50 protein-coding genes and 1 tRNA gene are annotated in these 57,671 nt (G+C 33.9%); 25 read left to right on the forward strand and 26 right to left on the reverse strand.

The genetic code is table 11. The features are described 5' to 3' along the window. Nucleotides 1-85 precede the first annotated feature (85 nt). From J7574_RS21125 to J7574_RS21145, 5 genes are all read right to left on the reverse strand, one after another. Entirely contained in the window at nt 86-715 is a 630-nt protein-coding gene (locus J7574_RS21125; RefSeq protein WP_290973553.1) for a DUF4230 domain-containing protein, read from the reverse strand. Between the two features lie 180 nt (nt 716-895). Then, nucleotides 896-3,214, reverse strand: a complete 2,319-nt coding sequence (locus tag J7574_RS21130; protein WP_290973556.1) for a BamA/TamA family outer membrane protein — start codon at nt 3,212-3,214, stop codon at nt 896-898. Further along, entirely contained in the window at nt 3,198-8,309 is a 5,112-nt protein-coding gene (locus J7574_RS21135) for a translocation/assembly module TamB (protein ID WP_290973559.1), read from the reverse strand. Before J7574_RS21135 ends, J7574_RS21130 begins: the two co-directional genes overlap by 17 nt. Nucleotides 8,310-8,520: 211 nt before the next feature. Further along, nucleotides 8,521-9,477: a GSCFA domain-containing protein gene (locus J7574_RS21140; protein WP_290973562.1), complete on the reverse strand. Its 957-nt coding sequence runs from the start codon at nt 9,475-9,477 to the stop codon at nt 8,521-8,523. Nucleotides 9,478-9,574: 97 nt separating this feature from the next. Next, nucleotides 9,575-10,375 (reverse strand): hypothetical protein, encoded by an 801-nt coding sequence (locus tag J7574_RS21145; RefSeq protein WP_290973565.1) that lies wholly within the window; start codon nt 10,373-10,375, stop codon nt 9,575-9,577. A 162-nt stretch (nt 10,376-10,537) separates the two neighbouring features. Between J7574_RS21145 and J7574_RS21150 the strand changes: the two genes are divergently transcribed. After that, on the forward strand, nt 10,538-11,680 hold the full coding sequence (locus tag J7574_RS21150) for a hypothetical protein (protein ID WP_290973568.1): 1,143 nt from the start codon (nt 10,538-10,540) through the stop codon (nt 11,678-11,680). 159 nt (nt 11,681-11,839) lie between these two features. Here the strand turns inward: J7574_RS21150 and J7574_RS21155 are convergent, their stop codons facing one another. Continuing rightward, complete coding sequence (locus tag J7574_RS21155; protein ID WP_290973571.1) at nt 11,840-12,589, reverse strand: hypothetical protein; 750 nt, start codon at nt 12,587-12,589, stop codon at nt 11,840-11,842. A 355-nt stretch (nt 12,590-12,944) separates the two neighbouring features. Between J7574_RS21155 and J7574_RS21160 the strand changes: the two genes are divergently transcribed. Then, on the forward strand, nt 12,945-14,690 hold the full coding sequence (locus J7574_RS21160; RefSeq protein ID WP_290973573.1) for an ABC transporter ATP-binding protein: 1,746 nt from the start codon (nt 12,945-12,947) through the stop codon (nt 14,688-14,690). Nucleotides 14,691-14,786: 96 nt separating this feature from the next. On the opposite strand, the gene J7574_RS21165 is transcribed toward J7574_RS21160, so the two are convergent. Continuing rightward, nucleotides 14,787-15,164, reverse strand: coding sequence for a GxxExxY protein (locus tag J7574_RS21165; protein ID WP_290973575.1), 378 nt, complete (start codon nt 15,162-15,164; stop codon nt 14,787-14,789). Nucleotides 15,165-15,325: 161 nt separating this feature from the next. Beyond that, nucleotides 15,326-17,956, reverse strand: coding sequence for an alanine--tRNA ligase (gene alaS / locus J7574_RS21170; protein ID WP_290973577.1), 2,631 nt, complete (start codon nt 17,954-17,956; stop codon nt 15,326-15,328). Nucleotides 17,957-18,234: 278 nt separating this feature from the next. On the opposite strand from alaS, the gene J7574_RS21175 reads away from it, so the two are divergent. The 7 genes from J7574_RS21175 (at nt 18,235) to J7574_RS21205 (ending at nt 24,842) form a co-directional block, all read left to right on the forward strand. Continuing rightward, entirely contained in the window at nt 18,235-19,212 is a 978-nt protein-coding gene (locus tag J7574_RS21175) for a M23 family metallopeptidase (protein ID WP_290973579.1), read from the forward strand. A 47-nt stretch (nt 19,213-19,259) separates the two neighbouring features. Continuing rightward, entirely contained in the window at nt 19,260-19,592 is a 333-nt protein-coding gene (locus J7574_RS21180; protein WP_091492704.1) for a MerR family transcriptional regulator, read from the forward strand. Between the two features lie 34 nt (nt 19,593-19,626). Then, complete coding sequence (locus J7574_RS21185; RefSeq protein ID WP_095928713.1) at nt 19,627-20,211, forward strand: LemA family protein; 585 nt, start codon at nt 19,627-19,629, stop codon at nt 20,209-20,211. Nucleotides 20,212-20,265: 54 nt separating this feature from the next. Next, nucleotides 20,266-20,703 carry a TPM domain-containing protein gene (locus tag J7574_RS21190; RefSeq protein WP_290973583.1) on the forward strand — a complete coding sequence of 146 codons (438 nt, stop codon included), beginning with the start codon at nt 20,266-20,268 and terminating at the stop codon, nt 20,701-20,703. Between the two features lie 3 nt (nt 20,704-20,706). Continuing rightward, on the forward strand, nt 20,707-21,543 hold the full coding sequence (locus J7574_RS21195) for a YgcG family protein (RefSeq protein ID WP_290973585.1): 837 nt from the start codon (nt 20,707-20,709) through the stop codon (nt 21,541-21,543). 88 nt (nt 21,544-21,631) lie between these two features. Beyond that, nucleotides 21,632-22,045: an Rrf2 family transcriptional regulator gene (locus J7574_RS21200; RefSeq protein WP_290973589.1), complete on the forward strand. Its 414-nt coding sequence runs from the start codon at nt 21,632-21,634 to the stop codon at nt 22,043-22,045. 250 nt (nt 22,046-22,295) lie between these two features. Continuing rightward, a complete protein-coding gene (locus J7574_RS21205; RefSeq protein WP_290973592.1) occupies nt 22,296-24,842 on the forward strand; it encodes a TonB-dependent receptor in 2,547 nt (848 codons plus the stop codon). Between the two features lie 212 nt (nt 24,843-25,054). Here J7574_RS21205 and J7574_RS21210 read toward each other — a convergent pair whose 3' ends face one another. The 4 genes from J7574_RS21210 to era all read right to left on the reverse strand — a co-directional run bounded on the left by J7574_RS21210 (nt 25,055) and on the right by era (nt 31,489). Further along, entirely contained in the window at nt 25,055-27,802 is a 2,748-nt protein-coding gene (locus J7574_RS21210) for an outer membrane beta-barrel protein (protein ID WP_290973595.1), read from the reverse strand. Between the two features lie 198 nt (nt 27,803-28,000). Continuing rightward, nucleotides 28,001-28,912 (reverse strand): hypothetical protein, encoded by a 912-nt coding sequence (locus tag J7574_RS21215; protein WP_290973598.1) that lies wholly within the window; start codon nt 28,910-28,912, stop codon nt 28,001-28,003. A gap of 152 nt (nt 28,913-29,064) precedes the next feature. Further along, nucleotides 29,065-30,378 (reverse strand): ribosome biogenesis GTPase Der, encoded by a 1,314-nt coding sequence (gene der / locus J7574_RS21220; RefSeq protein ID WP_290973601.1) that lies wholly within the window; start codon nt 30,376-30,378, stop codon nt 29,065-29,067. 229 nt (nt 30,379-30,607) lie between these two features. Next, entirely contained in the window at nt 30,608-31,489 is an 882-nt protein-coding gene (gene era, locus J7574_RS21225) for a GTPase Era (RefSeq protein ID WP_144215214.1), read from the reverse strand. Between the two features lie 117 nt (nt 31,490-31,606). Between era and J7574_RS21230 the strand changes: the two genes are divergently transcribed. The 4 genes from J7574_RS21230 (at nt 31,607) to J7574_RS21245 (ending at nt 33,794) form a co-directional block, all read left to right on the forward strand. Beyond that, nucleotides 31,607-31,679, forward strand: a tRNA-Met gene (locus J7574_RS21230). Nucleotides 31,680-32,114: 435 nt separating this feature from the next. Further along, nucleotides 32,115-32,297, forward strand: a complete 183-nt coding sequence (locus J7574_RS21235) for a type II toxin-antitoxin system HicA family toxin (RefSeq protein ID WP_144215241.1) — start codon at nt 32,115-32,117, stop codon at nt 32,295-32,297. A 244-nt stretch (nt 32,298-32,541) separates the two neighbouring features. Then, nucleotides 32,542-33,009: a type II toxin-antitoxin system HicB family antitoxin gene (locus J7574_RS21240; protein ID WP_290973609.1), complete on the forward strand. Its 468-nt coding sequence runs from the start codon at nt 32,542-32,544 to the stop codon at nt 33,007-33,009. 113 nt (nt 33,010-33,122) lie between these two features. Beyond that, on the forward strand, nt 33,123-33,794 hold the full coding sequence (locus tag J7574_RS21245) for a hypothetical protein (RefSeq protein ID WP_290973612.1): 672 nt from the start codon (nt 33,123-33,125) through the stop codon (nt 33,792-33,794). A 195-nt stretch (nt 33,795-33,989) separates the two neighbouring features. On the opposite strand, the gene J7574_RS21250 is transcribed toward J7574_RS21245, so the two are convergent. The 3 genes from J7574_RS21250 to J7574_RS21260 all read right to left on the reverse strand — a co-directional run bounded on the left by J7574_RS21250 (nt 33,990) and on the right by J7574_RS21260 (nt 35,972). After that, a complete protein-coding gene (locus J7574_RS21250) occupies nt 33,990-34,493 on the reverse strand; it encodes a DUF1772 domain-containing protein (RefSeq protein WP_290973615.1) in 504 nt (167 codons plus the stop codon). Between the two features lies 1 nt (nt 34,494). Beyond that, nucleotides 34,495-35,121, reverse strand: a complete 627-nt coding sequence (locus tag J7574_RS21255; RefSeq protein WP_290973617.1) for an NAD(P)-dependent oxidoreductase — start codon at nt 35,119-35,121, stop codon at nt 34,495-34,497. Nucleotides 35,122-35,201: 80 nt separating this feature from the next. Further along, nucleotides 35,202-35,972 (reverse strand): helix-turn-helix domain-containing protein, encoded by a 771-nt coding sequence (locus J7574_RS21260; protein ID WP_367272611.1) that lies wholly within the window; start codon nt 35,970-35,972, stop codon nt 35,202-35,204. A 230-nt stretch (nt 35,973-36,202) separates the two neighbouring features. On the opposite strand from J7574_RS21260, the gene J7574_RS21265 reads away from it, so the two are divergent. The 6 genes from J7574_RS21265 (at nt 36,203) to J7574_RS21290 (ending at nt 41,172) form a co-directional block, all read left to right on the forward strand. After that, nucleotides 36,203-36,967: a ThuA domain-containing protein gene (locus tag J7574_RS21265; protein ID WP_290973622.1), complete on the forward strand. Its 765-nt coding sequence runs from the start codon at nt 36,203-36,205 to the stop codon at nt 36,965-36,967. A gap of 261 nt (nt 36,968-37,228) precedes the next feature. Then, nucleotides 37,229-38,326 (forward strand): exopolyphosphatase, encoded by a 1,098-nt coding sequence (locus J7574_RS21270; RefSeq protein WP_290973624.1) that lies wholly within the window; start codon nt 37,229-37,231, stop codon nt 38,324-38,326. Between the two features lie 207 nt (nt 38,327-38,533). Next, nucleotides 38,534-39,625 carry a DUF1254 domain-containing protein gene (locus tag J7574_RS21275; protein WP_290973627.1) on the forward strand — a complete coding sequence of 364 codons (1,092 nt, stop codon included), beginning with the start codon at nt 38,534-38,536 and terminating at the stop codon, nt 39,623-39,625. A 128-nt stretch (nt 39,626-39,753) separates the two neighbouring features. After that, the gene (locus J7574_RS21280) at nt 39,754-40,080 is read left to right on the forward strand and encodes a helix-turn-helix transcriptional regulator (RefSeq protein ID WP_290973630.1); all 327 of its coding nucleotides are present in this window, start codon (nt 39,754-39,756) and stop codon (nt 40,078-40,080) included. Between the two features lie 59 nt (nt 40,081-40,139). Beyond that, nucleotides 40,140-40,613 (forward strand): DUF6428 family protein, encoded by a 474-nt coding sequence (locus J7574_RS21285; protein WP_290973633.1) that lies wholly within the window; start codon nt 40,140-40,142, stop codon nt 40,611-40,613. A gap of 139 nt (nt 40,614-40,752) precedes the next feature. Continuing rightward, on the forward strand, nt 40,753-41,172 hold the full coding sequence (locus J7574_RS21290; RefSeq protein ID WP_290973634.1) for an arsenate reductase ArsC: 420 nt from the start codon (nt 40,753-40,755) through the stop codon (nt 41,170-41,172). Between the two features lie 31 nt (nt 41,173-41,203). Here J7574_RS21290 and J7574_RS21295 read toward each other — a convergent pair whose 3' ends face one another. From J7574_RS21295 to J7574_RS21325, 7 genes are all read right to left on the reverse strand, one after another. Then, the gene (locus J7574_RS21295) at nt 41,204-41,503 is read right to left on the reverse strand and encodes a hypothetical protein (protein ID WP_290973637.1); all 300 of its coding nucleotides are present in this window, start codon (nt 41,501-41,503) and stop codon (nt 41,204-41,206) included. 266 nt (nt 41,504-41,769) lie between these two features. Beyond that, nucleotides 41,770-42,834 (reverse strand): hypothetical protein, encoded by a 1,065-nt coding sequence (locus tag J7574_RS21300; protein WP_290973639.1) that lies wholly within the window; start codon nt 42,832-42,834, stop codon nt 41,770-41,772. Between the two features lie 79 nt (nt 42,835-42,913). After that, entirely contained in the window at nt 42,914-43,393 is a 480-nt protein-coding gene (locus J7574_RS21305) for a hypothetical protein (RefSeq protein ID WP_290973642.1), read from the reverse strand. Nucleotides 43,394-43,480: 87 nt separating this feature from the next. Then, nucleotides 43,481-43,960 carry a nuclear transport factor 2 family protein gene (locus tag J7574_RS21310; protein ID WP_290973645.1) on the reverse strand — a complete coding sequence of 160 codons (480 nt, stop codon included), beginning with the start codon at nt 43,958-43,960 and terminating at the stop codon, nt 43,481-43,483. Nucleotides 43,961-44,099: 139 nt separating this feature from the next. Further along, nucleotides 44,100-45,167, reverse strand: coding sequence for a type II asparaginase (locus J7574_RS21315; RefSeq protein WP_290973648.1), 1,068 nt, complete (start codon nt 45,165-45,167; stop codon nt 44,100-44,102). 29 nt (nt 45,168-45,196) lie between these two features. Beyond that, nucleotides 45,197-46,645 carry an aspartate ammonia-lyase gene (locus tag J7574_RS21320; protein WP_290973651.1) on the reverse strand — a complete coding sequence of 483 codons (1,449 nt, stop codon included), beginning with the start codon at nt 46,643-46,645 and terminating at the stop codon, nt 45,197-45,199. A gap of 39 nt (nt 46,646-46,684) precedes the next feature. Then, nucleotides 46,685-47,911, reverse strand: coding sequence for a DcaP family trimeric outer membrane transporter (locus tag J7574_RS21325; RefSeq protein WP_290973653.1), 1,227 nt, complete (start codon nt 47,909-47,911; stop codon nt 46,685-46,687). A 443-nt stretch (nt 47,912-48,354) separates the two neighbouring features. Here J7574_RS21325 and J7574_RS21330 point away from each other — a divergent pair, with 443 nt between their 5' ends. Next, nucleotides 48,355-49,935: a hypothetical protein gene (locus tag J7574_RS21330; RefSeq protein ID WP_290973655.1), complete on the forward strand. Its 1,581-nt coding sequence runs from the start codon at nt 48,355-48,357 to the stop codon at nt 49,933-49,935. Nucleotides 49,936-49,970: 35 nt separating this feature from the next. Here J7574_RS21330 and J7574_RS21335 read toward each other — a convergent pair whose 3' ends face one another. Further along, complete coding sequence (locus tag J7574_RS21335) at nt 49,971-50,216, reverse strand: hypothetical protein (protein WP_290973657.1); 246 nt, start codon at nt 50,214-50,216, stop codon at nt 49,971-49,973. A 294-nt stretch (nt 50,217-50,510) separates the two neighbouring features. Between J7574_RS21335 and J7574_RS21340 the strand changes: the two genes are divergently transcribed. Together J7574_RS21340 and J7574_RS21345 are read left to right on the forward strand one after the other, a co-directional pair. Continuing rightward, nucleotides 50,511-51,767, forward strand: coding sequence for a putative DNA modification/repair radical SAM protein (locus J7574_RS21340; RefSeq protein WP_290973659.1), 1,257 nt, complete (start codon nt 50,511-50,513; stop codon nt 51,765-51,767). A gap of 5 nt (nt 51,768-51,772) precedes the next feature. Further along, on the forward strand, nt 51,773-52,552 hold the full coding sequence (locus J7574_RS21345) for a TIGR03915 family putative DNA repair protein (RefSeq protein WP_290973661.1): 780 nt from the start codon (nt 51,773-51,775) through the stop codon (nt 52,550-52,552). 139 nt (nt 52,553-52,691) lie between these two features. On the opposite strand, the gene J7574_RS21350 is transcribed toward J7574_RS21345, so the two are convergent. Continuing rightward, on the reverse strand, nt 52,692-54,059 hold the full coding sequence (locus J7574_RS21350; RefSeq protein WP_290973664.1) for a glycoside hydrolase family 130 protein: 1,368 nt from the start codon (nt 54,057-54,059) through the stop codon (nt 52,692-52,694). Between the two features lie 289 nt (nt 54,060-54,348). Here J7574_RS21350 and J7574_RS21355 point away from each other — a divergent pair, with 289 nt between their 5' ends. Both J7574_RS21355 and J7574_RS21360 read left to right on the forward strand, forming a co-directional pair. Continuing rightward, nucleotides 54,349-54,888, forward strand: coding sequence for a helix-turn-helix domain-containing protein (locus tag J7574_RS21355; RefSeq protein WP_290973667.1), 540 nt, complete (start codon nt 54,349-54,351; stop codon nt 54,886-54,888). 88 nt (nt 54,889-54,976) lie between these two features. Then, nucleotides 54,977-55,915 (forward strand): hypothetical protein, encoded by a 939-nt coding sequence (locus J7574_RS21360; RefSeq protein WP_290973669.1) that lies wholly within the window; start codon nt 54,977-54,979, stop codon nt 55,913-55,915. Nucleotides 55,916-55,942: 27 nt separating this feature from the next. On the opposite strand, the gene J7574_RS21365 is transcribed toward J7574_RS21360, so the two are convergent. Further along, nucleotides 55,943-56,185 carry a hypothetical protein gene (locus J7574_RS21365; RefSeq protein ID WP_290973671.1) on the reverse strand — a complete coding sequence of 81 codons (243 nt, stop codon included), beginning with the start codon at nt 56,183-56,185 and terminating at the stop codon, nt 55,943-55,945. Between the two features lie 398 nt (nt 56,186-56,583). Between J7574_RS21365 and J7574_RS21370 the strand changes: the two genes are divergently transcribed. Then, the gene (locus J7574_RS21370; protein WP_290973672.1) at nt 56,584-57,132 is read left to right on the forward strand and encodes a DUF4494 domain-containing protein; all 549 of its coding nucleotides are present in this window, start codon (nt 56,584-56,586) and stop codon (nt 57,130-57,132) included. A gap of 66 nt (nt 57,133-57,198) precedes the next feature. On the opposite strand, the gene J7574_RS21375 is transcribed toward J7574_RS21370, so the two are convergent. After that, nucleotides 57,199-57,618 (reverse strand): hypothetical protein, encoded by a 420-nt coding sequence (locus J7574_RS21375; protein ID WP_290973673.1) that lies wholly within the window; start codon nt 57,616-57,618, stop codon nt 57,199-57,201. Nucleotides 57,619-57,671: the final 53 nt, after the last annotated feature.

Genomic DNA, 57,671 nt, shown 5'->3' on the forward strand with positions numbered 1-57,671 from the left:
AGTGTGATTTCTCCTTCGTCGAAATGACAAGATTGTGGAAAGAAGCCTTTGTTACTTTGTCACTTTGCTGCTTTGAACCTCAAAATCACAATTTCAAATCCTGAGTCAACTCAGTCTCCGATTCAATAGTTTTTCCTTTGTATTCAAGTTTCCAGCCCATTGAATTGGTCATGATTAAAATCTTAGACAATTCGCTAATCAATCTATTTTGGGCATTGGTTTTAAGTGTAGAATTTTCGATTTTTTTAGCCAGATTTGCTTTTACCGACTTATTGATTTTATTGTAATCATCACCCGTAAACGGATTCAGTTTGCTTTGTTCTACATCGTAAAACTGAATATCTGGATTGATGGTAATTTCTTCTTTTGGAATATTTAAAATCGTGATGGTTTTATTTTTTTCATCAATATCATATTTCATTTGATGCAAATCGTAAGCAACAGTGACATTTGCGTTAACTACAATCAAAGCTTTTTTCTCAAAAGAAATCATGTCCATTAAATATTTCTGCTGATTTTTGTATGTAATCACTTCAGAGAAATGCCCTTCGGTTACAACCAATTTTCCAACATTAAGAATCTGCTGCTGAATCAAATTGGTATTATAGCTTATATCTGAATCGTCATCTTTTTTGAACTGGCAGTATTTAAAAGCCAAGACAATAAGTAAAACAATAGCACCAACACCTATAATTCTTTTGATCAAGTTTTGCATTCCGATAATTTATTTAAACGAATTTACTTCATTTTTTCTTTTTTTAGCCACGAATTCACGAATTTTCGCTAATCCCTTTGTCTATTATTTTTTTTCAATTTCACAAATTAAAATTTGTGAAATTCAATTATAAGTATTCACACGGATTAGCGAAAATTCGTGAATTCGTGGCCAATAGATTTAGAACGGATAGCCGATTGCGATATTCAGAATGAGGTTGTCTTTTCTCCAGGAACTGCTTCCTAAATTAATATTATCAATGACCCAGCGTTGTCCGTCTGGCAATGCTGGATTTCGAAGTGGAATGGCTAAATCGGTTCTTAAAACCAAAAATGACAAATCGAAACGCAAACCAGCTCCTGCGCCTATGGCAATTTCTTTCATAAAATCTTTGGAAATTTCTGCTCCAGGTTTATTGGGATCGGCATGCAAAAGCCAAATATTTCCCGCATCTAAAAATACAGCACCTCTCACAATGCTAAATAATTTAGCTCGATATTCAGTATTGAATTCCAGTTTTAAATCGGCAGATTGATCGGGTGTATAATTATCGTTTGTTGTGGGCGGAATCACATAACTTCCAGGTCCTAATGTTCTGGCTCTAAAAGCTCTAATACTATTGGTTCCTCCTACCACAAATTGTTTAGATGCCGGAAGCGTTCTCGAATTTCCGTAAGCAAAACCTGCACCAACAATCAATCTACTAGCCAATTCGCTTTCTTTTCCGAGCTTTAAATAATGTCTAAAATCGGATCTGATTTTGACATATTGACTAAACGGGACATCAAAGATTTTTATCGTATCATTTTTCTTAATATTAGCGCCAGTAATTGCTCCTGTCAGGTTTCCTGCTAAATCCAATTCTCCATTAAAATAGATGGTATGCTTTTTTCTTTTCTGCATCGTATTGGTATACGTATAATTATACGTTGGACCAAAAATCAATTGTTTTTCAATTACTTTTCCTAATGCTGGGTCAGTTTTAATATCTTCCAAATATTCTGGTGTAACATGATTCGGACTCACATAAGTTACATCTACAATGTTCAACTGATGCTCTTTACGAATGTTTTCTTTCCACATATATCCAAACGAAGTATTAAACGAATTCAGGGCATAAAGCTGTGTTCTTTTTTGGTATTCGTAACGAAGCGTTGCTTTGGTTCTAGGCACATATTCGCTGTTTCCTTCAATATGAAAAGGTGTTATAAATCGTGGCCAAGTCAAACTGGTTTCGGCTCCAAGTTTATATATGTTTTTTCCCTTATTTACTCCTCCAAGCTGAAAATCGGCACCACCAAAAACAGATGCCGTAAACAATTCTGCTCCTCTTAAAAAGTTTCGATTATTCCAATTTAAATTTAATTCGGTACCTGTATAACTCGCAGAATTGGTTTTTCCGATTACTTCAACACGAATAAACTTTTTCGGCAAAAGAGTCAAATAGTAATACGAATCTAAAGCGTTTGGGATAGAATCTGAAGGTTTAAATTCGTTCTTTACAAAACTAAATGTTCCCAGATTTACAAATCGGTTTAAAGTCAAATTATGATCTTTTCTATTGTAAACATCACCTCTTTTGAAATAAATCGTTCGGTCGTAAATTCTTGGTTTGAAAGTATCTGCCGTATCAATTATCGTGAGATCTTTGTATTGCGTGATATTTTTTTTTCGATAAACCGCACTATCATTCGTTAGAGAATAATTCGGATACACAAAAATCTTATCGATCTTATATGCCGTCAAGGCTTTTACAGGCGTATCATCTTTTATAACCAATCTGATTCGCACTTCGTGATCGCCTTTACTGCTGTCTACTTTTGCCAAAATATAATCTGGATTAAAATAGAAGTATCCTTTTTCTTTCAATCTCGCATCAATTCGTTCTCTTTCTGCTTTTATGACATCTAAATCATAAGGCGCGCCAACTTTAAGCAAACTTCTTCGGTGGCTTCTTGCAATAATCTTTGACATTTTTAAAGAATCATCTGGGAAAATGACACTTTTTATAATGTATTGCTGTCTTGGCGTAACCATATATTCTGCCGTAACTCTTTTGTTTCGAACAGTCGAATCGGCACTGACGCGCGTTTTAAAGTAGCCTCTATTTTCTGTAAAATTCCGAAGAACAGAAGCATTATAATCCAAGTCGACCTGACTAAAAAGTACTGGCGGTTCTCCAACCTTATTTCGCAACCAATATCTTGTTCCTTTGTCTTTTTTAGGTTCGCCAGCCAGATTGTAAATCAGTAACTTTGGGCGCAATCCTAAAAACTGTTTGTTTGGTTTTGGGCGCAGTAAACCTTCTAGTTCCTTTTCCAATGCTTTTCGATCTTTCTTTTTCATAATCGAATCTTTTATGGTTACAGAACCGCCTGTATAAAGCAAATCGCCTTCTGGAAGGTATTTTGTATTACTGCATCCTACAACAAAAAATAAGGTCAGCAGTGCCATACACTTTATATAAAATGGGTTTATATGATTATGTTTTCTGCTCATTTCCTTCAATTGTTTTTTCGTCTTCGTTCTCCTGCAATTTTTCTTTTTCTTTCTGCTCTTTCTTTTTCTGCTTTTCTTTTTCCTTGAGGATTTTCTCCTCTCTAATCAATTCTTTTTCTGTTTCTGTACGATGAAAAAGTTCTCTAAATTTATTGTAACTCATCGTGATAACAAATGCAACTCCAGTTTCAATTACCTGACCTTCAACCGCCACCTGGTATTGATTTTTGCGATACGCACGAATCATATAACGGCCATCCTTTGTTAATTGATAATCTAAAGCAACATCACCCGCAATATTGGTCGTTTCTTCGTTGGCGCGCTCTTGTCCTTCAACTCCAAAACTGCTTCCAACAGTCACTTTCAATCGATCATCTAATAGTTTTTTAGAAACTTGCACATTCAAATCGGTTCTGTTTTGCATCGTTCCTGTAGTATAATCTTCGGTAGATTCTAAGTCAAAATTCACTTCAAATCCTTCGATAAGATCTCCGGCCAGATTATTTAATTGCTGCGAAAGAATTTTGCTTACACTTTGTCGAGCAAAAGATTCTGCACTTGTACCGCCACTTTCGCTTGCAAACGGATTTTCGCCCACAAATCTGTTCAATAATAAAAGAGCAAAAACTTGTTTGTTTAATTCTGCTGGATCTTGCTCTAATTGTTTCAGTTTTGCCTGTGTCATATCTACAACATTTGAAGCAACATTATAATTTCCTTCCGGAAGCACAATTCCAAATGAAATCTCTGGTTTTAGCAATTCTCCATTCATTTTCAATAAAGTCTGAAAAGGAAGCTTTTGCTTATAGGTATTTTGTACCGCTTGAGGTTCTCCCTTTATCTGACTTCCTAATAAATCAATTGGCGCTGTGTTTACTTTATAAATGGCTGTAATATTTAAAGTTGCCATTGTTGGTTCGCCGTTCCAGGTAATAAAACTTCCTTTCTGAATATCAAATTTTCTTTTAATTCCGTTGAAATTCATTTCATAAGCTCCATCCGAAAACTCATATTTCCCTGTCAAAGTTGTTTTTCCAGACTGATCAATTCCACCTACTAATTCCGCTTCTCCTTTCAAATTCAAATAATCACCATTAGATTTATCGATTAGCAATGTTAATTCTGCTTCTTTATTGATTGAAATGCCCACATTCACATCCATTCCTTTCAATTCCGATTGATTGAGTTTGTTCTGCATATCAACCGTTTGTTTAAGATAGGCATTGTCTTCATCCACAAATTCTACAATTCCTTCACGATCTGCTATAGAAGGATCTGATTGCGGCATTACGACTGTAAATTTGGTTTCTTTATTGATTTTAATTGTTCCGTCGACCACAGGACTATCCAAATTTCCTTTGATATTCAGTTTTGTATCTAAAAACAAATCGCCATAAAACAAATCATTGTCTTTTGCTTTTGAATGAATTGCTCTAAAATCGTTTGCTTCTACAATCAAATTGAAATTATATTTTACAAAATCTGGAGACTGAATAGTTCCGTTTACAAACAATTCATTGTCATTTTCGTCGAAAAGAGAGAATTTATCAAATGAAATGGTTTCGTTGCTGAAAGTGATTTTTTCGTTTTTAGTTTTAAAGTACGAATTCAGTTGTGTCACTCTAAAACCAGCATCATTAAAGTTCAATTCTCCGTTAATTTTTGGTGAAGAAGTATTTCCCGTCAATTTAAAATTTCCAGATAAAAAACCTTGTCCTTCGGTAATATTTCCCATGCTAAAACCTTGAATGCTTTTGATGTACAGTTTGTTGATTGCAACATCAAAATCAAAATTTCCAGCGTCTAATTGGTAATCTCCTGTCAGTTTCAGATCATTTCCTTCGTCGCTCAACGTTACATTTGCTGCAAGCGTATTAGCTGTTTTATTGTCAACTTTTATTTCTAAATCGCCAACTTTTGATCCTTTAAAAGTAAAATCGTCAATTTTTAGATCTGATGTAAAAGTCGGATTTGTCATAACGTTTTCAACTAACGCATTTCCGTTTATCAAACCTTGCATCAACAACTCGTCTTTTTTAACCATATTCATAATGGTTTCAATTTTGAAGTTCACAAAGTCGACTTGCAATGGTGCATTATTTTGATTTCCTTGCGATTGAATTTTTAACTCATTTCCGTTATTATTCAAATTGAATTTATTGACGTAAAGTCGTTTGTCTCCAAATTCAATAGCATTTTCCGGATCGACCTTCCATTTGTCATAATTTAAAATGAAGCTGTTTGGATCTAGTTTTAAAACATTTTTAGAATCTTCTGCTTTAAATTCACCCGCTATAAAATACTGTTGTTTTTGTTTGGCATCCTGAACTTCAAGCGCATAGGTTAAAATATTATTTTGCACTTCTCCGCTTAAACTGGTAAACGGAATTTTTAAAGAGCCGCTTTCAATTGTAGCTACAGAAACCGAATATTCTAAAGCATTTTCTTTGGCTTCAATATTAATTCTTCCGTCAGAAATGGTATTGTTGGTGTAAACAATTCTCGGAATCGTTCCTTTTACTTCCAGAGAATCAGTTTTGTTATTGTATTTCCCATTGATCGTGAAAGGTTCTAAACCTGTCAATTTTGGCAATAATTTAAAAAGTATTGGATCATTATCCACTTTTAGCATAAATGCCAGCCTTTGCTCATCTGATTCTGCATTGACCTTCGGATTTTTAAGATCAATATATTTCGATAGTGATTTTTGGATCGAATTTGCCAAAGTCGTCAGTTTGTACTTTCCGTTCACCTCTGCCTTTAGAAACTGAGACGAAATTTTAATCGAATTACTGTCTTTGTCTGCGAAAGCAAAAACACGAATGGAATCTAAGACAATTGGCTCCGCATTCTGCAAAATCTGAATATTGGACAAAAACACTTTTCCGTTCAAAAAATCAGGATTACTGTTGGTAATATCGGCATCGACATTTCCGCGAAGTTTCATTGGACCTGCGTGCAGATTCAGTTTTTCTAAATCGGCAATATCTAAATTCAATTTTAATTTTACGGTTGGATATTTCTCTTTTGTGTCTCCGCTGGCAGTCAAATCGAAATTCAGATTTGGATCTTTCATTCCTGATTTTACGGCGAAAGAACCATTTTCGATATTTCCTTTTAATGCTAAATCTCGATACGTATATCGATTAAAAACCGCTTTCTGTACCAAACCATCAACTGCTGCATTTGCGGTTTTTGGATCTAAACCATTTCCTTTTACTTTCGCTTTAAGCGTAATTTTTCCAATTGAATCGTTTTTAATCAATCGGCCCAAATCAAATTCCTGTAGCGAAACATCTGCATCGTATTTTTCTCTTTTCTTGATTCGCTGATCAAAAAGAGCATCTATTTTTGCATTTCCGAAACTGCTGTTTAAAGCCAAATTGGTTTTGAAATTCTGCACCGAACCTTTAAATTTTCCTTGCAAACTCAGTTGTGAAGGCAATTGAATGTTTTTAGGAATTGTTCCTGCTGGCACAAACATATTAATATCTTTCGAAGTGCTCGAAATCTTCTTGATATTCAAATCATAATAGGCTTTTTGGGCATCAGGAAGTCCGGCGATTTTCCCCGAAAGGGAAACTTTTGTAGCCCCGATTCCGCTCATTTCGAATTTCGAAATATTCAAATCTTTCACTTTTCCGTTCACTCGACTGTCGACATACAAAATCGCATTTGGATTACTCTTAAACGGATTGGTTTTCTGCAAATCGGGAACAAATAGCAAAATGTCTTTGAAACCAATTTTTGACTGTTTTAAATTGGCATCGACAGCAAGATTTCCTAAATCTTTTTGAAGCGATTCAAGCGATTTGTATTGCACCTTAATTTTATCTTGAACAAGAGTTTGCGACGTTTTTAAATACAAATTCTCTAACGAAGCATTTTTTGGACCATAAAAGAAATCTGTTTTTAAAGCCTGAATCTGCAAACCGCTTTTTTCGCTTACAGTTAAGGTTTGGATATTTCCCGAAATGGTATCATTTCCGTAATACAATTTCTCTGCTTTAAAATTGAATTTATCCAAATCTAGATGCGCATAATCAATACCTTTTGTTTTTGGTTTTGATTGCATATCATCAAATTTGAAAGCGATGTCTTCAAGATTAGCCTCGTTGAGTTTTACTTTCCAGCCTGCTTGTTTTATCGCGGTTGTATCTAAATCTGGAGCCTGAATCTGCTTATCTTTTGCGCCAAGACGTAAATTTCCTTTAAGATTTTTAACTTCAAAAGTATCAAAATCCAAAAACTGTTTATTAATATCAATCTCATTTACTACTAAATTTAAATTTCCTAAACGAATGCCCGAATTTAATTCCGAGTCTTTATTATCATATAAAACATCAATTTTAGCCAAAGTGATTTTATCCAACTTCAGTTTAAAATCTGGACGTTTCGAAACGGTATCAATGGTTTTAACCGAAACTTCTGCAATTTTCTCAACAACATCCTGATCCAAAACTACTTTCAGTCCGTTCAAATTAATATTCGGAATATTAAAATCCATTTTATCCAAATCGAATTTCTTGAATTTGGTATCAAAATGAGTTAGATTTACTCGAATATCATTTTTCGAATAATCATCTTTGAAATTAAATTTAACCTGATCTAGATTTACCTTTACAACAGAAATTTTGAAAGGTTTTGCATTGGGGTCTTCTACTTTTGGCTCTTTAGATTCGAATGCTTTTATAATATAATCGAAATTGAAAACGCCTTCTTTGTTTCTTGAAATATTAGCTTTTACATTTTCCAGTGAAACCGAATTGATTTCCAATTCGCTGCTAACCAATTTAAAAAGATCAACATCGACCTCTAATCTTTTACCCGCCAGCAATGTATCTTTTTTTTGATCTTCAAAATAAAAACCTTCCAGCACCACATCTTTTGGAAATTTGATTAAGATTTTATCCAAAGAGACTTTGGTTTTTATTTTACCTTGAAGATACGTTATCGCTTTGTCCTTAACGAAATTTTGAACTGACGGAACTTGAATTAAAATAATGACAAGCAATAATAATGTAATCACAGAACCCACACACCAAAGAAGTATACGAAGTGTTTTTTTTAAATAGTGAATGGATTTCTTATTCATACGTCAATAAATCATTAAGATTAAAATTGCTTCTGAAAAAAGCAGGATTAGACATCTTACAAAAATGTAAAATTTAAACCTTAACAATTTACACAATTATGAGGAATTATTCTAAAATTTTATTGCTGAATGAGTTTTTTCTTGCCACGAAAGCTCTAAGGCACGAAGTTTTTTTAAATCTTATGATGACTGAAAATCAAACCTAAAGTCTTTAGAATTTAATATGGGGAAGTTTTTTTCCTAAAGCATCTATTTTCTGCTGAAGATTGGCTAAGAATTTTTGATGCTGATCTGATTCTGGATTGAAACTTCTGTGACGAAGACTTTTCTGAATTTCGTTTACTTCTTTCATCACATAAAAACTGTTTTCTGAAATATAGCTTTCGCTGAAAAGCTTCCAAATATAATCTATCGCAATTTGGTTGGGATGAAGCATATCTTCGGCATAAAATCGATAATCACGGAGTTCGTCCATCATGATTTCATAGGAAGGGAAATATTCTAATTGTAGATTGTAGATTTCAGATTTTAGAATACTATGTAATGCTGTAAATAAATGCGATTTGCTTAATTGATTTTCTACAAAACCGTCTTTGATATGACGAACTGGAGAAATCGTAAATATAAAATTGATATTAGAATTTAAACCTTGAATAGCCTCAATTGTATTTTGAATGCTTTTCTGAATTACTTCTGCTGATAATAATTCTTTTGAAAATTGCTTTTGAGGCACTTTATGGCAATTGGCTACAATTTCGTCTTTTTCTAGATTTCTGTAAATCCAAGACGTTCCAAAAGTGATGATTATATGTGTAGCTTCTTTTATTTGTTTGTGCGTTTCTGTAATCGCTTTATTTAATGATTCCAGCAATTCTTGTCGGTCTGAATTACTCAGATCAGAATGCACTTCATAACTATGCCAACGTTCGTTATGGAAAAAAACATCTTTTTCTTCGAACAATTCTTGTTTAGAAATTCTATCAAATAACTTTTCAATTGAAACAGGATTAAAAATTATCCCAAACGGATTGGTTTCATTTTGAAATTTAAAATAATCGAATTTCTCTGCCATATTTTCTGCAAAACAAGAACCAATAGAAAGTATTTTCGAATTATAATCGATTGGACTTTTGCTTTTGGAAATTGGTATTTGGGTTCTGAATTGCATTGCTTTTTATTTTAATTACGAATTTCACCAATTTTCATCAATAAAAAAACCAAATACAGAAAGTATTTGGTTTTCATGGTTTGGTATCTTGTCCAAATTAGTATATATATTCAGTTATTTCATTTACATCATCCACCGCAAAGGATATTTTTTTAGTTGGATAACCTTCTTTATTGTATTCATATTTAACACCAGTAGTATAATTATACTTAATATTATCAGATTGACATGTTGTATAGTGACTTACTCTATTTAAATTATTTATAGCAGAAAAAGAGCCTATAGTATCAAGGTTCCCTTCATTCAATAAATATTTTAATCCTAAAATATTTTTAAATGCACTATTACTTGTATCGTAGTTGAATAAATAGGTTTCAGAAAAAGTAATAGAATCATATTCATAATATGATTCTATTTTTGTCAAATTTCCTTCGGTAAAAGATAAAGTTTGAAGTGTAGGGGTTTTTAATTCTTTCCCCATTTTATCATTTATCAAATATTCTTCTCGATTAACTGTTCCATCTTCATTATAAATGTACAAGTACTTAAATCGAGTTCCTTCTGAAATTTTATCTACGACAACCAATTTATCATTTTCATAAGTAAATGATGTTTCCGAAATTTTCAACTCTATTCCTGATTCAGAACTGTATTTTGTCTCTTTTACAATTTTATCGCCCTCATACACGTACTCATTTCTCTTATTTGAGCTACTAATTTTTAAAATTTTATTCCCGTCATAAAGGAAGTTCGTTACACTGGTGTATGAACCATTTACAGATTTACTAATTATTGATTTAGGCAAAATCAATTTCTTTTCAGGGCTTTTTTCATCATCATTATTACAAGAGACTAAAACAGTTAAGCAGCTTAACAAAAAGAAATACATTTTTTTCATAATCGTTTTGAGTTAGAAAGGTTCATACAAAAGGAGCGTTTTTCGCCTTCTTTAAATTCCACAAAAAGACATTTTTATAACAGATTAAGCCACAACTTAAATCAAAACAGCATTATACGTTCATTTTTCATTAAAATTGCGGTATCCTTAAATCAAAAACGTATGAAAAAAACGGTTTTTTCAATAATTGGTCTAATCTGCTTATTGTCTTCATGTACTTCTGATAGAGCAGAAAAGAACATTCATTCAAATGATGAGGGACTGGTTTGCACTTTTGATTTAATTAATACGCAAACCAATGATGTATTTAAACCTGATGCAACAATTATTGATAACCCTCGCTGGGAAATAGGCCAAACTATTAAAATCAAATTTTTGGATGGAAATCAAACCGAACAGGAAATCGTAAAAAAATATGCAAATGAGTGGACCAATTATGCAAATTTGAAGTTTCAATTTGTTCCAAAAGAAGAAGATGCCCATATCCGAATTGCGTTTAATCTTGGCACTCCAGGTGCTTGGTCTGAATTGGGAGCAAGGCTTTTACTTCCAAGTCCAGCTTATACGACTTATCAAAATACACCATCAATGCGATTAGGGCCAATTTATGACAATGAAAGTTCCAGAAGAACTATATTACATGAATTCGGACATGCATTGGGTTTAAAGCACGAAATGACAAACCCAAATGCTACAATTAAATGGGATTTCCCTAAAGTATATAGCTACTATTATGATCTAATGGGTTTATCAAAAGAAGATGTTGACAAACTAATCATTAATAAACCTATTGTAAATAATTATAGTGAATATGATTCTTTTTCAATCATGCACTATTACGTACCTGCTTCTCTAACAACAGATGGAAAAGGCGTAAATGAGATGAGTATTTTATCTGAAACTGATAAAAAATCAATAAATCAGTGGTATCCCTTTCCTATAAAGTCTATTGTAGAATCAGGAGAAAGAATTGATAGAATCTCATGGACACAGCCAAAATCTCCTAATGGCCAATATAAACTAGATTTTATAGCAGGCTTTTTATTCATAAGTGACTTAAAAGACAATGAAATTGTTTGGAGTATTGGAAATCCAATCTACCAAAATTCTTCTTGCTTCTTACAAACAGATGGAAATATAGTAATAAAGGGCAGTTTTGGTACAGTTCCAGCACTTATAAGAACTATTTGGACTAGCAATACATCTGAATATCCTGGAGCAACATTGCATTTACAAGACGATGGCAATCTTCAGTTAATTTATAAGGGAGTTGTGAAATGGTCTTCTAAAATGGGAAAGGTCTAAAAAAGCAAAAAGCCAAATACTTACTGTATTGGCCTCTTTTTTTCAGAATAGAGAGTTTCTTTTAATAAATATACTTAACATTCTTTCCTCCTCCATCAAATGAAAAAAAACCAGAAACATTTGTTTCTGGTTTTTTATAAATAATAACTGGTCTAATTTTTAATAAAAATACTCAGTAGTACCTAAACTGTCAGATCCTGTATCAACTTCTTTTGTTGGATATCCAGCATCATTGTAAGTAAAAGTGCTTTTTGTCCACAAATTACCATCTGAATTATCTGTTAAAATATTGAACTTAACGCCATTTGCTTCTCCATCGGCAAATGCAATTTTATCCATCCCTAAAATATTTTTTGTTGGATTATTTTTATCATCGTAAGTATATTTATGATTTGGCGAGTTAGAACTTATAATCTCACTTACCTCGCCATTTACAAATTTAATTGTAGCTGTTCCCGAAGCAACCGTTTGAGCAACATCACTTCCTGAATACCCTTTTACTGAAATTGTACCATCTGCATTATAAGTATATACTTCCTTGTAACCTCTTGCTACCGCTACACCACCTTCATCTTCATATTCAACTCTTAAAAAAGTTGATAGCTTTCCATCATTAGTGTATGTAAAAGTATTTATTTGTTCTGATTTTCCATTAGGGAGCTTGTAATCAATTTTTGTAATTAAATCTCCTGTATAAGTATAATGCAGATTAAAAAACCCCGTATCATCTGTTACACTTACTATTTTGTTACCGTCGTACTTATAATTAACGGTAGCCTTATCGCCATCTGGACTTGTGATGACACTTTTCTTAAGCAAAACAAGATCTGACGAATTTGACGAATCATCACTTGAACAAGATGTAAAAACTAGTGCTAAAACACCAAATAAACATAAAATTTTTTTCATTTTGATTAGGTTAAATTTGTTATTGGTGCAAACGTAATACAACCCAAATTCAAAACCTTACGGAATTCCACATCCAAAATATTATCTAATTTTAAAAACTTCTTACTACACTAATAACAAGTGACATAAATATACCGTAACATTTAAAAAAATCATTTAAAAAAAGAAATACAGTATAAATACCTAGCTACTTTCTTAGTTTTTATTACCTCGCTAAAAAATTAAACCTTCAAAACTTTAAAAAAAACAATTAAAATTTCACCTGTAAAAAATTTACATTTTTAATAACAAAAACCAATTACACAAACTAAAACAATTCCTTATTTTTGCATCTTCCATTTTTTTAAATTCTTATATGAAATTATTATATACTTACATTATCAGACATAAAATGCTATTGTTTTTTGCTTTGATTATGGCTTCTATCAACATTTGTTTCAGTTTGTCGGATTCAGTAATTACTGGAAAACTTATGCAGGATTGCGGAGTTGGTCTGGCAAAATACAAAGGAAACGAAATCGGATTTATTAAATCTTTAGCTTTTTGGCTTGTGCTTTCCCTTGGCGCAGCGATGATTTCAAGAATCACCAAAAACTTTCAGGATTATTTTACCAATGTTGTCATTCAGCGCACAGGTGCTCAAATGTATACGGACGGAATTAAAAAATCTCTTGATCTTCCGTATGCTGAATTTGAAGATCAGCGAAGCGGCGAAACTTTGAGTAAACTGACAAAAGTTAGAATTGATTCTGAAAAACTGATTACACTTTCTATTTCTCTAATCTTTCAAACCATCATCGGCTTCATTTTTGTAATCGTTTATGTGGCAAGAATCGATTTTAGAATTTCGATTATCTTCTTGATTACAGCGCCAATTATTGCTTTGGTTAGTTTGTATCTAGGTAAAAAGATTAAAATTGTTTCTAGAAAAATTGTAAATCAGACAAATGCTCTTGCGGGTTCTACAACTGAAAGTTTACGAAACATCGAGTTGGTAAAAAGTCTTGGTTTAACGTATCAAGAAGAAAAACGTCTGAACTTAAATACTTTTAAAATTCTTCAATTAGAATTAGAGAAAATCCGTTTTATTAGAAGTTTGAGTTTTATTCAAGGAACAACCGTTCACTTTTTGCGAACTTGTGTTGTTTTTGCGCTTTATTATTTTTTGTTCGGAGGAAAAATTATAGTTGGTGACTTGCTGACAATGGTATTCTTCACTTTCTTTATTTTTGGCCCATTACAGGAATTAGGGAACTTTATTATTGCCCTGAATGAAACAAAAGTTTCTATGGAGAATTTCAAACATTTACTGAATGCCCCAAAAGAGTTCCGTCCAAAGACTCCAAAACATGTTGGAGCGATCCAGAAGCTGCTATTTTCTAATGTTAGTTTTCAACATAAAACAGCTAAGTTTAAAGCGGTTGAAAATATTAATTTCGAAATCAAACAAGGACAGACTGTTGCTTTTGTTGGTCCGTCGGGATCTGGAAAAACAACTTTAGTAAAACTGTTGGTTGGATTGTATACTCCTGAAGAAGGAGAGATTTTATATAACGACATCGATTCAACTGAAATTGATTTATTAGACTTAAGAAAACAACTTGGGTTTGTAACGCAAGATGCTCAATTATTCTCGGGAACCATTCGTGAAAACTTATTGTTTGTTAAGCCAAATGCAACCGACGAAGAATTGTACGATGCCTTAAAAAGAGCGAGTTGTGATAAACTTTTAAGACGTGCAGAAGACGGTTTAAACACTACAATTGGAGAAGGCGGAATCAAAGTCTCTGGAGGTGAAAAACAGCGTTTATCTATTGCTAGAGCCATTTTAAGAAATCCGAATTTATTGATTTTTGACGAAGCAACTTCTGCTTTGGATTCGATTACCGAAGAAGAAATCAACGATACCATTAGAAACATCTCAGACAAAAACCGAATTACAGTTTTAATTGCCCACCGATTATCGACTGTAATGCATGCTGATAAAATATTTGTTTTAGAACAAGGTAAAATCATCGAACAAGGAAAACACGAAGATTTGATTGTTGAAAAAGGATTGTATTATGCGATGTGGCGCCAGCAGATTGGGGAACGTAAGTGATTATTCTTCTTTTTTTAAAATAATCTCGCAAAGACGCAGAGTCGCAAAGTATTTTATGCAGCTTTGCGACTTTTTCTTTTACTTACTTTTTAAGTTTTATAAGTTTGAAACTACTCTTTTTATTCCAAACTTAATTATTGGAACATTGAAATTAATTAGCAAACCTAATTTCATTTTTGTGATTTTGAGATAAGTTAAGACTTGTTTGGCATGTACATCTGTAAGTTGTTCAATTGATTTGATTTCTAATATCACTTTATTCTCAACTATCAAATCTGCCCGAAATCCGATATCTAAATTTATTTGATCCCAAATTACCGGCAATACTTTTTGTCTTTCTACTCTCAGACCTCTTTTCTCCAATTCATGAAATAAGATCGCTTCATAAACAGATTCTAGTAATCCAGGTCCAAGTTTTACATGTATTTTATAACAAACATCAACTACAACAGCCGAAATTTCATTTTCAGTCATTTTTAAAAATTAAAGTATAAACTTACAAAATAAAATTTTAAAAAATAAAAAAGCTTAGCGCCTTCGTGTCTTTGCGAGATTAAAAACACCACGCTTTAAATAAAAAAGTCGCAAAGCATAAAATACTTTGCGACTCTGCGTCTTTGCGAGATTAAAAAAAATTATTTCAAGAAATCTTCCGCCTTTGAAAGCGCCTCAGTAATTCCGTCAACATTTTTACCTCCTGCAGTTGCGAAGAAAGGCTGTCCTCCTCCTCCACCTTGGATGTATTTACCTAATTCGCGAACAACTTGTCCAGCGTTTAAGTTTTTGCTTGCTACAATTTCTTTAGAAACATAACATGTTAACATTGGTTTTCCTTCGTGTGCTGTAGCCAAAACGACAAATAAATCGTTGTAAGCATTACCTAACTCATAAGCCAAATCTTTTGCTCCTTCAGGATTTAAATCTACTTGTTTAGCTAAGAATCGAACGCCGTTGATTTCTTGTAATTCTTTAGCTAAATCAGCCTTCATATTTTTTGCTTTATCTTTCAATAAAGTTTCTAATTGTTTTTTCAATTGCGCATTTTCGTCTTGCAATGCTTGAATCGCTTTTACCGGATCTGGAGCATTTTTAAGCACTTCTTTAATTTCTCCGAAAGAAATTGATTGAGACTCAAAATATTCTTTTGCAGCTTCACTTGTAATTGCTTCAATTCTTCTAATTCCTGCTGCAACAGCTCCTTCAGAAATAATTTTAAAGTGCCAGATATCAGATGTATTTGCAACGTGCGTTCCTCCGCATAATTCGACAGAATCTCCGAATTTAATTGTACGAACTAAATCGCCATATTTTTCTCCAAACAAAGCAATTGCTCCATCTTCAAGAGCCTGATCTTTCGGAATTGCTCTTTTTTCTATTAATGGCAAACTTTCACGAATCCTTGCATTAACAAAGTTCTCTACTTCTAACAATTCTTCATCTGTAACTTTAGCAAAATGAGAAAAGTCAAAACGCAACGAAGCATTTCTTACCATCGAACCTTTTTGCTCAATATGCGTTCCTAAAATCTTACGCAAAGCTTGGTGCAACAAGTGCGTAGCCGAGTGATTTGACGAAGTTTTAGCTCTTTGAATTGCATCAACAACCGCATTGAAAGTTCCTGTAAGATTCTCTGGCAATGATTTCGCCAAATGTATCGTTTGGTTGTTTTCTTTTTTAGTGTCGATGATATAAATAATATCTCCGTTTTGAGCTTCCAGATATCCTTTATCTCCAGTTTGTCCTCCGCTTTCTCCATAAAATGGCGTTGCATTGAAAACCAATTGGAAAATTTCTCCATCTTTTGCACTTTCAACTCTACGGTATTTTGTAATCTTAACTTGTTGTGATAATCTATCATAACCAACAAATTCCTGAATATCATCTTCAATAATTACATTCCAGTCTCCAGCCGTTACTTTAGAAGCCGCACGAGATCTTTCTTTTTGCAATTGTAATTGTTCTTGGAAACCTTTTTCGTCCAATTTCAATCCTTTTTCTGAAAGAATCAAAGCTGTTAAATCGATTGGGAATCCGTATGTATCATACAATTCGAAAGCTTTTTTACCATCGATTGTGTCACCAACATTATTTAAAATTACAGCATCCAAAAGAATCAATCCTTGATCTAATGTTTTAAGGAAAGAGTTTTCTTCTTCACGAATTACATTCGAACAAAGTGCTTTTTGTGTTCTGATTTCTGGGAAAGAATCTCCCATTTGCTCGCTTAATGTTTCAACCAATTTATAAATAAATGGCTCTTTTGTACCTAAGAAAGTAAAGCCGTAACGAATAGCACGACGCAAAATTCTTCTGATTACATATCCAGCGCCAGTGTTAGAAGGCAACTGACCGTCTGCAATAGCAAAAGCTACCGCACGAACGTGATCTGCTACAACACGAATCGCAATGTTTACTTTTTCCTCAGCTTCATTTGATGCTTTTACAGTATATTTAGCTCCAGTAATCGTTTCGATTTCTCTAATTAATGGCATGAAAACATCAGTATCATAGTTTGATGTTTTTCCTTGCAACGCCATACAAAGACGCTCAAATCCCATTCCGGTATCTACGTGCTGTGCAGGAAGTTTTTCTAGAGAACCATCTGCTTTACGGTTGAATTCCATAAATACATTATTCCAGATTTCAACAACTTGCGGGTGATCATTATTCACTAAACTTTTTCCTGGAACTAAAGCTTTTTCTTCTGCAGAACGTAAATCAACGTGAATTTCAGAACATGGTCCGCACGGTCCTTGATCTCCCATTTCCCAGAAATTGTCTTTTTTATTTCCTAAAATAATTCGGTCTTCGTCGATTAAAGTTTTCCAGATATCCCAAGCTTCTTGGTCAAACGGAACATTATCTTCTTTACTTCCTTCAAAAACAGAAACGTAAAGATTTTCTTTTGGAATTTTATAAACTTCCGTCAATAATTCCCAAGCCCAGTTGATTGCTTCTTTTTTGAAATAGTCACCAAAAGACCAGTTTCCTAACATTTCAAACATCGTGTGGTGGTACGTATCAATACCAACCTCCTCAAGATCATTATGCTTTCCTGAAACACGAAGACATTTTTGCGTATCGGCTATTCTTGGACTTTTTGGAGTTCCGTTCCCTAAGAAAAATTCTTTAAACTGGGCCATTCCCGAGTTATTGAACATAAGGGTTGGGTCGTCTTTAAGGACAATAGGAGCTGATGGAACAATGGTATGTCCTTTGCTCTCAAAAAAATCTAAAAATTGTTTACGTACGTCTTGTGATTTCATATTTTAATTAGAAAATGTGTCTGTTTTAATGTGTCAATTTGAAAATTAGACAATTAGATAATGGTTTCATTTGATCATACGTTAAGTTTTTTAAAATGAACTCAAAAAACTTATTTTTTAAACAATAAATTGTCTATTTTGCGCATTATCTAATGATAAAATAGCCCCAATATCTAATCATTAATTCTTGTGAAAAATAACGTCAGACTGGTGAAACATTTTACAATATTCTTCGTCTAAGTTATTTTGCAAGCTGCAAAAATAGCGTATTTTAAAATATGGCGAAAGTAAAATATTATTACGACTCAGAAAATCTGGCTTATACGAAAATAAAAACCAGAAAAAGAATAAAAATTGGTTACGCTTTACTGTTTTTATTGGCTTCTGCACTATTTGGATTTCTAATTTTTGTTCTTTTAATCAACACTCCTTATTTCGAAACTCCAAAAGATCGTTTACAGGCACGCGAAATTGAAAATTTAAAACTGCAATATGCCATTTTAAATAAAAAATTGGATGAAATTGATGAGGTGGCAGATGCCCTAGAAGAGCGTGACAATAATATTTACCGTGTTTATTTTAACAAAGCCGAAATTCCAGATTCTATAAGAAAAGCAGGTTTTAAAGCTTCTGACAGATATAAAGTTCTCGAAGGATATAACAATTCGCAATTGGTTTTAAACGCCACAAAAAGAGTGGACAAACTTACAAAGCAATTGGCTATTCAGTCTAAATCTTTAGATGAGATTTTGAAATTAGCTGGAGCTAAAGAGAATTTGTTATTGGCCATTCCTGCCATTCAGCCAGTTCGAAATGAAAATTTAAAACGTGTCGCGTCAGGTTTTGGATATCGCATTGATCCTTTCACGAAAGTGCGAAAAATGCATAACGGAATGGATTTTACCGCCAATACAGGCGCTCCAATATATGCAACAGGAGACGGCGTAGTCGATAGAGCTGACAATACGGCTTCTGGATACGGAAATCATATTGTGATCAGGCATGGTTTTGGATATGAAAGTTTGTATGCACATTTAAGCAAATACAACTGTCGTCCGGGACAGCACGTAAAACGTGGCGATGTTATTGGTTATGTTGGAAGCACTGGAAGATCTGAAGGTCCGCACTGTCATTATGAAGTGCATAAAGACGGAAAAGTGGTTAATCCGCTGAATTTTTATTACGGAAATATTTCGGCTGTAGAATATGTGGCGATTTCGCAAATGGCAAACCAAGAAAACCAATCATTAGATTAATAGTACAAAAAATACTATTTTTGAAGTAAAATAGAAAAAAACGAACCATGCATATTGAACTTTCTAAAGACAAAAGATATTACAGTATTGGCGAAGTGGCCAAAGCTTTTAATGTCAATGCTTCTTTGATACGATTTTGGGACAGCGAATTTGACATTCTAAAACCTAAAAAAAATGCCAAAGGAAATAGAATGTTCACACCAGAAGACATTACCAACCTTCAATTGATCTATCACTTGGTAAAAGAAAGAGGATTTACTTTGGAAGGCGCCAAAATACATTTAAAAGAAGGTCAGAAGAAAACGTTAGATAAATTCGAAATAATACGTAAATTAGAATCGATAAAAACGCAATTGAACGACATTAAAAACGAATTGTAATTAAAAATTGAAATAAACTTAAATCAAAACAAATATGAAAAAGTGGTTAATCCCTGTAGGAATTATTGTAGCGCTTATTGCTATTATCGCATTTTGGTCGATTGGTATTAAAAATACTGCTTTGCAACACAGCCAAGCTGTAAATAAAGAATGGGGAAATGTTCAAACGGCTTACCAAAGACGTAATGATCTTATCGGGAATTTAGTAAACACTGTAAAAGGTGCTGCAGATTTTGAAAAAGGAACTTTGACTGCTGTAATCGAAGCTCGTGCAAAAGCGACTTCTGTAACTATCGATCCTAGCAATGTTACACCAGAACAATTGGCAGCATTTAACCAAGCTCAAAGCGGAGTATCTTCTTCCTTATCAAGATTATTGGTTTCTGTTGAGCAATATCCAACTTTAAAAGCAAACGAGAATTTCTTGAAATTACAAGACGAATTAGCTAGTACTGAAAACCAGATTTTAACTGCTAGAACTCGTTTTAACGAAGCTGTACAAGTTTACAACGGATATGTTTTAAAGATTCCAAACAACTGGTTCTTGAGCGAATACAAAGAAAAACCATACTTTGAAGCTTCTACTGGAGCAGACAAACCTGTTGAAGTAAAATTCTAATAGGTTTTAGAGAATAAATCTAAAATCAGCAATCTAAAATCTAAAATTACTCAAATGTCAAAAGTAGAAGATTTTTTAACCAAAGAAGAAGAGCAAGAAATTGTTGAAGCTATTCGTATGGCTGAAAATAATACTTCTGGCGAAATTAGAGTACATATAGAAAAAACAACTTCTAAAGTCCATTACGATCGGGCTTTAGAAGTTTTTCATGAATTGCGAATGGACGAAACTAAACTCAAAAATGGCGTATTGCTCTATTTTGCAGTTGAAGACAAGAACTTTGTAATTTGTGGAGACAAAGGAATTAATGATTTGGTTGCCGATGATTTTTGGCATTCTACCAAAGACATTATGACCAATCATTTTAAAGCTGGCAACTTCAAACAAGGAATTGTCGATGGCATTTTGAATGCCGGAGAACAGCTTAAAAAATATTTTCCTTCTCAGGAAGATGATGTAAACGAATTATCTAACGAAATCTCAAAAGGATAAATAATGAAAAATTCCAAAATTCAAATCCTAAATTCCAATAGAATTTTTCAGATTACTTTTTTGTTTATCGCATTATTTATCAGCAATGCTATTTTTGCGCAATTTGAGATTCCCCAAAAACCTAGTTTTCAGACTTCTGTTTACGATTACGCTAACATTTTAAGTTCGACAGAAAAAGCGCAGTTAGAAGAAAAACTAATTCGCTACTCCGATTCGACTACTACTCAAATCGTAGTTATTACGATTGAAAGTCTAAAAGGAGAAGATGTAAGCCAATTAGCAACAAAATGGGGACAAACTTGGGGAATTGGAGGAACAAAAGAAGACGATAATGGCGTTGTCATTCTTTTGGCTAAAAATGAGAAGAAAATAGCTATCAATCCAGGTTATGGTCTTGAAGATCGTTTAACAGCAGGAATTGGCGGAACAATTATCAGAAACATCATTATTCCAGAGTTCAAGGCAGGAAGTTTTTATAACGGCTTAGACAAAGGAACTGATGCTATTATTGATGTTTTTAAAGGAAAATTTAAAGGCGAACGCAAACAAGAAAGCAAAGGACAAGATTTTCCTTTCTTCCCTTTTATTGTAATTATTGTTATTGTTTTAATTCTGATTTCTCGAAACAAAAGAGGTGGAGGAAATTCGGGCAACAATGGCGGTGGTGGCCCTAGCCTGCTTGACGCTATCATCCTAAGTAACCTTGGAAGAAGTGGCGGAGGCGGATTTGGTGGCTTCGGTGGAGGATCATCTGGTGGCGGTTTCGGCGGTGGCGGAGGCTTCGGTGGTGGATTTGGCGGTGGAGGTTTCTCTGGCGGAGGATCTAGCGGAGGCTGGTAAACCTTCTTTCGTTTCAAGTTTTTTATGTTTCAAGTTTTAGGTTTCAAGAGTAAAATATCATACATTTACATTTTACAATTTAATATAGATGTTATCACATAAAGCAAAATACGCCCTTAAGGCCTTACTTTATTTAGCAGAACAAGACGAAGATCACATTTCCAGAACGGTGGAAATTGCTGAAGGGGCTAATATTCCTAAAAAGTTCCTAGAACAGATTTTATTAGATCTAAAACGCGGCCGTTTTGTGAGCAGTAAACAAGGAAAGTTTGGTGGTTATTATCTGATAAAATCTAAAAATGACATCACTTTGGCAGAAATTCACCGATTATTTGACGGTGCAATTGCACTTTTGCCATGCGCTTCTCTAAATTTTTATGAGCCTTGCTCAGATTGTAAAACCGAGTCTGAATGCAGTCTGCGTCACGGTTTAATGCTTATTAGAGACAAAACTCTAAAAGCCATGGAAGGTATTACAATCGCTTCACTTGTAAAAAAATAAAAAAATATTTTCTAAATCCTAGTAAATCGATAGAATTAATTGTATATATTTGCCAAAAATAATTAACTAATCATTTACAAAATTTTAACTCATGAAAGTACATTCTAGTAAATCAGGTGGAAAAAATCTTTTGCAAAAAAACTATAATTATAAATTCACAACGGTGAATACTTCTTCATTTATGATGTGTATGTGTTGGTAAAAAAAATTTAATATTAAATTCTACTAATCATATATACTTAATATAAAAATGAAAACATCTTTACAAAATATATTTACAATACTTGCAGTTTTAACGTTCTCAATCTCATTCGCACAAAAAATTGAAGGAGTTGTTACAACAGATCAAAATATTCCTTTAGAAGCAGCCAACGTGGTAATTAAAGGAACAACTTTTAGTTCAATTACAGATTCTGAAGGGCGATTTTCGATAGAATCTCAAGGAAAATTACCTCTTACACTTTTAGTTCAATATATTGGCTATAACACGGCTGAACTTGAAATTACCTCTATTCCAGCTTCGCCACTATTGATCACTTTACGTGAAGAAAATAAACTTGTCGAAGTGGTGGTTTCTTCAAGAAGAAGAATCGAAAAGGTGCAAGATGTGCCAATTGCTGTTTCTGTTGTTACAGGAAAACAAGCAGAAGCAGCGGGAGCATTCAATGTTAACCGTATTAAAGAATTGGTTCCTTCTGTTCAATTGTATTCTTCTAACCCAAGAAATACAGGAATCAACATTAGAAGTTTAGGTTCACCATTCGGACTTACCAACGATGGTATAGACCCTGGAGTTGGTTTTTATGTTGACGGTGTTTATTATGCACGTCCGGCAGCGACAACTTTAGATTTTATTGATGTAGAACAAATCGAAGTATTACGTGGTCCTCAAGGTTCATTATTTGGAAAAAATACTACTTCTGGAGCATTTAATATTACATCTCGTAAACCAAGTTTCACAACTGGTGCCGATTTTGAATTAAGTTACGGAAACTATGCTTTTTTACAAGCTAAAGCTTCTATTACTGGAGCATTGGGGAAAAAAGTGGCTGGCCGTTTATCTTTTTCAGGAACTCAGCGTGATGGTTTAATTGATAACGTTGCTACAGGAAGACCAACAAACACTTTAAACAATCAAGGTTTCAGAGGACAATTGTTATGGACTCCTACTGAAAATACAAATATTACTTTTGCTGGAGATCTTACAACACAGCGTCCTGACGGGTACGCGCAGGTTGTTGCTGGTGTTGCTCCTACTCAAAGAGCTGCATACCGCCAGTTTGATGCTATTATTAAAGATCTAAATTATCAACTGCCAAGTTCAAATGCTTTTGACCGTAAAATAGATCATGATACACCTTGGCGTTCTGGTCAAGATTTAGGAGGAATTTCTCTTAATATTGATACTAAAATTGGAGGCGGAACTCTTACTTCTACAACTGCATGGCGCTTCTGGAATTGGGATCCTTCAAACGACAGAGATTTCACAGGATTACAGGTTTTAGCTAAATCTCAAAACCCAACAAGACAAACACAAGTTACACAAGAAGTTCGTTACGCTGGACAATTGACATCAAAAATTAGCGGTGTAGCAGGAGTATTCTTTATAGATCAAACTTCTCAGACAGATGGAACAGAAGAATCTGGAAATGCACAATGGAGATTCTCTCAAAGCACAACAAGTCCGTTATGGAAAACTCCAGGTCTTTTTGAAGGATACGGAATTCATACTGATGCAAGAATTAGATCTTCGAGTGCTGCCGTATTTGGTCAGATTGATTGGGCTGTTACTAATAGATTCCACATTTTACCAGGTTTGAGATATAATTTTGATAAAAAAGATGCAAGTTATTCTCGTAAAACATATGGAGGTCTTCAAACTACAGATCCTGCCTTATTGGCTCTGAAAAAATCGGTTTACTCTGATCAGGCATTTGACTCTAATACAGATAACACTGATTTCTCTGGAAACATAACCCTTACTTACAAAGCATCAGACAAAATCAATATTTATGCAACAGCTGCTAAAAGCTACAAACCAGTTGGAGTTAACGTAGCAGGGCTTCCAACAAATGCAGCAGGTCAGCCAATGACTGATCTTGCAGTAGTTAAACCAGAAAAAGTATATCATTATGAAGTTGGCGTAAAAACATCTCCGTTTAAAAACTCAATCTTCAACTTAACGTTCTTTAATACAGACATCAAAGATTTTCAAACTAACGTTCAGGCAGCTGAATTGGGTGTAAACCGCGGATATCTTGCAAATGCTGACAAAGTGCGTGTAAGAGGTGCTGAATTGGATGCTAGTTTTGTTATCAATTCGCACTTAACAGTTAATGGTGCTGCAACTTATACAGATGGTAAATATGTGAAGTTTACCAATGCGCCGCTTCCGCTAGAAGAGACTGGTGCTCCAGTAGCTTATAAAGATGTTTCTGGAACAGAATTGCCAGGTGCTTCAAGATGGGCTGGTTCTCTTGGAGGAGAGCTTTCAGATAATGCAAGATTTTTTGGTAATGCTGGAAAAATCTTCTTTGCAGCTGACGGATACGCTCGTTCTGAATTTTCTTCAAGCCCTTCGGCTTCAAAATATTTAGTAGTACAAGGTTATGCAATCTTCAATGCTCGCTTAGGATTCCGTGCTTCGCAAGGATTATCTATCCACATTTGGGGAAGAAACCTTTTCAATAAAGATTACTACGAGCAATTATTGCCTGCAGGTGGTAACGCAGGACAATATGCTGGAGTTATTGGTGATCAAAGAACTTATGGGATTACATTTAAGTACTCACTGTAAGCGGTTAGGTTAGTTAGTTTTAGTATTAAAAACGAGATGCATTTATAATGTGTCTCGTTTTTTATTTTCACAAAAAATAGTATAAACCAGGTTATTAGTTATGGAGTTATATAAAAAATGCCCATCAAATAATTTGACAGGCATTTTTTATATAACCTTGCCTTTGCTCCTTAGAACCTTAGCAACTTAACATCTGAGAACCTAAAAAAAAATCAAGATCCTCTTTGTCTTCTTTCTTTTTTGCCTTCTGCGAAGTTTCCAATTTTATACGCTAGAGAAAACATTACATAACGCTTTAAAACCGTATTTTCTTCATCTCTAATCGATGTTGACGAAATGGTTCTTGTCGCGCTCTGATTCTGATTTAAAACATCGTAAACCTTCACTTTTGCATATAATTTTTTATCCAAAAATCCGTATGACAAACTGGTATTCCAAAGAAAGAAATCCTTTTTGAAATCGCCTGAAATATTTGAATTATAAGTGTATCCAAAATCATTTCCGAAAATTAAATTTGCAGGCCAGTATGAGGTTGTTTGCAAATTAATTCTATGGATTACGTTTGACGTAGCATCTCTTGAATAGTTTTCATATCGTGTTTCATTATATGATAAACTATAAGATGGTGCAATAGAAAGCACTTCACCATAATCGTAAGACGCATAAATACTTGGAGTAATTACAACCGATTTTGCATTATATAAAACAGCATTTGTAAATCCTTTATCAAAATTATAATTACCGCTTAATCGAAGTCCATATCTAATGGTATGCGCATCTTTTTTAATCTGCTGATTCCAGTTTCCCCCAAGCGAAGCCGAATATGTTCCTGAAATATTCACATAAGTCGTATTTCTTTTTCCACTTTCATCATAAATAGAAGTCGAAACTACATCATTGTTATAATAATCTCCTCTAAGGAAAAGAGTGTAACCAGAGCGTGTTCTAAAATCAAAATTTCTAAAATCAATTCCCGCACTGTTTTTCTCTATCGGATTCAAGTTTGGATTTCCAATTACACTGTTCAACGGGTTATTTAAGTTTGCTACGGGCATTAATTGTGTTGCCGACGGAAGCGCATTCGAATAATCATATTTAAAAGTCAAATTTCTCGAACGGTCAAATTTGTATCGAAGTTGTGCATTTCCGTAAGGAAGCAAATATTTTTTATTCAAATCTGTCGCTTGATTTAAATAGAAAGAATGATTATCGAAGTCAACAATTGCAGTTCTCGAATTTAAATTAAGAGTGAATTTACTTTTCTGCAAAGTAATTCCAACTTTTGGCGCAATCGAATTTTGCGTTGAGGTTGTGTAATTTGTAAGAGACAAATTTAGATCAGAATACTGCTGTTCGGCTTCATCAAAATCAAATGTTTTTTGATCATTAATCGAATTTTGCCAATTAAATTCAGTCCCAAAACGCACTCGAAGAGAATCTGTAATAGGTTCTGTATACTCTAAATCAATAGCATAATTATCACTCTTTGAAGTGTTTTTTGCATTTTGATTTCTTTCATCGTTTGGTTTTGCATCCTGATAGAAAATAGTTTCAGAAACATTGATTCCGTTAGAATCATTTTTAGTGTTGTTGTTATTAAAAACAATGCTCAGATTTCTTGATTTCTTTTCGAAGGTTTTATTGAAATTAATGCTGTTGGAAAAACTAGTATTCGAACTTTCATTGTGCGAAGTTCCCGTGCTTTCGTTCAATGCTTCGCCATTTTCATTCTCAGAATAAGTCGATGAAGAAGAATCACTATTTGACTCCGAAAGGCTCAATTTTGGAGCAATAACAATATGCATTGTTGGATTGATTTTATATTCTAATTGAAAATTGGCATTGTTTCCTGTATTTTCGTTTCTCGTTTTAGCATCGGCTTCAGTCAAAATATTACCCGTAGGCAAGAAACTTACCTGATTGGATTTGCTATCGTTTTTAGTTACAGCATTTGTAAAATTGTAACTGCTCATGAATTCCAAATCCTTCGTCCAATCATCAGAATAGTTAATCCCGGCTAATGTAGACTGCGTAATTCCTTTTCCGCCACTGCTGGCTCCTTGATTGCCTTTTGCGTTTCTTCCGCCTCCCATATTATCAAAAACTTCATCCATAGAAAATCCAGTTGAGTTGATATTATTAGATGAAGCCAAAACACTTATTTTTTGTTTGTTTTTGAAAAAGTTCATCATTAAACTGCTTTCGTAGCGCTCATCAGAACCATATCCGCCAAGAATTTTACCAAAATATCCTTTGTTTTTCTTTTCGTCAATTGTAATATTGATGCTCGAATAATCTGAGCTCGATTCTTGTTTTGCAAGCTCTTCTTTCTTGGTTTTAAAATCAGAAACCTGAACTTTTTTAATAATATCGGCAGGAAGGTTTTTAATGGCAATCGCTCCATCTTTATCAAAAAATGCTTTTCCGTTGACTAAGACCTGATTGACTTCTCGCCCATTTACACTAATTTTTCCCGAATTATCCACATCAAAACCAGGCAATTGCTTTAATAAAGTCTCCACATTCGCATCTGGACGAACTTTGTACGAAGGTGCATTAAATTCTAAAGTATCTTTTTTGATGGTAATTGGCGGAGCTTCGGTTTTAATTATTACTTCATTTAAGACATTTGCATTTTCAAGCATGTACAATTTACCGAAATCTTTACTTTCTGTAAGTCCTTTTTGTTCTTCGTAATACGCTTGATATCCCGTGTAATTTACTTTTAAGAAAACTGGTTTATCATACTTTTTTGTATTGATAACAAAATTTCCGTTTTTATCGGTTGTAGCATATTCAATAATGGTAGAATCTTTTACTGCAGTAAAATAAACAGTAGCAAGTTCAAGCGGAAGCTGCGAATTAATATCGACTACAGTTCCTTTAATAACAATATTGTTCTGGGCATTTGCCGAATAAACAAAAGCTAAAAACAATAGGAATGAATAAATTCTGGTCATAAAATTTGGTTAGTTAGATCGGTAAGACTTTAAAAAAGGCAAAAGGTTTAAATTGTGTTTTTCACATTTATTCAAAGATAATGCCAATAAAAAATTGATCTTGTATTTATGTAGACACCAAACATAAAAAAATCCCCTATTCAAGGGGACTTTTTTACGACTATTTTAATAAATCATGTTCAAGACCAAAGCATTTTATTAAATATCCTTTTGATCTGGTGCTGGCGATTTGAAATCAGGAACTAATATGGTAGTTTGTAATTTATTCCCTTCAGGTATTTTATCAGAAAGGATTGTGTATATTGTATTGGTACTCTCTCCATTTGTTATAGTTACTGGCACAGCATATTCAGCAACTTTTTCGCCTTTATCATCGAAAATAGTAATTAAATGCTTAAGTGGTGCGCCTTGTGAAGCATAATAACCGTCCAGGTGAGTTATACCATTATGAGCTCTATCCACAGTTGCTAATCCTGAACCACTACCCCCTTCGTATTTAGTTTGCACTTTAGCACTGTAATTCCAATTTTTTAATTCATCAGATAATTGGAAAACTGAAATTGCGCGTCCATTAATTGCTAATAATGTAAACGATACTGGAGAGTTTACGCCAGCAACTGCATTTATGGTTTGCAAATTAGATATATAGTTAACTTCTGCAGGCTTCGCTTCCCATTTTATGAATAAATCGTTAACAGATGATGTACTAGACTCATTTGTCCAATTACCATAAACGTATTCCTGTCCAGTACTGCTAGAATTTGCTGTAACTATTAATCTTGACACACCTGTACTAAAATTTCTTATTTCGAATCCATCTGCAGCATTAGTAGTGTTATCCGCAACAATATTAAAATTAAAAACACTTGCAACTCTACTTGGATCAATTCCTCCACTTTCATACCAAGGCTGTACTTTAATTACAACAGAGCTAACAGTAACGGGAAGTGTACCTCGTTTCACATCTTTTCCTGTAATATTTGTTTTGTCTGAATTAAGAAGAATATTCATTGATGTCTCCTGAGTAACAGCTTCATTATTATTTGCATCATCTTGAGAACAGCTTATTAAGCTGAGAAAGAATGTACACAACAGTAATTTTCTTTTCATATACTATTTTTTTTATAGAAACAAATTTCATTTAAAAAAACATCAAACACAAATAAATTCCTACTTAAAATAACATTATTATTACTCTTTTCTTTTGATAGCTAGCAACCTTAGATTACAAAACAAAAAGAATCCCCTGGAGGATTCTTTTTTTATTTTTCTCTTATATAAATATCGATTGGAACTCCTGCAAAATCCCATTTTTCACGGATTTTATTTTCAAGGTATCGCTTATAAGGTTCTTTTACATATTGCGGTAAATTAGCAAAAAATACAAACTGAGGCGTTTGGGTTGGCAATTGCATGCAATATTTAATTTTCACATATTTTCCTTTCATTGCTGGTGGCGGATATGCTTCAATCACTTTCAGCATATATTCGTTGAATTTTGAAGTCGGGATTCTTTGTTTTCTGTTTTCGAAAACTTGAACCGTAGCTTCCAATGCTTTTAATAAACGCTGTTTTGTTAAAGCAGAAACGAATAAAATAGGCACATCTGTAAATGGCATTAATTCTTTTTTAATTTTCTCTTCGTAATCACGAGTAGACATCGTATCTTTTTCTACTAAGTCCCATTTGTTTACCAAGATTACAACTCCTTTACGGTTTTTCTCCGCCAACCAAAAAATACTTTGGTCCTGACCTTCAAATCCGCGAGTTGCATCAATTACTAGAATACAAATATCTGCATGCTCAATTGCTCTTACAGAACGCATTACAGAATAAAATTCTAAATCTTCTTTTACTTTTGCTTTACGGCGAATTCCTGCTGTATCAACCAAATTAAATTCGAAACCAAAACGGTCAAACTTAGTATCAATTGCATCACGAGTTGTTCCAGCAATATCAGTAACAATATAACGGTCTTTACCAATTAAGGCATTGATAAAACTAGATTTTCCAGCATTCGGACGTCCTACAACTGCAAAACGAGGCAATTCTGTTTCTGGCGTAACAGGCTCAGGTTTTTCTGGAAAAGCTTCGATTAAAGCATCCAATAAATCTCCTGTTCCACTTCCAGAAATACTTGCAAAAGTATAATATTCGCCCAAACCAAGATTGTAAAACTCAACAGCGTCTTTCTCACGCATTGCATTGTCAACCTTATTTACAGCCAATAAAACTGGTTTTGTTACTTTACGAAGCAATTTTGCAACGGTTTCATCCATTGGCGTAATTCCCTCTTCAACATCAACCACAAAAATAATAACATCGGCTTCATCGATAGCAAGCTCTACCTGTTTACGGATTTCGCCTTCGAAAACGTCATCAGACCCTCGAACATATCCACCTGTATCAATGACAGAAAACTCTTTTCCGTTCCACTCGCTTTTACCATAGTTTCTATCACGGGTAACCCCAGATACTGAATCTACAATAGCTTCTCTTCTTTGTATCAGCCTATTAAACAGGGTCGATTTCCCTACATTAGGTCTTCCTACTATCGCAACAATGTTATTACTCATTTTATTGAATTTTAGATTTTAGACTTTAGATTTCAGATTCTTAGCTTCCTAAAAACCTAATCACTTGTAATCCAAAATGCCTTATTTAAATTTTTTGCAAAGGTACATAAAAAAGTTGCTAAGATGCTAAGTTTCTAAGTACCTATGATTTTATTTTGTTTCAGGTTTAAAGTTTCAAGTTTTTAAGCTCAGTATACAACTTGAAACCTGAAACTTGAAACAATTAAAGCTATTGATTATATCCGAATCTCTTTAGCATATTAGCATTGCTTCTCCAGTTTTTATTCACTTTCACATAAAGTTCAATGTGAATTTGTTTTCCGAAGAATTTCTCCAAATCAGCACGAGCATCTGTTCCTACTTTTTTCAAAGCAGCCCCTTTATGTCCGATGATGATTCCTTTTTGCGTATCGCGTTCTACCATAATCACCGAACGGATTCTAATAATATTTTCATCTTCATGAAATTCCTCTGTCACGATTTCAACCGCATACGGAATCTCTTTACTGTAATTCAATAAGATTTTCTCACGAATGGTTTCGTTTACAAAGAAACGCTCTGGTTTGTCTGTTAATTGGTCTTTAGGATAATAAGCTGGAGATTCTGGCAATAATTCGATAATTCTTCCAAAAACTTCAGGCACGTTGAAATTCTGCAAAGCCGAAATTGGAAAAATCTCTGCATTTGGCACTTTTTCTTTCCAGAAAGAAACCTGCTGTTCTAATTGTTCTTGGTTAGAATTGTCAATTTTATTTAGAAGTAATAAAACCGGAATCTTAGCGTGGATAATTTTCTTGAAGAAGTCTTCGTCTTTAAGGTCCTGTTCGCCTATTTCGACCATGTAGATTAAAATGTCAGCATCTTCAAAAGCCGATTTTACAAAGTTCATCATCGATTCCTGCATTTCGTATGCCGGTTTAATAATTCCAGGAGTATCAGATAGAACCAATTGAAAGTCTTCTCCATTTACAATTCCAAGAATTCTATGACGTGTAGTTTGCGCTTTTGATGTAATGATCGACAATCGTTCTCCAACGAAAGCGTTCATCAATGTTGATTTTCCAACATTTGGATTTCCGATAATATTTACGAAACCTGCTTTATGTGACATTTGCATGATATTTTAAGATGCAAAGGTAGTCATATCAAGTCAATACAGAAAATAAAACATTTTTTTAAGTTTTCGTTGGATTTTTAAAAAATCGACGTATCTTTGCACCCGAAACATCGCGGGATAGAGCAGTAGGCAGCTCGTCGGGCTCATAACCCGAAGGTCACAGGTTCGAGTCCTGTTCCCGCTACTAAGACGAAAAGCTTCAGAGAAATCTGGAGCTTTTTTTGTTTGGATTCACCCTAGTAGGATCATATGCGCCACAGTGGACAAAGGCACGAGTGCTGTTCCCGCTACAACGATAAAAAGCTCAGAGAAATCTGGATTTTTTTTAAATAAGATTTCTAAAAATATTTGATGTAGATGTGGGTACGAATTTAGAGAAATTCGTACAGCCTTTCCATCTCATAACTTGGAAAATCAATTTGAATATCTTTTCAATCGAAATAAAACCTTCATAAAGCGGATCAAAACATATATACGAAAAGTACTTTATTTTTTTTTAAACTTTAAGAATAAAATACATTCTCTGCATTAGCTAAATTTAATATAATTTATATATCGTTTTTAATATATATTGCAAAAATGTTATATATTTGCAATTCAATTTAATGATATTAGGAATATGAGCAGCGATGAATTGTTTAAGATGTTGAAAGCCGATGGCTGGGTCTTCATAAGATCTAAGGGAAGTCATCATACATTTAAACACCCAGTGAAAAAAGGAATAGTTGTGCTGCCTCATCCTAAAAAGGATATTCCGAAAGGCACGGAGCATGGCATTTTAAAACAAGCGGGGCTGATTTAGTTCAGTCCCAGACTTGTTGGGATTCATTGCAATAAATATATTGCTAACTAACCAATAAAAAACTCGAGTAAATTTAACTTGGGAAAAAGACTTGTATAATTACGTAATGTACAATGCGATAAGGCTACAAGTTTATTATTAATCACTCGAATTTAGTATTCGGAAAAACAAATGTTCAACTAAAATTTATCATGAAAACAATGAAAAAAAAGGAAACTTCCTCTGAATTAAAAGGTAAAAAAACTTGAAATTACCATTTATAGTAAATAAAACAAGAAATAGAACCAATAAAGAGCAGGATATGGCAATCAAAGTTAAGATTGAGAAATCTGACGGTCGCTATTGGGGGACAACACAAAATGTACCTGGTGTAGTGGTGGCCGACGGTGAGAGTATCAATGAATTAAAAGAAAATATGAAAGAAGCTGTTGATTTATACATTGAAACAGCTGAAGAACATGATATTGAAACTTATGAGTTATTTAAAAATGGATTTGAATTTGAATACGATTTAGAAGTATCAGAAATATTCAATGATGTTTTTGAAGTAATTAATAAAGGAGAATTTGCAAAAAGTATAGGCATAAATCCAACATTATTTAGACAATATACAAATGCAAATAAACAGACATATATATCTGAAAAAAGAGCCAAAGAAATTGAAAACGGTTTACATCGTTTAGGAAAGGAGCTTTTAAATGTAAAGCTCTAAAAATAAAATTTCTCATAAATTATATTTATGCTACTTTTACCCCTCAAATTGAGGGGTTTTTTATTGTTAAATTTGATTAAAAACAAGTATTACAAAGTAATCTAAGTTAATTAATGAAAGATTTTTTTAAAGAAAACAAGGTAGTTACATGGTTGATAATAATATCAATCTTAATCTGTTTAATTCCCATATCGTGTTATATAATTAAATTTTCAGGTCATAGATTATCAAATGATCCCACAGTTTGGGGAACTTTTGGTGATTATTTGGGAGGGACAATTAATACAATTCTTTCGTTGAGTAGTTTAATTATCTTAGCAATTTTAACCAGTTCGATTAATAAGCAATCAAATGCAGAAAATAAGAAAAATAGTTTTTTACTTAGAAGATTAGACAGTTTTGATCAACTGTCTTCTTATTTAGATAAAATTGGTTGTATAACAGTTTATGTTGATACGGTCTTAAATGAAAATAAAGTAACTAAAAAATTGAGTGATGAACATGAGGTTATGAGGTTAAAAGAGTATAGGCATACTCTAATAGAAATTACTGTTTATTTAGGTACTTTTCGCCAAAGGTATGGTCATTTATATGAATATGATTTTTACTCAACTGAGTATCTAGAACTTCTTAAAAGTTCAGATAAATTTAAAGACCTTTTTGATACAATGATTTTAATTATTACAGGAAAGGATAACCATAAAGAAATAATAAGTGATGATTATGAAAAATTTACAACAAAATTTGATCAAGTTCTGATAAATTTATCAAAGGAATTGAAATAAAATTTTTAAATAATTTTTAGCAAAAACTACCAGACTTTTACTTTAAATGAAATTAATCTTCTTTAAATCATCTGTAAAACGGTTCGAGAATTGTCCCGGTAGGGCTACTAAGACAAAAGCTCCAGATTTCTCTGAAGCTTTTTATTTAAGTTTATATTTTTAATATTCTTTACATTCACAAGAAAGACGTTCGCGCTAGCTGTGCTTTTTTAATTTGTGCGAATTACATACACAAGCTACAATAATCAAAAATATGCTACATAAGGATGACAGGGTTCTTATGTTGTTCCAAAAATTCCAGCGGTTTTCAAAAATGTTTCGCATTTGTCTTGCACTTGCGTTTGAGGCGTTTGTAAGGTCAAACGACTCCAGAGTATTATTGAGCGGAACATTTACAAATACAGTTACAGCAAACACACCAATTAAATAAAACAATGTAGCTGCCAAGAGCAACAGAAACGATTTTTGTTTATAGTGAACAAAACTGGTAATTGGAAGCAAAAGTAACGTGCCAAAAAAACAAATGAAAAATGGTACATTCTGAATCTCTCTATTGATGTTCTGCATGGCATTTAGAAATTCCTTATCGTTTAGTTTTCCCAATCCCAAAGTCACTGAAATAGAATAGGAAAAGAAAAGTCCAGCCATTAATGCTGTTAACGTTGCTGTAATAATGAGTAAAATATTTGGCGCTCTCATTTTAATTGGAAATACTAACGGTTCTTTTTAAAAATTCACTGGTATTTAGTTGACGTATCATAAAATCGGCAACTTCCTTACGGGCAATTTTTAGATTGAGTTTTTTATAACTTCCATCAAAACCGATGCGATAAGTATTCGTAATTTGGTCATCTGTAAAAGCACTAGGTCGGACTATTGTATAATCCAAACTGCTATCCAAAATATATTTTTCTTGCACTTTATGATCTTGAAATGCTTTTTTTAGCAACATACCAAACATAATATGTTTCCAGATAAAATTAAGATTTCCATAGCTTTCGCCCAAACCGAGAGTCGTTTGGCAAATCAACCTTTTTATTCCTTCTTTGCTCATGGCTTTAATAATATTTTTTGTTCCTTCTGCACGTATTTTACCTTTTCTGCCATCGCCTAAGGCACAAAAAACCGCCTCTTGATTGTGCAATGCGTTTTCAACATCATTCAAACTCAAAACATCACCTACATGAATATGAAGGTTAGGATGAGAGATAGTTTGCATTTTTTGGGGATCACGAACAAAGGCTGTTACTTCATCACCATTTTTTAATGCTTGTTTTACGATTTCAATGCCAACTGTACCAGTGGCTCCAAAGATTATTAGTTTCATTTTATATCAATAATTTAAATTAGTGATACAAAATTGCAATAGATAAACGATCAAAAATAGAATAAAAGCGACAGCGACTACTAACTCTCAAATGATTTTGGAGTTTTACCAGTAAAAGCTTTAAAAACTTTTATAAAATGAGATTGATCTGAAAATCCATTTTCATACACAATATCGGTATGTTTGGTATAATCTCTCACGGTCAATTGGTCCAATGAAGCTTGAAATTGGATAATCTTGGCAAATTGCTTAGGAGTAAGCCCTGTTTCACTCAGAAATCTTCGCTCAAAGGTGCGAATATTGAACTTTAATTTGCTGGCAATCGAACGGATATTTTCCTGCCCTTTTGTTTGAAAGATGTATTCTATGCCTTGTCGTATTTCAAAATCAAGATTTTCCTTTTTCTTTTCAAAATACCGTAAAAGCAATTCGGATATAATTTCAATTTTCTCTTTTATGCCTTCACTCTCTTCTAATTGTTTTTTAAGCCACTTTATATCTTCATTAGTATCATCGAAGTAATAACAATTATCATTTATGCTCTGGGGTGGGATATCAAAAAATGTCTTTAAAACATAAGGATACAACTGAAAAACAATTATAAGAAATGCACTCGAAATCTCAAGCTCGATTGGCAGAATGGTTTGGCCGTAGAGAAAAACTTCTGGCATCTTTTTATCATGAGGTTTTACAATCAATCCGTTATCACTCTGCTGAAACATCAAACCTGGACAGCCATCTGCAAAAAAAGGTAATGTCGTATGTGCATTTTTATCTTCATTTTCAAACACCCATATGTTTTTCACAAAAAGCGAAATAGAATCTTCGGGAACAATATTTTGAGTGTTCATATTATTGTGATTACCAATTTATAATTGTTAATGAGATTTTATACATCAAATATCTGAAAATTTTTCAAAACGCAAATTTCGAGGCATTTACGAACTCTTCAATTGTAAACAGCGTAACAACAATAACAATCTGTATCGATTATTAAGAACTAGCCATTTTGCAATAGCCTAGAAAACAGACTTAATAGAAACATTTTTTTTTCTATCTTCCCAAAATAAAAATTTCCAAAATGAACCACCTATTTTCGATAAAAAAAATATTTTTATTCAGCTTCATTGTAGTAATAAGCTGTTTTCTAGTTTCTTTCCATATAAAAAACAAAGAACAGACAGCTTCTTATAAAATCAAAAAAGTGCTTATTTTTTCTAAAACCAACGGTTTTAGACATGAAAGCATCCCTGCCGGAATTGCAGCGATAAAAAAACTGGGGAAGGAAAATCATTTTATTGTAGATGCTACTGAAGATTCTCTGGCAATTAATTCGAAAAACTTAAAGCAATACCAAGCCGTTATATTTTTAAGCCCCACAGGCCATGTTTTAGACGAAAGCCAAAAATTGGCTTTACAAAAATTTATACAAAATGGAAATGGTTTTGTTGGCATTCATTCGGCCACCAACTGCGAACCAGAATGGTCTTGGTACACAGAAATGATTGGCGGAATTTTTGACGGACATCCCGAGCCGCAAAATGCCAAACTTATAGTTGTAAATCATGAACATCCGTCTACAAAACATCTTCCAGCAATTTGGGAAAGAAAAGATGAATGGTACAATTTTAAATATTCAAATCCAAACGTAAATGTGCTTATAAAAATTGATGAATCTTCATATAAAGGTGGCAAAAACGGCGATAATCATCCCTTGGCATGGTATCATGAATATGATGGCGGCAGAGTATTTTACACTGCTTTAGGACACAGCCCTGAAAGTTATAGTGATCCTCTTTTTGTACAGCATTTACTTGGAGGAATCACTTATGCTTTAGGCAGATAAAATTTTCCATATTGGAGGGCAAAGCTTCAGAGAAATCTGAAGCTTTTTTTTATAAATATACTTTATCAGCATAAAAGCCGTTATTCTTTACAATAATTTAATATCACGTTTTCTTACTATCTGATTTTATATTATTAAATGTTTTCATAAATTTGCAATTCCGTAATGAAACCATTTGTTTTCATTCTAAAATTATGATTTTCACACAAATACCATACAAGAAACTTTATAATCTTTAAAACAAATTATATTATAACTACAATGCAAAACAAACACAACCCCAAAATCTTATTTTTTACCCTTTTAACTTTATTTTTTTCTGTTACTTTATTTTCTCAAAAAAGTGTTTACGCTGGAATTGAGATCGGACGTAGAGCCATAAAAGTTTCTGTTATTGATGTAAGTAACATCAGAAAAGCTGATTATAAAATTCTTTCTTTCTGGACTGAAAGAATCCCATTTGCTGACCATATTACGGCTAATGGCGAACTTACTCAAGAAGATATCACAAAAACTACTGTTACGGTTACCAACCAATTGCAGAAAATTAGAACTGAGAATAAACTTCTTGAAGAAAACATCTTTATCGTAGCGGCTCCTGTTTTTGCCTCAGCACGTAATTTAGATGTTCTAAAAAACAAGATTGCTCTTTTAACTGGTAAACAATTAGAAGTGTTAGAAGTAAACGAAGAAGCAAAAACGCTTGTAAAAGGTGCTATCCCGCCTGTTGATTTTGCTAACGCTTTCCTTCTTGATATTGGTGCTCAAACTACTAAAGGTGGTTATATCGACGAACTTAAAGATGGTAAATTAGAGTTTGTTCCTCTTGAGCTTAACTTCGGAACTATGACGCTTACTGATGCTGTAGAAAAAACAGTGGTAAATAAAAGTCAGGTGAACGATATGTCAACTTATCAGGAGAAATCTTTTGATTATAATGTAATCTTACGTAAAAAGACCAAAGAATTATTTGATGCTAATCCTCCTTTGGCAAAAAAAGGTAAATTGTATTTATCTGGTGGTGCTGTTTGGGCGTTTTCGACTCTTTTCTTTGACGAAAATGTTAATAAAGACCATTATGTTTCTTTAACTCTTCAAGATGTTATTGATTATGATGCAATTCTTAAAAACAACTTCAGTAAGTTTACCACCCTTGCCAAAACAAACAAAGAAGCTGCAAGAGTTTTAAGCACTTACGACCAAAAATACTTGATTTCGGCAAACAACATTCTTGTAACTTGTCTTGAAAGTATTCCAGACTATTCATCAAAGAAAATTTATTTTGTAAAAGAAGGACAAGTTATCTGGTTGATCTCTTACATAGCAGATCGCTCAAAAAAGATCAATACTAATTTCTAAGGATTTTCTTTTTCCAAAATATTTTAAAAAAGCTTCAGAGAAATCTGGAGCTTTTGTTTTTTTTAAAAACATTTCATAAAAATCAAAAATGGTTTCAAGTTATAAGTTGAAACCATTTTTTAATTATAAAGGAGCTTCGTTAATGGTATAAAATTTAACTTTAATATTTAAATCCAATTAATTCATTTAATTTAACTCCACTAAATTATGAAATATCAGATCTTTCTTTTAGTAACTTTAGCATTGCTCACTTCTGCCTGCAAGAAAAATAATGACAAATCAGAAACTGGTTCTGAAACAATCAAACAAGATTCTGTAAGCACAATTGCCGATTCAGTATCGCAAAAAAACAGTGTTCCCGTAACTGCTGCCAATTTTAATCGTGCCGAAACAGATTTGTATTTTACAACTTCTGTCAAAGAAGCTGGCGGCGTTGGCACTTGGCATCACTTTAAAACATTAATGCCCATTGAAAAACAAACTGTTATTAGAGCTAATCGAGATGTTTTATATTCTTCTGGCGTTTTTGATCTTGATGCTGGACCAGTAACCGTTACATTACCCAATTCAGGCAAACGTTTTATGTCTATGCAAGCCATTGATGAAGATCAATACTCTGAAACCTATTATGCACCAGGCACTTTCACTTTTAGCAAAGAAAAAATTGGAACACGATATCTTATGTTAGCCATCAGAACCTTTATCGATCCTAATGATCCTAAAGATCTTCCGATAGTAACGGCATTGCAAGATGCAATTAAAGTTAGCCAAAAAGATAAAGGAACTTTTTCTGTACCAAATTGGGATCAAGTGAGCCAAAAGAAAGTGAGAGATTCTTTGATTGAAGCCTCTAAAAAAATATCTGACACAAAAGGAATGTTCGGCTCAAAAGGCAAGGTCGACGAAGAACGCCATTTATTAGGAAGCGCCACAGGATGGGGAGGAAACCCAGAAAAAGATGCACTGTATCTTTCTGTTTATCCTAAAAAAAATGACGGAAAAACAATTTATAAACTCAAAGTAAAAAATGTTCCAGTTGACGGATTTTGGTCTGTGAGTGTATACAATAAAGCGGGATATTTTGAGAAAAACGATCTTAATATGTATACTTTAAATAATATTACGGAAAAAAAAGATGCTGACGGATCGATCACTATTCAATTTGGAGGCTGCGACGGAAAAACACCAAATTGTATTCCTGTTACTGATGGCTGGAATTACTGGGTTAGACTATATCGTCCGCATAAAGAAGTGCTTAATGGAACTTGGAAATTTCCCGAGGCTACTGAAGTCAAATAAACCGGATTATCAAAACTTAAAGCTCCAGAAAAATCTGGAGCTTTTTTATTTTGCTCAAAATTGCGTTATTAAAAAATTTCATCAATTAAAATTATTATCGTAATATTGCAATATTATAAAATAAAAAAATGGGAGCAACTAAAACAGAACATTTTACAGACGCACAAAATCAAATTGCTGTTATTGCTAAAGCTTTGGGACATCCAGCAAGAATCGCTATAATCGAATATTTATTGAAAGTGAATGAATGTATTTGCGGAGATATTGTTAACGAATTGCCTCTTGCCCAACCTACAGTTTCTCAACATTTAAAAGAACTCAAAAACGCTGGAATCATTAAAGGAAATATTTCTGGAAATGCAATTTGCTATTGTATCGACGAAAAAACAATTGATATTTTGAACTCCTATTTCCTAAACATCACACAAACTATTTCAAAATCAAAATGCTGCTAAAGCAATTTTTTTGACAAAGTATATCGCAATATTGCATTAAACAAATAAACAAAAAAAAGATGAAGCTATCAGAAGTAAAACAGATTTTACCAACATTAGACAATGTTGAATTTCAGCTAGAAAACGGAACTTTTGTTCCAGAGCATTTTCATGTTACTGAAGTTGGAGTTATTACGAAACATTTTATTGATTGCGGCGGTGTCGTTAGAAATGAAAAAGTCGCAAACTTTCAGCTTTGGAATGCCAACGATTTTGAGCATCGATTGAAACCTAGTAAATTATTGCACATAATCGAACTATCAGAAAACAAACTAAACATTGAAGATTTGGAAATTGAAGTCGAATACCAAAACGATACAATCGGCAAATATGATTTAGCTTTTAATGGAAAAACGTTTATTCTAAAAAATAAAACAACTGCTTGTTTGGCACAAGATTCTTGCGGAATTCCAACAGAAAAGCAAAAGATCAATTTAATTCAGTTAAATGATAATGCCGCATCATGTTGTACTCCAAATTCTGGATGTTGCTAAAAAATGAAAGAGAAATTCATTAAATATAAAAAACCAATTATTATAACTGCGTCTGTTATTTTACTGCAGCTATTTTTCGGTTTTGAACCTAAATTCTGCCTTATAAATATCATTTGGTTATTTGGTTATTCGTTTAATTATGAAAAAGAAAATATTAATACTCTGCACAGGAAATAGCTGCAGAAGTCAGATTGCTGAAGGTTACATGAGATTTTTTGCAAACAATAAGGCTGAAGTGTATAGCGCTGGAGTAGAAACTCATGGAGTAAACCCAAAAGCTATTTCGATAATGAAAGAAGATGGAATCGATATTTCAAACCATACTTCTAACCATATTGACGAATACACCCATATTGATTTTGATTTTGTAATTACAGTTTGTGATAATGCGAAAGAACGATGCCCGTTTTTTCCAACAAAAGCAGTTAAATTTCACTATAACTTTCCCGATCCAGCAAAGGCAACAGGAACTGATGCTGAAATAACGGAGCAGTTTAGAACCGTTAGAGAAATGATAAAAGCATATTGTAAAAGATTTGCTGATGAAAACCTTGCATAGCATAAGCTCCAGAAAAATCTGGAGCTTTTTTTTATTCCTTAATCAATATTTCATTAATAACATCTAGCAATTCCATTTCGTCAGTTGGAAATAAATGAAGCGCTTGCTCTAAAACCAATCCTACATCTATTGAAGATTTATTATCTGTATCGTTTTCCAATGCCATAATGCACAGTTTTAGCATACTTGTGATGACACAACCCAATTCGGAATAATTTAAAACTTTAATTTCGGCATTACAGCTTTTATCTGCAGCTGGTTTTAGAATATTTAAATATTGAGTTGATAGTTTTTTGATGTATTCTAAGTCTTTTAATTCGTTGGCTTCCATAGCATTTATTTATTTCATTTTCAATAACTCAAATTTCATAATAATTTTTTGAAAAAGGGTTATCTTATATGATAACAGCGCTTATATTCCGTAGGAATATTTCGTCGGTAAAAAAAATGCACTGTTTTTACGTTGTGTCCTGTAGGGACACTTGATTTTTATAAAAAAAATGCGTAAACCCAAAAGACTTACGCATTTTTTGATGAAGCATTATAAAACGCCATATAAAATTCGACCTGTTTTTCTACAATCTATTCATACTATGATTATCTTCTTCGTCCGCCACCGCCGCCGCCGAAGCCTCCGCCGCCCATACCACGAGAGCCGCCGCCCATTTGTCCTGCGCTTGCTCTTGATGAAGAACCGCCTCGATTAAAATTGGAACTCGAAGAGCTGCCTCGATCAAAATTAGAACTTGACGAACCTCTGTTGTTATTAAGGTTTGAGGTTCCTGCACTTGGTGTACTTTGGCGCGTTCTTCCTGATGCACCTGTATTTCCTGCTGGTCGGGTGCTAGCAGATGCTCCTCGATTGTTATTGTATCGATTATTGGCCGTATTGTTTCGTACGGTATTCGAACGCATTTTATTATTGTTGTAATTATTAAAACTATTTCTGTTATTAATATAGACGTTATTTCCGCCATGATAATGTCCGCCATAATAACCATGATGATGGTAATAATGGTTGTGACGATAAATACCTACTGCCAGTACGGTAAAAGCAGCGAAGTAAGGCGGATAAAATCCGTAGTAATAAGGTGGATAATACGGCACATAAGCCGGAGAATATACATATTGCACAATTGGCACCGTTTCTACTACAACTGCTGTTACGGCTGGTGTAGTGGTTGCAGGTTCGCTTCCTGTATAAGCTGGGTTTGCCGTTTTTGCAGGTTCTGATTTGCTTGCGGGTTCAATAACATAATTTTTTCCGTACAATAGTTCATCGCCCACGATCTGCATTTTTACCTTTCCATTTTTGTCTTTATCAACAAAAATAACAGCAACGTCTTGATTCTCGCTTTTGCTCACTGCAACTTGAAGAACAAACGTAAACGAATTGCCATCTTTCTTGGTAATAACTTTTATGAAATCTACTTTTTTATCCAGATTCAAATCGAGATTATTGATTCCTGTTTTCTCAAGATTCAGATTTTTTTCAAATTCCTCGATGGTTTTTGATTTCTGAAACAAAGTCATCACGGCATATAAATCTAGATTGTCTCCTGGAAGTCCGAGTTCTTTACCATCACTATCAGATTGGCTAAAAATTAGCTGGGCAGACATGATTAATGCAATTGTCAAATATTTTGTAAATTTCTTTATCATAGTAAGAGTATAAAATATTAATATCCGGAGTAGAAAATGATTTTTTTTCTATACTTTCTACTCTGTACCCAGAAATTGTTTAGTGTTTTTTGGTTTTATCCAATTCGCCAATAAAAGGAATAGCATCCTGAATTTCGGCTCTTATGGTTACTTGCAGATACAGCTCCAACTGTACAAACTTGGCAGCATTGATGCCGCCAATGGCTTTTGCCAGTTTAGAATGTGTTTTGGCAAGCAGTTTTTCTGAGTCTTGATTGTATTTTAAGTTTGCCGATGTTAGTTCTGTCGCTTTTGCATCGGTCAAGGTCGCATAATTGTTTGCATAGTCTTCCAGAATTTTAATCTTCTGCTGACTTAGAGCTTTGCGCTCGGTTTCGTATTTATCATAAATAGGCTGAAATGCTGCCACTTGCGCATCGGTCAAACCTAAATATTCGTGTACAACATCTGCTTTCGATTTTCCGTAAAGGTCTTGAATCAAATTAATTTCATCCGTAGAAGTCTGTGCTGTGGCATTTAATCCAAAAGCTAATGAAAGTATAAATAGTAATTTTTTCATAATCGTAGTTTATAGTTTTTAAGTACTCGCTAAAGCCTTAGCCAAGTGTTGCTTCCAAAATAAATTGGAAAGTATTTTAATATATTTTTATTCTGTCAATCCATCAGAGGCGCTCATATCTCTCAAGCACACATATTTGCCATCTCTTTTTTCGAAAAGGCTGATGTAATTTCCAGTATTAATTGGCGTTTTTGTAGAGTCGGTTACTTTATAATATCCTACTTCTACTACCTGATTACCGTCATGAGAAACAAAAACTTCTTTGGTTTCAAATGAGATTATATTGGTATTGTTTTGTAAATCTGATTTTAAAAACTCATACCTAGCATCTTTACCAATAATTGGCGGTCTGTTCTGGTAAAAAGTAATAGCATCATCAGCATAATACCCAATCTCTTTCAACTGGCCGGCATTGTATGTTGCGGCATATTCATTTTCTTTTGCCTGAATTTCTTTCTTGACTTGCTTTAAGTCAACCACCGTATTTTCGTCCTTTTTTGTATTACAGGAAACCAATAACACACAGAAACCCGCGAGAATCGCTCTTGTCATTATTTTATTTTTCATATACATTTAATTTTCAAGTTGATATAATTATTTCCTTTTACAAACAAGTTCAAAATATGTTCGTAAATACAGGCCTTACTTTCGTTTTTCTTTGTTGAGAGTTAAGTTTTTTTTGGGGACATACATTAAAATTCTGCGTTTAATACTCTTCGAATATCTTTTGAAGTTCTGCCAAACTTCTCTGTTTCAGTAACGCTACCGTCAATAAGATTCTGGATTTCTGCGGATTCAAAGCATATGAAGCAATAAGCCCAAGCTCGTCGTCATTGCATTCCACATTACGTCCTACAAGTCCAGTCGCAACGCGTGTGCTTCGTACCACAATAATTCCTTTTTTGCTGGCTCTCGCACAAGCATCTAGAGAAGCTTTATTCATGTTTCCGTTTCCTACTCCAGCAATGACAATTCCTTTAGCTCCTTTTTCAATTGAAGCATCAATTAAGTCTGCTTGCATATCGGCATCTGCATAAATGATATCGACACGAGGAAAAGTGCTTACTCCTTTTACATCAAATTCTGAGTTTTTACCAAATTTTTGACTAGGAAAGTTTAAAAAGTCATTCACTCCATAAGAAGTTGTGCCTATAAGTCCGCGAATTGGAGACATAAAAGTTTGAACCGCTGTTGTGCTCACTTTTGTTAAAGATTGAGCAGAATGAATCCAATCGTTCATCACCAAAAGTACTCCACGCCCTTTTGCTTTAGGATCGGCAGCCACCGCAATTGCATTATACAGATTTAAAGGTCCGTCTGCACTAATTGCGGTTGACGGACGCATTGAACCTACTAGCACTACTGGTTTATCTGTTTTAACCACTAGATTTAAGAAATAAGCTGTTTCTTCCATCGTATCGGTTCCGTGTGTAATTACAAAGCCGTCTACATCTTTGCTAGAAGCTAATTCATTGATTTTATTGGCTACTTTTAGCATAATTTCAAATGACATATCCTGAGATCCAACATTCGAAATTTGGTCTCCCTTAATGTCTGCTATTTTCATAGCTTCTGGAACTGCATTTACCATTGCATCAATGGTTACCTGTCCAGAAGTATATCCTGACTGCACACCGCTTTTTGCAGAACCGGCAATAGTTCCGCCTGTTGCTAAAATTAGAACTTTAGGCTTAGCCTGTCCAAACATGCTGATGCTTAGTGATAACATCAGTAGCAGGATTATTTTTTTACAAAAGTCTATTTTTAATTTCATGATTTTTTCGTTTAATTTTTATGTTGAGGTTATTTTTGGCCTGTTAAAGTTGCTGGATCAAGCAGCTTTTTAATTTGATCTTCTGTTAGCAATTTCTTTTCGCGTATCAGCTCCAGAATTCCTTTATTGGTTGCAAGCGCTTCTTTGGCCAGTTCTGTCGTTTTTTCGTAACCCAAAATAGGATTTAGAGCCGTTACAACACCAACACTTCTGTCCATATAATGCGCTAAAATGTCTTTATTTACTGTGATGCCATCGATACAGTTTTTTCTAAACAATGGCATGGCTTTAAAAAACAATCCTTGCGATTCCATCATTGCAATGGCTTGAACAGGTTCAAAAGCATTTAATTGCAATAAGCCAGACTGAGCGGCAACTGTAACTGTGAGGTCATTTCCCATAACTTTAAAACATAACTGGTTCATAAGTTCTGGCATAACCGGATTTACTTTTCCTGGCATAATTGATGATCCTGGCTGAAGTGCAGGAAGATTGATCTCGAAAAGTCCCGTACGCGGCCCTGAAGCCAAAATGATCAAATCGCTGCTTATTTTTGCCAGTGCAACTGCCATACTCTTAAGCGTAGAAGAATACATTACAAATCCCTGCTGACTGGTAGTTGCCGCGATAAGATCTTTGCTCATCACGATGGGCTTGCCAGTAATTTTTGCAAGATGCGTTGCTACTTTTTCAGCATAACCTGGAGAGGCCGTAATTCCTGTCCCGATAGCAGTAGCGCCCATATTTTGCTCACATAGATAAACTTCTGATTTTTTTAAAGCATTAATTTCTGCATCCAATTGATTACCAAAAGCATGAAATTCCTGCCCCACCGTCATGGGTACGGCGTCCTGTCCTTCAGTACGTCCCATTTTGATGATATCTTTAAATTCGTCTCCTTTTTTATGGAAAGCTTTTGCTAGAAGATCGGCTTCTTTGACCAACTTATCGTTATGAAGCAATAATGCCACTTTGATAGCAGTTGGGTACACATCGTTGGTAGATTGCCCCATATTTAAATCATCATGAGGCTCGATGTATTGATATTCACCTTTTTTATGTCCGCTTAGTTCCAATGCGATATTCGCCAGAACTTCGTTCACATTCATATTGGCAGAAGTACCAGCACCGCCTTGATACAAATCAACCAGAAATTGATCGTGGTATTTGCCGTCTATTACTGCTTGGCAAGCTTTTTCTATGGCAGCCAATCTGTCTTTTTTAAGTCGGCCAACATCGGCATTAGCACGTGCTGCGGCCAGTTTAACCATAGCAAAAGCTCGAACATAATCGGGATAAAATTGTGTTGTCATTCCGCTTATCTGGAAATTTTCCAATGCTCGGGCTGTCTGCACTCCGTAGTAAGCGTTTGCAGGAATCTGTTTTTCTCCTAGAAGATCTTTTTCAGTTCGGGTCTGCGCATTAAGTGTGCTTATAGACAATCCGAACAACAGTAGATATTGTACAGTTTTATACATATTTTTTTCTTTTTTTGTGATTAAAAAACAGAATGCTTTTTATTGATTCTTTTTATAAAATGCTTGTGAGAAGTTGTATCTAAAAGAAAACTGCAGTTTGTTTATAGAAGTACTCCACCCGTCGTTGTAATTTTCGCGGTTACCCCACTGAAACTCCACTCCGACCATACAGTTTTTTACAGGAGTATATAGAAGGTTTCCTAGAATATATTGTCCCTTTTTGAAAGCCTGATCTGTTTGTCCGTCTGAGTTATCGATATCGATCATAGAATATCCTATCGCAGTACTAAACTTATCGCTCCAATTATGATCTAAAAAGGCCACAACACCTACCAAAGGAAGTGCAACTCCTTTTACTGGCGTTACTGGATTTCCTGGATTGTTTTTAATACCAATATCTACAGGAGCGTCGTTCATGTAGTTCTGCACCCCTTCTCCGTACATAACTTGACCTCTAAAAACATCATTTTTACTGAAATTGATGTTTGTACTTAAATTAAGTCCCCATCCTACTGCATCTCCAGACAAATTATATTGGTCGTTATTCTGGTCTTTCCATTCAATTTTTCTTACGATACCAGCTAACTCAACATAACCCCATTTGGTTCCAAGATGATACTCTGCAGAAAGGTCTGGCAACGGAAATCTTGCTTTTACGCCTTGCAGTTCAACACGATTGGCATAATCTCCTTGATCGGCACTTGCTCCAGGTCTTTCTAATGCAATAGTTAAACGGGTATCGCCTTGAATTGGCATATAACGTATTTGAATATTACGGAAGAATACCATTCCGGTTGGCCCCCAATATTCTAATGAATTCGGAAATACGCCAATATCCATGAATGGGCTCCACGTTTGCCCTGCTCCAAATTTTCCTAATTCGGCATAAGCATGACGCAGACGAAAAGTAGTTTGTCCTGCATCTACACCTGTACCAAACAATTCAAACTCAAACGTTGTTTTTAATTCGCCGAGTCCTGTGTCAAAATAATTCTTAAAGCCTAATCTGGTCTGACGAACAGAAGCGTAGTAACTGCCATCTGGGCCGTATTCGTTTTTAAAAGAAGGAAGTTTGGTTGGCCTTACTACATCATACCAATCCGATTGGATTTGATTGAAATTATAACCTATATCAGTCATAATAAAACCGTAGATTTCCATGCTTTTTGATCCTTCCTCTTGAGCTTGAGCAAAAGCGGAAATGAGAAAACAAATTATAATGGCCCGATGCCTCATCGCTACCATTTGTAAAAACCTTTTTTTCATAATGATTATAGTTTGTTTTATATAGTGGGATAACTCTACTTACTATTCATTTGCTTTTTACAATCTTGGCTTAAAATAAATTCGATTTATTTTAAAAAATCTGCATTCTCGGTACTGGTTTTTCGACCTCCAAAAGTTTTTCAATACTATCGGAATTTTCGTCTTTGGATGAGACTGAAGGATTAAAACGATCTCATAACGTCATTTTTTTTGTTAAAAAAGCAAAAAAAGGACTAGATATCAACTGATTATCAAACAAATATAATCAATGCTAATGCACGATTAGAGTTAATAACGGTTACATTTAACGGTTAAAACATAAGATTAATAATATTAATATGTTAAATCTTCACATTATTTTATAAATTTGTAAGTACATCTTATTTAACATTTTATACGCCAGTGACTTTTTTTTAGACGTTAATAATTTCAAATAATTTATTATGGAGTCAATAAAAAAAATCCCTTCGGATACTATCTATAACGAACTGGAAAATGTTTTAAAGTTTTATTCTTTCAAAAACTCAATGCTGTTGAGCAATTTTCTGCGGTACATTGTAAAAGAAACGATAGACGAAAGACAGCAGTATATTAAAGAGTATTCTATAGCCGTAAACGCTTTAAGCAGACCTTCTCATTTTAACCCGCATGATGATGCAATGGTTCGCATTCATGCAGGAAGATTAAGAAAACTGCTCAATGAATATTATTCTACTGATGGAAAAAACAATTCGGTGATTATTCATGTCCCAAAAGGCCGTTATGTTCCCGAATTTATTCATAACAGCAAGCTGAGACAAATGGATTTGCCAATCAGCACAAGTAAAGCCATTCCGATTATTACAGTTTTCCCATTTAAATCTACCGCTCAGAAACCTGATTTAGAAGCTTTTTCACAAATTCTTTCCGAAGAAATAAGTGCCGAACTTTCCCGTTTTCAAGACATTTCTGTAATAGGCCATTTTACCTCTGATGTTGTTTCGAAAATTAATGAAAATGTTTTGGAAGCTGCGAGCCTAGTAGGAGCCGATTTTATCATCAACGGACACATTCAAATTATCAATAACAAACTGCAGATCAGAATCAATCTCATAGACTCATCTTCAGGAAAATTCATATTGACCAAAGTGTTTACCCCTGCCACTATCGATGATGGCATTAGAATTCAAAATGAGATCGTAAAAGATATTGTCTCTACAATTGGCGGCTATTATGGCATTATCTTTAAAGAAATGGTGAAAACAGCGCCATCTAAAATAGCCAGCAATTCAGGGATTTTAAAGGCAATTTGCAGCTATCATGAATACCAATGTTCTTATTCTATTGAAAATTATGCCAATGCGCTATCCCATTTAAATGAAGCTGTAGAATTAGACCCAAATCATTCTATTGCTTGGGCCATGCTAGGCGAAATGCATTTGGCTTCTATTGGTCTAGGAATAGAGAATTACAAGAAAACCATCGAAAAAAGCAGTCATTGCATCTCAAAGGCTTTACAAATAGATCCTAACTGCCAGCAAGCGTGGTACGCACTTGTGCTTTTAAACTGTTTTAAGAAAGATCAAGACAACTGCCTTTCTGCCGCAGAACAATGTCTAAAAATAAATCCTAATGCTTCTGGAATTGCCTCTGGAATTGGCTGTATGCTCATTTTTGCAGGCTATTTTGAAAAAGGTTTCAACTTGCTAGAAAATTCGACTCGCATAAATCCATCACATCCTTGGTGGATTAATATTGGATATTGCTATTATTACATTCACAAAAAAGACTACCAAAAATCTTTATACTGGGCAGAGAAAATGGATTTTAGCGAAACCATCTGGGATTCTTTACTAAAAGCAGTTTCCTTATCGCTATTGAGCGAAGATGCAAAAGCAAAAATACATTTAAACAACCTTCTAGAACTACAACCTCAAACCGCAACAGAAATAAAAGAAATACTTTCCAGTTTTATGTTTTCAGACGAAGTAGTTTTTAGAATGGTAAATAGCTTGAAAAGAATTGGGTTGAAAGATGCTTTTTGATTCTTTAATTTGAAACCAAAACGACAAATTTTGAACTACGCCACTTTCTTCGCTGCTCGTTTTTTCTTTTCTAATAATTTAAGATGATTTTCGGCACATAGAATTTTCTCGGTCGTGCCGTTTTTTTGTATTTCGATGAGGTAATGAAAATCTCTTTCTTTCGAAGTCGATTTTATGATTAACCCCTTTTTAAAATCCATTTTTCTTTCGATAATGGTTCCCTTATAAGATCTCCCACTCAATGCCGTGTAGGAAACATCTTGTCCTTTTACAAATTTCATTGTTTTAGCCGTTTGTTCCTAATATTTGCTAATACTTCTAAATCTGAAAAACTAATGTTAAGGGGGGAAATCAGTTTTTCTATTTCGGCGAATGTAAAAAGTTTTAGCAATTTACAACCCCGTATTTATACCTGTTTTTTGAATCTTAAATATAGTTATTTTTTTAATGTAAAAATAACCTTCCCAAAAAAAATTGATACAATTTAGAACAACTTCTTTTAGCTCTTTTTTAGCATGAATTCCTAGTTTTGAGAGAACGAATCTTTGTTTCAAAAACAACTAAAAAAGAGCAAAATGGTACAGGAAAGAGTGATGGAGAAATTGGCAATTTTAGCAGATGCAGCCAAATATGATGTTTCGTGCTCCTCGGGACAAAGCACCCGTAAAAATAAAAACAAAGGACTAGGAGATACTGGAGGCGGAATCTGCCATGCCTTTACCGAAGACGGGCGCTGTGTTTCTTTATTAAAAATACTGCTTACCAATCATTGCATTTTTGACTGCGCATATTGCGTGAGCCGAAAAAGCAACGACATCAAACGTGCTGCTTTTACCGTGCAAGAAGTGGTTGATTTAACGATTGGTTTTTATCGAAGAAATTATATAGAAGGGCTGTTTCTAAGTTCGGGCATTTTTGACAATGCCGACTATACCATGGAGCGTTTGGTGAGAATTGTAAAAAAACTGCGATTAGAAGAAAACTTCAATGGTTATATTCATCTAAAAGCAATTCCTGGCGCAAGTGAAGAATTGCTCAAAGAAGCCGGATTATATGCCGACCGTTTGAGCGTAAATGTCGAAATGCCAACAGAGCAAAGCCTTAAACTGCTAGCGCCAGACAAAAATCATAAAGACGTGATAAAACCGATGGAATATCTTAAAAATGAAATTGTTGGTTATCAGGAAGAGAAAAAATCCAATTATAAAACACCGCTTTTTGCTCCAGCAGGACAAAGCACGCAAATGGTGATTGGCGCAACCAAAGAAAATGATATGGAAATTCTGGGAATGGCCAATTATTTTTACGAACAAATGAAGATGCGCCGCGTATATTATTCGGGTTATGTGCCAATAAGTTACGACAACAGACTTCCAGCTATTGGAACTCCCGTGCCAATGATTCGCGAAAATCGTTTGTATCAAGCCGATTGGCTAATTCGATATTACGGGTTTAATGTCAACGAAATTGTTGGTTTTGACCAGCCGAATCTCGATTTGGATATTGACCCCAAATTAGGTTGGGCTTTGCGAAATCTGCACCAGTTTCCAGTTGATATAAATACGGCAGATTTAGAGCTAATTCAGCGCATTCCTGGAATAGGATTTTTGAGTGCTAAAAAAATTGTAGCGGCAAGAACTTTCAAAAAATTACAGCCAGAAGATTTAAAGAAATTAGGAATTGCCTACAGCCGATCAAAGTATTTTTTGGCTTTTTCTTCGCCATTTCATCTGCAAAAAGATCTGACTCCGATTCAAATAAAAAGCCAGATTCTGAATTTGCAGAACAGCAAATACAAGAATAATTTTTCGAACCAGCTTGCTTTATTTTAATTCAAATGACCCAAATAGTTTATGATGGAAGTTTTGAAGGCTGGCTAACAGCGGTTTTTGAAATCTATGAATACAAACTTAATGATGTTGTTTTTGCGAAAGAGGAGCTATCAAACACTTTACTTTTTTCTAATACGCATTTGGTACTAACTAATGGTGAAAAAGCCAATCGTGTTTTAAATGGTTTGCAGCAACGTCTTTCTATTCATGGTTTCAACAATATTTATTTTGCTTTTTTATCTGGGTTAGATCAGATAGAAGAAACTTTGTTTCGATTTGCAGCCTATGTTTTTGCAAGTCCAATTAATATTGAAGGAGATTTAAGCCGAAGCGAAGTTTTGAATGTGAAAAAAGCAGCGCATGTAACGGGAAAAGAAAGCCATAGAATGAAAGCTTTTGTTCGTTTTAAGCTCACAAAAGACGAATTGTATTATGCCATCATAGAGCCAGATTGCGATGTTTTACCGCTTATCGAACAGCATTTTAAAAACCGTTATGCAGACCAGCGCTGGCTGATTTACGACTCGAAACGCAAATACGGAATCTATTATGATCTGGAAAATGTCTCAACGGTCGAAATGCAGTTTGAGTCGAATGCTTCTTCGAGTTTTTTAGCCGAAATCAATGATGAAAATGAGGAATTTTTCCAGAATTTATGGCGTAATTATTTCAGCAGTGTCAATATCGAATCGCGAAAAAACACCAAACTTCATATCAAACACATGCCCAAACGATATTGGAAAAACCTAACAGAGAAAATTCCGAACCTCAACAAAAGACAGTAAAATCTAGTTTGATCTGTTCAAATCCTTTTAAATCCGCGTGAAATACTTTTACGCATTGATTTTCACGCAGATTTAAAAAGATTATAGCAGATATACGCAGATTACCTATAAACTGTTGAGTGAAATTGAATATAAATTATCACTTACTTTTTTTAAGCGCATCTAGCAGCTCCACCATATCTACTACAGCATAAGTCGAACAATAGTCCGATACGGCATAAGGCAAGATTAAACTGTTGTTATGAATAATGGCTCCGCAGGAATACACCACATTTGGCACATATCCTTCACGTTCATCTTCTAGAGGAGAAAGCAATGGTTCTGCCAATCTTCCTATTTCTTTTGAAGGATCATCCAAATCAAACAGAGAAACGCCAATACAATAACGTCGCATAGAACCTACTCCGTGCGTAATGACAAGCCAGCCTTCTTCTGTCCAAAGCGGCGACCCACAATTTCCTATTTGCGTCAATTCCCAAGTAAAACGGGGTTCTTGCAGTAAAACAGGCTTATTCCATTGCGTTACTCGATCAGAATACATAATGTAATTATTTACTCCGTCAATTCGCGCCAACATGGCATATTTGCCTTTTATTTTTCGAGGAAACAAGGCTAGATTTTTGTTCTGCGCACCTTCTCCGTGAAGCGGCATTACTCTAAAACTATAAAAATCTTCGGTCGAAATTAATTTTGGCAGAATCGTATGTCCGTTATAAGCGGTATACGTTGCCATAACGCGAGTCGAACCATTATCATCGGTAAAACGCACAAAACGAGCATCTTCAATTCCGCGGCTTTCAGAATCAGAAATCGGAAATATAACACGTTCTGTGATATCAGAATCATGTTTAAACTGCAAATCGTAAAAAGAATTCGCCAGCCACAAAATTTCTTCCAGAGCCACTTTTCTTTCCTCACGGATTAAAGGATCTTTTAAATTCTCAATCAGCATGTTTTTAAGAACCGCAAATTCAAATTCTTCTGGAAGATCCTGCATAATTTGTCCGATATATTTATCAGTTGTATGCATTTCGTAAAGCTTGGTGAGAAATCGTTCTTTATTAAACAAAGTTTTATGTTCGATTTCTGCCTGATCAATATGATTTCCAATCTTCATAATATGCAAATCATTATCTCGATCTAAAATAGCTCTTCTAAAAACAATCGACGAAATATGACCTTCACCAGTTGCTCGAAAAGAAATAATTACTCGCTTTTCTCCCGCTTCTAAGCCCGTCTGATCAAAATCTTCTACAATCGAAGGATTAAAAATCGCAGCCGATTCTATTGCATATTCCATTGTGCAATAAGAACCAATAAGCATTTTTCGGTCTAGCGACAGGGCTTCATAATCAATCTGCATGCCCTCGATTATCGGCCTTATTCGCTCGCAATGTCTAAAAAATACTGCCGAAATATTTCGATGTCTCCTCGCAAATTCGCGAAGTGTCTGCTCCAGAGTCTGTAGGACTTGTTTCTCGTCTAGCATCATTATCCGAAGTACCATTTGCTGGGTCCTTTCTTGCCCATTCATAAAATATCGGGCAACAACTCTTCTGGAATCTGGCAAAAACTTTATATTTTTTCGGACAACGGATACTCGCATAACTGGAAAATTTTATAATAATAACATTAAGGAATCTATTTATTACACAACAAGTTAATGATTTTTGTTAAAGAAAAAAACTTAATTTTTTATTAAAACTTCCAATTTCCCTGTAATTCAAGGATTTTTTTATGCTGTTTTCATCAAAAGTTTTTTCATAATTTCGTCTCTAGACCTCCAACCTAAAACAATGAAGAATAAAGTTAAATTTTTGAGAGAAGAAAAAAACATGACTCAAAATGAACTTGCCGAAAAATCGGGTCTTTCTTTACGCACGATTCAGAGAATTGAGGCTGGAAATATCCTGAAAGGCTTTACTTTAAAAACGATTGCCGAAGCACTGGAAACCAATCCCGAAAACCTCATCGTCAAAAAGGAAAACATTCAAATTGAAAGAGCCAAACTTATTAATCTTTCTGTTTTGTCTGGACTTATTATTCCGTTTGGAAGCGTCATTTTCCCTTTACTATTAACTTACAAAACCCAAGATGCGGCAAACAAAGAATTAGGAAAACAAATTGCAAGCATTCAAATTATTCTAAGCCTTGTGTTTTCTATTTTGATGATTGTAAGTCCGTTTCTGCAAAATTCATTTTCTTTAAAATTTCCACTTTTTATTGTTCCTTTAATTGCATATCTAAGCCTTAAACTCCTTATTGTCATTTTAAACGGAATCTGTTTAAACCAAAAACAAGAGCTAGCTATAAAACTGAAAAACAAATTCTTATAATACAAGTCATAAAAATGGCGTAAAACTGTCGTATGGTTTTAGCACGAAAATCGGAATCGAAACCCGAATCTTGCAGAAAAAACAAACCATGAAATTATTTAAGAAGATTGCCAGTGTATTTTTAGTGATTATCGTTTTATTCCTTTTGGGAGGATACTTTTATTTCCAAAAGAAATTTACTCCGCCAGAAAACTATTTGAAAGTTTCTGGAACTGCAGAAAACATTCCTATAAAATGGATTGCCAGTAACGAAAACTCCCATTCGGCTTTGCTTTTGCCAATAAAAATTAACGGAATTGACCAAACCTTTTACATGCAGTTTGATTCGGGTTTGGCTACTACTGTTTTCTACAAAAAATCTTTAGAATCAATCACTGGAAAATTCAAAAATCAGATTAAAATTGATAGTGCAAACAATGAGATTTCAGCTGATTTTGTAATTGGAAAAATGAAAGTCTCGTCAAACACTTTTGAAGTTTTGGATTATGGCGAAAAAGTTAATTTTGACGATCCGAAAGCAGCGAATATAATTGGAACAATCGGAACCGATTTACTAGAAAAACGAATTACTATTCTAGATTTTAAAAACAATCAATGCTCTTTCGTAGAAAAAATTCAGGAAAATGATTTTGCTGATTTTGAATTTAAAAAACGTAAAATTCTAATTCCTTCCATTATCGAAAATCAAAATCTAAAACTATTGTACGATTCTGGAACAAGCGGTTACGAACTTGTAACAACTAAGGAAATTTGGGAGCAATACAGAATTAAAAACAGTGCTGTAAAAACCGAAAAAGGAAATTCTTGGGGAAATACGTTAAGTGTTTATTCTGCTTCCGCGAAAAGGAAAATACAATTTGGCAAAGTAACTTTAGATCTCTCTCAAGTGACTCATATTGAAGGCACGTCAGATCTGCAGAAATTTTTGATGAAACGTTCAGGAATGCAAGGAATGATTGGCAATAAACTTTTTCTCAATCACAAATTGATTCTGGATTGTAAAAACGAAAAATTCAAGTTGGAATAACATCAATTTCTACTACAGGAAACCGCTTTAAGAATTGGTGTTAATGATGTTTTTGACATTCTCTATAAAGGTTTCGGTGTCTTTAATTTCTTGTTTAATCAAATCGTGATGATCAGACAAATTGTGCTGTTCGATCATGTCCTTTTTTAAGTATTTAATCATCGATTCTAGACTTCTTGTATCGTTTTGATTTTGTCTTTTTAATTCGCGCTGTTTGCTTTCCAAGTATTTTAAAGTCTCCTTTAACTTCTGAATGTTTAATTTCCCCAACCTTAGATTTTTAATAATTAATAAAAAACAATAGCTAGAAATGCGGTAAGATTCAATATGCTCCAAAAACCACTATCATTCGAAATTACCTCATTCCTAGACATTGTTATAAATAGTTACGTATAAACGAATTCTTTGGATTTAAGAAATTTCATATTTTTTTATAATTCTTTCAGAGCAAAAACAAACATCTGTTTTACAGCTCTTTAAATCCGAATAATACAAAAGCAGGATATTTTTTATTTATTACAATGAACATCATCAGATATTGAAACACAACTTTCAGAACATCAAAACGTTATCAAAAAACAGCTAAAATTGTGAATATCTATTTGAGGATTTAACCATTTTTTGTACTGTAAAATTTATCTTTGGCATCCTTAAAAATCTTAAAAGAAATGAGCGCAGTTTGGTACGAATGCAAAGTAAAATATAGAAAAACAGATGAAACTGGAGGACAAAAAGTTTTAACCGAGCCTTATTTGGTTGATGCTTTGTCTTATACAGAAGCTGAAAAAAGAATGACCGAAGAAATGGCTGCTTATACTAGTGAAGAATTTAAAATCACAGCTATAAAAGTGGCAAATTATGCCGAAATTCATCCTTTTGAAAATGCAGACAGATGGTTTAAATCTAAAATCACTTTAATTGCTTATGATGAAGAAAGCGGCAAGGAAAGAAAAACGAGCATGTATATGCTGGTTCAAGCAAATGATGTTCGCGAAGCTTTTGACAATACACTTCATATAATGAAAAATACAATGGGAGAATATTCTATTCCAGCGATTTCTGAAACCGCAATTATGGACGTTTTTCCTTATTTCAGCGGTGAAGAAGGCGAAACAGAAATGTTGGAAAGATTTAATGCCTTAAAAGCATCTAAACCAGAAAAACCAGAGGCCGAAATAATCGACCACATGGAATTTGAAACTGCAGTAGAGGAATAATACTCCTAAAGGCATAAAAAACAAAAAGCTTCAGAATATCTGAAGCTTTTTTATTTTAGACCATTTTTAATAAAGCATTTTTGCCAACGGTGTTACTGCCGAAGCTGATTTGGGTAATAAAGCTGTTAATGCATCAAATTGTGTCGGACTGATGTTCTTTTTCATTTTAGAGATGAAAGACTCTCTAGTCGCAGTCATTTTAGAAGTATAATCTGCCTTGTCGGTAGCCATTGAAGGCAAAATGTTCTTCTTTTTATTTAGTGTTTCATTAACCAACGAATTTACCAATGGTTTTTGAGCATCGGTTAATTTCAATTTTGGAGAAAGCACTCCCATAACCTGATTCGCGATACTAGCAACATCAAAAGCGGGTACTGCTGCTGTCGACGCCTTACTGGCCGCTTTTGTAACGTCTCCTATACTTTGTGCGTTTGCAAATGAAATTGTCCCCAAAAAGACAACTAAAATCAATAATTTCTTTTTCATGGTATTTTTGTTTTAAAGTTATTTGCTTGATACTAAAGGTAATAAAAATGTTA

Origin of the sequence: Flavobacterium sp., assembly GCF_017744675.1 — a bacterium.
Taxonomy (GTDB): Bacteria; Bacteroidota; Bacteroidia; order Flavobacteriales; family Flavobacteriaceae; genus Flavobacterium.

Bases quoted from the DNA above. Each gene is read 5' to 3' on its own strand.
- J7574_RS21335 (WP_290973657.1), bottom strand. From the start codon at position 50,216: ATGAAATTTGTAAAAGGACAAGATGTTTCCTACACGGCATTGAGTGGG.
- J7574_RS21340 (WP_290973659.1), top strand. From the start codon at position 50,511: ATGGTACAGGAAAGAGTGATGGAGAAATTGGCAATTTTAGCAGATGCA.
- J7574_RS21135 (WP_290973559.1), bottom strand. From the start codon at position 8,309: ATGAATAAGAAATCCATTCACTATTTAAAAAAAACACTTCGTATACTT.
- J7574_RS21375 (WP_290973673.1), bottom strand. From the start codon at position 57,618: ATGAAAAAGAAATTATTGATTTTAGTTGTCTTTTTGGGGACAATTTCA.
- J7574_RS21285 (WP_290973633.1), top strand. From the start codon at position 40,140: ATGAAGCTATCAGAAGTAAAACAGATTTTACCAACATTAGACAATGTT.
- J7574_RS21165 (WP_290973575.1), bottom strand. From the start codon at position 15,164: ATGACTGAAAATGAAATTTCGGCTGTTGTAGTTGATGTTTGTTATAAA.
- J7574_RS21245 (WP_290973612.1), top strand. From the start codon at position 33,123: ATGAAAGATTTTTTTAAAGAAAACAAGGTAGTTACATGGTTGATAATA.
- der (WP_290973601.1), bottom strand. From the start codon at position 30,378: ATGAGTAATAACATTGTTGCGATAGTAGGAAGACCTAATGTAGGGAAA.
- J7574_RS21200 (WP_290973589.1), top strand. From the start codon at position 21,632: ATGTTATCACATAAAGCAAAATACGCCCTTAAGGCCTTACTTTATTTA.
- J7574_RS21155 (WP_290973571.1), bottom strand. From the start codon at position 12,589: ATGAAAAAAATTTTATGTTTATTTGGTGTTTTAGCACTAGTTTTTACA.
- J7574_RS21345 (WP_290973661.1), top strand. From the start codon at position 51,773: ATGACCCAAATAGTTTATGATGGAAGTTTTGAAGGCTGGCTAACAGCG.
- J7574_RS21250 (WP_290973615.1), bottom strand. From the start codon at position 34,493: ATGAGAGCGCCAAATATTTTACTCATTATTACAGCAACGTTAACAGCA.
- J7574_RS21215 (WP_290973598.1), bottom strand. From the start codon at position 28,912: ATGAAAAGAAAATTACTGTTGTGTACATTCTTTCTCAGCTTAATAAGC.
- J7574_RS21190 (WP_290973583.1), top strand. From the start codon at position 20,266: ATGTCAAAAGTAGAAGATTTTTTAACCAAAGAAGAAGAGCAAGAAATT.
- J7574_RS21305 (WP_290973642.1), bottom strand. From the start codon at position 43,393: ATGAAAAAATTACTATTTATACTTTCATTAGCTTTTGGATTAAATGCC.
- J7574_RS21280 (WP_290973630.1), top strand. From the start codon at position 39,754: ATGGGAGCAACTAAAACAGAACATTTTACAGACGCACAAAATCAAATT.
- J7574_RS21125 (WP_290973553.1), bottom strand. From the start codon at position 715: ATGCAAAACTTGATCAAAAGAATTATAGGTGTTGGTGCTATTGTTTTA.
- J7574_RS21300 (WP_290973639.1), bottom strand. From the start codon at position 42,834: ATGATAAAGAAATTTACAAAATATTTGACAATTGCATTAATCATGTCT.
- J7574_RS21205 (WP_290973592.1), top strand. From the start codon at position 22,296: ATGAAAACATCTTTACAAAATATATTTACAATACTTGCAGTTTTAACG.
- J7574_RS21235 (WP_144215241.1), top strand. From the start codon at position 32,115: ATGAGCAGCGATGAATTGTTTAAGATGTTGAAAGCCGATGGCTGGGTC.
- alaS (WP_290973577.1), bottom strand. From the start codon at position 17,956: ATGAAATCACAAGACGTACGTAAACAATTTTTAGATTTTTTTGAGAGC.
- J7574_RS21310 (WP_290973645.1), bottom strand. From the start codon at position 43,960: ATGAAAAATAAAATAATGACAAGAGCGATTCTCGCGGGTTTCTGTGTG.
- J7574_RS21360 (WP_290973669.1), top strand. From the start codon at position 54,977: ATGAAATTATTTAAGAAGATTGCCAGTGTATTTTTAGTGATTATCGTT.
- J7574_RS21330 (WP_290973655.1), top strand. From the start codon at position 48,355: ATGGAGTCAATAAAAAAAATCCCTTCGGATACTATCTATAACGAACTG.
- J7574_RS21355 (WP_290973667.1), top strand. From the start codon at position 54,349: ATGAAGAATAAAGTTAAATTTTTGAGAGAAGAAAAAAACATGACTCAA.
- era (WP_144215214.1), bottom strand. From the start codon at position 31,489: ATGTCACATAAAGCAGGTTTCGTAAATATTATCGGAAATCCAAATGTT.
- J7574_RS21370 (WP_290973672.1), top strand. From the start codon at position 56,584: ATGAGCGCAGTTTGGTACGAATGCAAAGTAAAATATAGAAAAACAGAT.
- J7574_RS21290 (WP_290973634.1), top strand. From the start codon at position 40,753: ATGAAAAAGAAAATATTAATACTCTGCACAGGAAATAGCTGCAGAAGT.
- J7574_RS21295 (WP_290973637.1), bottom strand. From the start codon at position 41,503: ATGGAAGCCAACGAATTAAAAGACTTAGAATACATCAAAAAACTATCA.
- J7574_RS21260 (WP_367272611.1), bottom strand. From the start codon at position 35,972: ATGAACACTCAAAATATTGTTCCCGAAGATTCTATTTCGCTTTTTGTG.
- J7574_RS21270 (WP_290973624.1), top strand. From the start codon at position 37,229: ATGCAAAACAAACACAACCCCAAAATCTTATTTTTTACCCTTTTAACT.
- J7574_RS21180 (WP_091492704.1), top strand. From the start codon at position 19,260: ATGCATATTGAACTTTCTAAAGACAAAAGATATTACAGTATTGGCGAA.
- J7574_RS21265 (WP_290973622.1), top strand. From the start codon at position 36,203: ATGAACCACCTATTTTCGATAAAAAAAATATTTTTATTCAGCTTCATT.
- J7574_RS21145 (WP_290973565.1), bottom strand. From the start codon at position 10,375: ATGAAAAAAATGTATTTCTTTTTGTTAAGCTGCTTAACTGTTTTAGTC.
- J7574_RS21210 (WP_290973595.1), bottom strand. From the start codon at position 27,802: ATGACCAGAATTTATTCATTCCTATTGTTTTTAGCTTTTGTTTATTCG.
- J7574_RS21150 (WP_290973568.1), top strand. From the start codon at position 10,538: ATGAAAAAAACGGTTTTTTCAATAATTGGTCTAATCTGCTTATTGTCT.
- J7574_RS21315 (WP_290973648.1), bottom strand. From the start codon at position 45,167: ATGAAATTAAAAATAGACTTTTGTAAAAAAATAATCCTGCTACTGATG.
- J7574_RS21185 (WP_095928713.1), top strand. From the start codon at position 19,627: ATGAAAAAGTGGTTAATCCCTGTAGGAATTATTGTAGCGCTTATTGCT.
- J7574_RS21140 (WP_290973562.1), bottom strand. From the start codon at position 9,477: ATGCAATTCAGAACCCAAATACCAATTTCCAAAAGCAAAAGTCCAATC.
- J7574_RS21130 (WP_290973556.1), bottom strand. From the start codon at position 3,214: ATGAGCAGAAAACATAATCATATAAACCCATTTTATATAAAGTGTATG.
- J7574_RS21320 (WP_290973651.1), bottom strand. From the start codon at position 46,645: ATGTATAAAACTGTACAATATCTACTGTTGTTCGGATTGTCTATAAGC.
- J7574_RS21325 (WP_290973653.1), bottom strand. From the start codon at position 47,911: ATGAAAAAAAGGTTTTTACAAATGGTAGCGATGAGGCATCGGGCCATT.
- J7574_RS21275 (WP_290973627.1), top strand. From the start codon at position 38,534: ATGAAATATCAGATCTTTCTTTTAGTAACTTTAGCATTGCTCACTTCT.
- J7574_RS21195 (WP_290973585.1), top strand. From the start codon at position 20,707: ATGAAAAATTCCAAAATTCAAATCCTAAATTCCAATAGAATTTTTCAG.
- J7574_RS21350 (WP_290973664.1), bottom strand. From the start codon at position 54,059: ATGGTACTTCGGATAATGATGCTAGACGAGAAACAAGTCCTACAGACT.
- J7574_RS21255 (WP_290973617.1), bottom strand. From the start codon at position 35,121: ATGAAACTAATAATCTTTGGAGCCACTGGTACAGTTGGCATTGAAATC.
- J7574_RS21160 (WP_290973573.1), top strand. From the start codon at position 12,945: ATGAAATTATTATATACTTACATTATCAGACATAAAATGCTATTGTTT.
- J7574_RS21175 (WP_290973579.1), top strand. From the start codon at position 18,235: ATGGCGAAAGTAAAATATTATTACGACTCAGAAAATCTGGCTTATACG.